The organism is Bacillus sp. 7705b (assembly GCF_002289525.1).
Taxonomy (GTDB): domain Bacteria; phylum Bacillota; class Bacilli; order Bacillales; family Bacillaceae; genus Bacillus; species Bacillus halotolerans.
Window position 1 is genome coordinate 1 of record NZ_NSDH01000017.1, and the last position, 53,642, is coordinate 53,642.

The 53,642-nt window shown below is 39.5% G+C and carries 50 protein-coding genes and 11 pseudogenes; 27 read left to right on the forward strand and 34 right to left on the reverse strand.

The annotated features are described in order from the left end of the window. Positions 1-72 precede the first annotated feature (72 nt). A complete protein-coding gene (locus CJU60_RS07390; protein WP_095713389.1) occupies positions 73-600 on the forward strand; it encodes a PadR family transcriptional regulator in 528 nt (175 codons plus the stop codon). A 377-nt stretch (positions 601-977) separates the two neighbouring features. Here the strand turns inward: CJU60_RS07390 and CJU60_RS07395 are convergent. Then, positions 978-1,070, reverse strand: a pseudogene (locus tag CJU60_RS07395) (DUF6262 family protein); the annotation flags it as partial. Between the two features lie 101 nt (positions 1,071-1,171). Beyond that, on the reverse strand, positions 1,172-2,407 hold the full coding sequence (locus CJU60_RS07400; RefSeq protein ID WP_095713390.1) for a cytochrome P450 family protein: 1,236 nt from the start codon (positions 2,405-2,407) through the stop codon (positions 1,172-1,174). Between the two features lie 621 nt (positions 2,408-3,028). Between CJU60_RS07400 and CJU60_RS07405 the strand changes: the two genes are divergently transcribed. From CJU60_RS07405 to CJU60_RS07415, 3 genes are all read left to right on the forward strand, one after another. Then, positions 3,029-3,589 (forward strand): TetR/AcrR family transcriptional regulator, encoded by a 561-nt coding sequence (locus tag CJU60_RS07405; RefSeq protein ID WP_095713391.1) that lies wholly within the window; start codon positions 3,029-3,031, stop codon positions 3,587-3,589. Between the two features lie 493 nt (positions 3,590-4,082). Then, positions 4,083-4,724: a Hook-associated protein 2 gene (locus tag CJU60_RS07410; protein WP_255238329.1), complete on the forward strand. Its 642-nt coding sequence runs from the start codon at positions 4,083-4,085 to the stop codon at positions 4,722-4,724. Between the two features lie 183 nt (positions 4,725-4,907). Beyond that, complete coding sequence (locus CJU60_RS07415; protein ID WP_010789291.1) at positions 4,908-5,174, forward strand: hypothetical protein; 267 nt, start codon at positions 4,908-4,910, stop codon at positions 5,172-5,174. An 11-nt stretch (positions 5,175-5,185) separates the two neighbouring features. Here CJU60_RS07415 and CJU60_RS21535 read toward each other — a convergent pair. Beyond that, positions 5,186-5,323, reverse strand: a pseudogene (locus CJU60_RS21535) (XtrA/YqaO family protein); the annotation flags it as partial. Between CJU60_RS21535 and CJU60_RS22045 the strand changes: the two are divergent. Beyond that, positions 5,313-5,405 (forward strand): annotated as a pseudogene (locus tag CJU60_RS22045) (ImmA/IrrE family metallo-endopeptidase); the annotation flags it as partial. The pseudogenes CJU60_RS21535 and CJU60_RS22045 sit on opposite strands and share 11 nt — an antisense overlap. A 142-nt stretch (positions 5,406-5,547) precedes the next feature. Here the strand turns inward: CJU60_RS22045 and CJU60_RS07420 are convergent. The 4 genes and pseudogenes from CJU60_RS07420 to CJU60_RS07435 all read right to left on the reverse strand — a co-directional run bounded on the left by CJU60_RS07420 (position 5,548) and on the right by CJU60_RS07435 (position 8,315). Then, complete coding sequence (locus CJU60_RS07420; protein WP_255238330.1) at positions 5,548-6,108, reverse strand: ABC-2 transporter permease; 561 nt, start codon at positions 6,106-6,108, stop codon at positions 5,548-5,550. Between the two features lie 50 nt (positions 6,109-6,158). Further along, positions 6,159-7,034, reverse strand: coding sequence for an ABC transporter ATP-binding protein (locus CJU60_RS07425; protein WP_095713392.1), 876 nt, complete (start codon positions 7,032-7,034; stop codon positions 6,159-6,161). Then, positions 7,018-7,395: a GntR family transcriptional regulator gene (locus CJU60_RS07430; protein WP_095713393.1), complete on the reverse strand. Its 378-nt coding sequence runs from the start codon at positions 7,393-7,395 to the stop codon at positions 7,018-7,020. Before CJU60_RS07430 ends, CJU60_RS07425 begins: the two co-directional genes overlap by 17 nt. A gap of 529 nt (positions 7,396-7,924) precedes the next feature. Further along, positions 7,925-8,315, reverse strand: a pseudogene (locus CJU60_RS07435) (phage tail assembly chaperone). 197 nt (positions 8,316-8,512) lie between these two features. On the opposite strand from CJU60_RS07435, the gene CJU60_RS22050 reads away from it, so the two are divergent. Then, complete coding sequence (locus tag CJU60_RS22050) at positions 8,513-8,599, forward strand: putative holin-like toxin (protein ID WP_141243767.1); 87 nt, start codon at positions 8,513-8,515, stop codon at positions 8,597-8,599. Positions 8,600-8,857: 258 nt separating this feature from the next. On the opposite strand, the pseudogene CJU60_RS07440 reads toward CJU60_RS22050, so the two are convergent. Together CJU60_RS07440 and CJU60_RS22155 are read right to left on the reverse strand one after the other, a co-directional pair. Next, positions 8,858-9,165: pseudogene (locus CJU60_RS07440) on the reverse strand (phage tail tube protein); the annotation flags it as partial. 4 nt (positions 9,166-9,169) lie between these two features. Beyond that, a pseudogene (locus CJU60_RS22155) lies at positions 9,170-9,614 on the reverse strand (phage tail sheath protein); the annotation flags it as partial. Positions 9,615-9,897: 283 nt separating this feature from the next. On the opposite strand from CJU60_RS22155, the gene CJU60_RS07450 reads away from it, so the two are divergent. Next, positions 9,898-10,257 (forward strand): DUF4064 domain-containing protein, encoded by a 360-nt coding sequence (locus CJU60_RS07450; RefSeq protein WP_095713394.1) that lies wholly within the window; start codon positions 9,898-9,900, stop codon positions 10,255-10,257. Between the two features lie 76 nt (positions 10,258-10,333). Here the strand turns inward: CJU60_RS07450 and CJU60_RS07455 are convergent, their stop codons facing one another. From CJU60_RS07455 to CJU60_RS22160, 3 genes and pseudogenes are all read right to left on the reverse strand, one after another. After that, a complete protein-coding gene (locus CJU60_RS07455) occupies positions 10,334-10,732 on the reverse strand; it encodes a hypothetical protein (protein WP_095713395.1) in 399 nt (132 codons plus the stop codon). A gap of 210 nt (positions 10,733-10,942) precedes the next feature. Beyond that, positions 10,943-11,096: pseudogene (locus CJU60_RS21350) on the reverse strand (hypothetical protein). Between the two features lie 107 nt (positions 11,097-11,203). After that, positions 11,204-11,509 carry a hypothetical protein gene (locus tag CJU60_RS22160; protein WP_483294926.1) on the reverse strand — a complete coding sequence of 102 codons (306 nt, stop codon included), beginning with the start codon at positions 11,507-11,509 and terminating at the stop codon, positions 11,204-11,206. Between the two features lie 179 nt (positions 11,510-11,688). On the opposite strand from CJU60_RS22160, the gene CJU60_RS07470 reads away from it, so the two are divergent. From CJU60_RS07470 to nikE, 7 genes are all read left to right on the forward strand, one after another. After that, positions 11,689-11,805, forward strand: coding sequence for a YjcZ family sporulation protein (locus tag CJU60_RS07470; RefSeq protein WP_095713397.1), 117 nt, complete (start codon positions 11,689-11,691; stop codon positions 11,803-11,805). A 170-nt stretch (positions 11,806-11,975) separates the two neighbouring features. Then, entirely contained in the window at positions 11,976-12,065 is a 90-nt protein-coding gene (locus tag CJU60_RS07475; RefSeq protein ID WP_024122253.1) for a YjcZ family sporulation protein, read from the forward strand. 354 nt (positions 12,066-12,419) lie between these two features. Beyond that, entirely contained in the window at positions 12,420-14,036 is a 1,617-nt protein-coding gene (gene nikA / locus CJU60_RS07480) for a nickel ABC transporter substrate-binding protein (protein ID WP_095713398.1), read from the forward strand. Between the two features lie 9 nt (positions 14,037-14,045). Further along, the gene (gene nikB / locus CJU60_RS07485; protein WP_095713399.1) at positions 14,046-14,990 is read left to right on the forward strand and encodes a nickel ABC transporter permease subunit NikB; all 945 of its coding nucleotides are present in this window, start codon (positions 14,046-14,048) and stop codon (positions 14,988-14,990) included. After that, positions 14,987-15,817, forward strand: coding sequence for a nickel ABC transporter permease subunit NikC (nikC, locus tag CJU60_RS07490; RefSeq protein WP_095713400.1), 831 nt, complete (start codon positions 14,987-14,989; stop codon positions 15,815-15,817). The genes nikB and nikC overlap by 4 nt, the downstream gene beginning before the upstream one ends. A gap of 18 nt (positions 15,818-15,835) precedes the next feature. Further along, the gene (nikD, locus tag CJU60_RS07495; protein WP_095713401.1) at positions 15,836-16,663 is read left to right on the forward strand and encodes a nickel import ATP-binding protein NikD; all 828 of its coding nucleotides are present in this window, start codon (positions 15,836-15,838) and stop codon (positions 16,661-16,663) included. Positions 16,664-16,694: 31 nt separating this feature from the next. Further along, positions 16,695-17,516, forward strand: coding sequence for a nickel import ATP-binding protein NikE (gene nikE / locus CJU60_RS07500; protein WP_095713402.1), 822 nt, complete (start codon positions 16,695-16,697; stop codon positions 17,514-17,516). A 637-nt stretch (positions 17,517-18,153) separates the two neighbouring features. Here the strand turns inward: nikE and CJU60_RS07505 are convergent. Continuing rightward, positions 18,154-18,906, reverse strand: coding sequence for a metal-binding protein ZinT (locus CJU60_RS07505; protein WP_095713403.1), 753 nt, complete (start codon positions 18,904-18,906; stop codon positions 18,154-18,156). A 201-nt stretch (positions 18,907-19,107) separates the two neighbouring features. Here CJU60_RS07505 and CJU60_RS22165 point away from each other — a divergent pair. Next, positions 19,108-19,325, forward strand: a pseudogene (locus tag CJU60_RS22165) (aldo/keto reductase); the annotation flags it as partial. Positions 19,326-19,339: 14 nt separating this feature from the next. On the opposite strand, the gene CJU60_RS07515 reads toward CJU60_RS22165, so the two are convergent. From CJU60_RS07515 to CJU60_RS07530, 4 genes are all read right to left on the reverse strand, one after another. Next, on the reverse strand, positions 19,340-19,696 hold the full coding sequence (locus CJU60_RS07515; RefSeq protein WP_004398671.1) for an SH3 domain-containing protein: 357 nt from the start codon (positions 19,694-19,696) through the stop codon (positions 19,340-19,342). A gap of 48 nt (positions 19,697-19,744) precedes the next feature. Next, a complete protein-coding gene (locus CJU60_RS07520) occupies positions 19,745-20,104 on the reverse strand; it encodes an SH3 domain-containing protein (RefSeq protein ID WP_010335061.1) in 360 nt (119 codons plus the stop codon). A 251-nt stretch (positions 20,105-20,355) separates the two neighbouring features. Continuing rightward, positions 20,356-21,009, reverse strand: a complete 654-nt coding sequence (locus CJU60_RS07525) for a VOC family protein (RefSeq protein ID WP_095713404.1) — start codon at positions 21,007-21,009, stop codon at positions 20,356-20,358. A gap of 525 nt (positions 21,010-21,534) precedes the next feature. Further along, positions 21,535-22,233: an aspartate/glutamate racemase family protein gene (locus CJU60_RS07530; protein ID WP_095713405.1), complete on the reverse strand. Its 699-nt coding sequence runs from the start codon at positions 22,231-22,233 to the stop codon at positions 21,535-21,537. A 264-nt stretch (positions 22,234-22,497) separates the two neighbouring features. On the opposite strand from CJU60_RS07530, the gene CJU60_RS07535 reads away from it, so the two are divergent. Next, complete coding sequence (locus CJU60_RS07535) at positions 22,498-22,866, forward strand: CotD family spore coat protein (RefSeq protein WP_095713406.1); 369 nt, start codon at positions 22,498-22,500, stop codon at positions 22,864-22,866. A gap of 203 nt (positions 22,867-23,069) precedes the next feature. On the opposite strand, the gene CJU60_RS07540 is transcribed toward CJU60_RS07535, so the two are convergent. The 3 genes and pseudogenes from CJU60_RS07540 to adhR form a co-directional block, all read right to left on the reverse strand. Continuing rightward, entirely contained in the window at positions 23,070-23,348 is a 279-nt protein-coding gene (locus tag CJU60_RS07540; protein ID WP_095713407.1) for an HPr family phosphocarrier protein, read from the reverse strand. Between the two features lie 143 nt (positions 23,349-23,491). After that, positions 23,492-23,707 (reverse strand): annotated as a pseudogene (locus CJU60_RS07545) (aldo/keto reductase); the annotation flags it as partial. Positions 23,708-23,762: 55 nt separating this feature from the next. After that, on the reverse strand, positions 23,763-24,167 hold the full coding sequence (gene adhR / locus CJU60_RS07550; protein WP_024122264.1) for an aldehyde stress transcriptional regulator AdhR: 405 nt from the start codon (positions 24,165-24,167) through the stop codon (positions 23,763-23,765). Between the two features lie 108 nt (positions 24,168-24,275). Here adhR and CJU60_RS21800 point away from each other — a divergent pair. The 3 genes and pseudogenes from CJU60_RS21800 to yraA all read left to right on the forward strand — a co-directional run. After that, positions 24,276-24,470, forward strand: a pseudogene (locus CJU60_RS21800) (hypothetical protein); the annotation flags it as partial. 190 nt (positions 24,471-24,660) lie between these two features. Then, complete coding sequence (locus tag CJU60_RS07560; protein ID WP_095713408.1) at positions 24,661-25,710, forward strand: NAD(P)-dependent alcohol dehydrogenase; 1,050 nt, start codon at positions 24,661-24,663, stop codon at positions 25,708-25,710. Between the two features lie 175 nt (positions 25,711-25,885). Continuing rightward, the gene (yraA, locus tag CJU60_RS07565) at positions 25,886-26,395 is read left to right on the forward strand and encodes a cysteine protease YraA (RefSeq protein WP_069487145.1); all 510 of its coding nucleotides are present in this window, start codon (positions 25,886-25,888) and stop codon (positions 26,393-26,395) included. Positions 26,396-26,492: 97 nt separating this feature from the next. Here the strand turns inward: yraA and CJU60_RS07570 are convergent, their stop codons facing one another. The 6 genes from CJU60_RS07570 to CJU60_RS07595 form a co-directional block, all read right to left on the reverse strand. Then, positions 26,493-28,529, reverse strand: coding sequence for a glycoside hydrolase family 32 protein (locus CJU60_RS07570; RefSeq protein WP_095713409.1), 2,037 nt, complete (start codon positions 28,527-28,529; stop codon positions 26,493-26,495). A gap of 140 nt (positions 28,530-28,669) precedes the next feature. After that, positions 28,670-29,497 (reverse strand): PTS fructose transporter subunit IID, encoded by an 828-nt coding sequence (gene levG / locus CJU60_RS07575; RefSeq protein WP_024122268.1) that lies wholly within the window; start codon positions 29,495-29,497, stop codon positions 28,670-28,672. A gap of 19 nt (positions 29,498-29,516) precedes the next feature. Continuing rightward, entirely contained in the window at positions 29,517-30,323 is an 807-nt protein-coding gene (levF, locus tag CJU60_RS07580; RefSeq protein WP_095713410.1) for a PTS fructose transporter subunit IIC, read from the reverse strand. Between the two features lie 4 nt (positions 30,324-30,327). Then, positions 30,328-30,828 carry a PTS sugar transporter subunit IIB gene (locus CJU60_RS07585; RefSeq protein ID WP_095713421.1) on the reverse strand — a complete coding sequence of 167 codons (501 nt, stop codon included), beginning with the start codon at positions 30,826-30,828 and terminating at the stop codon, positions 30,328-30,330. Beyond that, entirely contained in the window at positions 30,828-31,268 is a 441-nt protein-coding gene (levD, locus tag CJU60_RS07590) for a PTS fructose transporter subunit IIA (RefSeq protein WP_095713411.1), read from the reverse strand. Before levD ends, CJU60_RS07585 begins: the two co-directional genes overlap by 1 nt. 191 nt (positions 31,269-31,459) lie before the next feature. Beyond that, positions 31,460-34,270, reverse strand: a complete 2,811-nt coding sequence (locus tag CJU60_RS07595; RefSeq protein WP_095713412.1) for a sigma-54-dependent transcriptional regulator — start codon at positions 34,268-34,270, stop codon at positions 31,460-31,462. A gap of 701 nt (positions 34,271-34,971) precedes the next feature. On the opposite strand from CJU60_RS07595, the gene CJU60_RS07600 reads away from it, so the two are divergent. Next, positions 34,972-36,345, forward strand: a complete 1,374-nt coding sequence (locus tag CJU60_RS07600) for an amino acid permease (protein WP_024122274.1) — start codon at positions 34,972-34,974, stop codon at positions 36,343-36,345. A gap of 240 nt (positions 36,346-36,585) precedes the next feature. Here CJU60_RS07600 and CJU60_RS07605 read toward each other — a convergent pair whose 3' ends face one another. Beyond that, positions 36,586-37,218 (reverse strand): LysE family transporter, encoded by a 633-nt coding sequence (locus CJU60_RS07605; RefSeq protein WP_024122275.1) that lies wholly within the window; start codon positions 37,216-37,218, stop codon positions 36,586-36,588. A gap of 153 nt (positions 37,219-37,371) precedes the next feature. Between CJU60_RS07605 and CJU60_RS07610 the strand changes: the two genes are divergently transcribed. The 5 genes and pseudogenes from CJU60_RS07610 to CJU60_RS07630 all read left to right on the forward strand — a co-directional run. Next, the gene (locus CJU60_RS07610; RefSeq protein ID WP_095713413.1) at positions 37,372-38,199 is read left to right on the forward strand and encodes a TrmB family transcriptional regulator; all 828 of its coding nucleotides are present in this window, start codon (positions 37,372-37,374) and stop codon (positions 38,197-38,199) included. A gap of 250 nt (positions 38,200-38,449) precedes the next feature. Further along, a complete protein-coding gene (gene sigV, locus CJU60_RS07615; RefSeq protein ID WP_095713414.1) occupies positions 38,450-38,947 on the forward strand; it encodes an RNA polymerase sigma factor SigV in 498 nt (165 codons plus the stop codon). Then, the gene (gene rsiV / locus CJU60_RS07620) at positions 38,947-39,804 is read left to right on the forward strand and encodes an anti-sigma-V factor RsiV (RefSeq protein ID WP_095713415.1); all 858 of its coding nucleotides are present in this window, start codon (positions 38,947-38,949) and stop codon (positions 39,802-39,804) included. The genes sigV and rsiV overlap by 1 nt, the downstream gene beginning before the upstream one ends. A 131-nt stretch (positions 39,805-39,935) precedes the next feature. Continuing rightward, positions 39,936-41,834, forward strand: a complete 1,899-nt coding sequence (locus CJU60_RS07625; protein WP_095713416.1) for an acyltransferase family protein — start codon at positions 39,936-39,938, stop codon at positions 41,832-41,834. A 467-nt stretch (positions 41,835-42,301) separates the two neighbouring features. Next, positions 42,302-42,493: pseudogene (locus tag CJU60_RS07630) on the forward strand (YrhK family protein); the annotation flags it as partial. Between the two features lie 278 nt (positions 42,494-42,771). On the opposite strand, the gene cypB reads toward CJU60_RS07630, so the two are convergent. From cypB to CJU60_RS07660, 7 genes are all read right to left on the reverse strand, one after another. Then, positions 42,772-45,936, reverse strand: a complete 3,165-nt coding sequence (cypB, locus tag CJU60_RS07635; protein ID WP_095713418.1) for a bifunctional cytochrome P450/NADPH--P450 reductase CypB — start codon at positions 45,934-45,936, stop codon at positions 42,772-42,774. A 16-nt stretch (positions 45,937-45,952) separates the two neighbouring features. Beyond that, positions 45,953-46,543, reverse strand: a complete 591-nt coding sequence (gene fatR / locus CJU60_RS07640; RefSeq protein WP_024122281.1) for a transcriptional regulator FatR — start codon at positions 46,541-46,543, stop codon at positions 45,953-45,955. 222 nt (positions 46,544-46,765) lie between these two features. Beyond that, the gene (locus tag CJU60_RS07645) at positions 46,766-47,314 is read right to left on the reverse strand and encodes a class I SAM-dependent methyltransferase (protein ID WP_095713419.1); all 549 of its coding nucleotides are present in this window, start codon (positions 47,312-47,314) and stop codon (positions 46,766-46,768) included. Between the two features lie 188 nt (positions 47,315-47,502). Then, complete coding sequence (locus tag CJU60_RS21360; RefSeq protein ID WP_125825436.1) at positions 47,503-47,661, reverse strand: hypothetical protein; 159 nt, start codon at positions 47,659-47,661, stop codon at positions 47,503-47,505. Between the two features lie 166 nt (positions 47,662-47,827). Beyond that, on the reverse strand, positions 47,828-47,977 hold the full coding sequence (locus CJU60_RS07650; RefSeq protein ID WP_024122284.1) for a YrzI family small protein: 150 nt from the start codon (positions 47,975-47,977) through the stop codon (positions 47,828-47,830). A gap of 396 nt (positions 47,978-48,373) precedes the next feature. Beyond that, positions 48,374-49,174: a formate/nitrite transporter family protein gene (locus CJU60_RS07655; RefSeq protein ID WP_095713420.1), complete on the reverse strand. Its 801-nt coding sequence runs from the start codon at positions 49,172-49,174 to the stop codon at positions 48,374-48,376. Between the two features lie 264 nt (positions 49,175-49,438). Then, the gene (locus CJU60_RS07660) at positions 49,439-49,807 is read right to left on the reverse strand and encodes a Na-translocating system protein MpsC family protein (RefSeq protein WP_024122287.1); all 369 of its coding nucleotides are present in this window, start codon (positions 49,805-49,807) and stop codon (positions 49,439-49,441) included. A gap of 315 nt (positions 49,808-50,122) precedes the next feature. Here CJU60_RS07660 and fdhF point away from each other — a divergent pair, with 315 nt between their 5' ends. Continuing rightward, a complete protein-coding gene (gene fdhF, locus CJU60_RS07665) occupies positions 50,123-53,065 on the forward strand; it encodes a formate dehydrogenase subunit alpha (RefSeq protein WP_095713422.1) in 2,943 nt (980 codons plus the stop codon). 19 nt (positions 53,066-53,084) lie between these two features. Then, positions 53,085-53,567 carry a helical membrane plugin domain-containing protein gene (locus CJU60_RS07670; RefSeq protein ID WP_010335090.1) on the forward strand — a complete coding sequence of 161 codons (483 nt, stop codon included), beginning with the start codon at positions 53,085-53,087 and terminating at the stop codon, positions 53,565-53,567. Positions 53,568-53,642 lie beyond the last annotated feature (75 nt).

Sequence of the window (53,642 nt, forward strand, 5' to 3'; positions counted from 1 at the left end):
TAGTATGGATTTGGCTTCGGGTAAAATCACGTACGCGGAATTTGAAGCGCGGATGGCGAAGGTGATGAAACCATAATTCCCTTACTTATCCTTGGCTTGCTTATCCAAAATCCCGGAGCTCACGGCTATGAACTTCTGGCCTTAATGGAAAAACGCCATTACAAATACATTGTTAACTTCACGAAAGGTTCATTTTATTACAATCTGCAGCAACTTGAAGAAAAGTGTTTTATTGAACAGATTCAGCAGAAACCCTCAACCAGCGGGCGTGAAATCCGTAACTTTAAAGTCACAGAATCAGGAAGGGCAGAATTCGAGAAATTAATGATCAAACACGGCACCAAATCGGAATATGTGAACCTGCAATTTTATGGGGTGTTACTCTTTGCCGATGAATTTGACAAAAATAAATTACTGGATCTGATCCAATCACAAATCGACCAGACTAAAACTCGAATCGAGCTCCTTGATGAATACCTGTCCATCACTCAAGAAATTCCCGGCACAATCAATTACTTTCGCCGTATGAACGAAAATTCCCGTTCACATCACTTGGTTAATTTAGAGTGGTTCGAAAAATTGAAAGCAGAAATAGAGTGAACGATTGCATAATAAAAAATGCATTGTTAAATATATAAGAATATTAGTTACCTAAATATAAAACCTGTGTCGTAGATATCTAGTAACATCATTGATACAGGTTTTATACTCCTTCTTCAATTAAGCCAGCTAATAGAGTTGTCAACACTTGCCCCCCAACAAGAGCAAGTGAATCTGCTGCGTGTTCTTCTTTTTCAATCCTTCGTATTAATAACCACTTTTTACACTTATTTAGTATTCAAGTAAGTCAACTGATTTTTCTCCTTCTTCCGCTAAACTGCTGCTTTAGTCGAATAAGTAAAAGTGATCTCCCTTAAGGAAGAATCACTTCCTCTAATTGAACAAGCAGTGAAGGTGAACATCGTTCTCGACATAAACTAAAATTTTTTATATACCTCTGCGTAAGCAACTTTCAATTGATCCCTAAGTTGCTTATTATTATCTTCTAATTTCTTAATCTTACGTTTCAGTGGTCCATCATCAGTATTTGTATCCCAACCAAGTAACATCTATATCTCTACCCACATTCTCAAAAATGAGAAATGCCTGAAAATTACATATCCCCAAAAAATTAATAACTGAGCGGCAGTTCTTCAAGTGTTCTCATCAGAAAATTCCCTTTCCATTTAATTTGTTCCTTTTCGCCTTTTATCTGTATATTTGGACAGCGGCGTAATAAAGTGGAAATAGCAATCTTTGATTCTAAGCGGGCAAGCTGTGCACCAAGACAAAAGTGGCTACCATGGCCAAAAGCAATATGGCGGTTGTTCTTTCTTTCTATATCAAATATGTCGGCATTTGGAAATATCTTTTCATCACGGTTTGCTGATGCTAAGGAAATGATGATCATATCTTTCCGTTTAATCTCCTGCCCATGCAGTATAAACGGTTCAGCTGTCCAGCGAATAGTCGTTAACTCAACAGGGCTGTGGAACCGCAATGCTTCTTCTATCGCTGAATTCATCAAGTCCCGCTGCTGCCGAAGCTTTTCTAGTTGATCAACGTGACACATCAGAGCATATGTCATATTGGTGATTAAGTTTACGGTTGTTTCATGACCTGCAACGATAAGCAGCATAATCATCGAGTACAGTTCTTCTGTACTTAATTGTGTGCCTTCACTTTCCACTTGAATTAAGGCACTGATTAAATCTCCTGCCGGTTCGTTCCTTTTTTTACGAACTAAATATTCCAGATATTCAACAAATTCCCCTACCCTTTGGTCATTCTCCTGAAGTTTTTTAGGGGCATCTGAAAAATCAATAATTGCTTGCGACCAAACTCTGAATTTTTGACGATCTTCTAGGGGAATGCCCAACATTTCACTTATCACGATAATCGGCAAAGGAAACGCATAATCATCTACTAGATTCATGAATTTGTTGGGCTGTACTTTATCTAATAAAGAGTCTGCTATATGTTGGATTTTGTCTTCCAACTGCAAAATCATCCGATGAGTAAATGCCTTCTGAACAAGAGTTCGCAAGCGATTGTGATCGGGGGGATCTGAATTAAGCATATGCTTTGTTAAAGGTTCTTCATTCTTCAATAGAACAGGACGTGTTTCTTCTTTTGCAGTAATTACATTCTCATAGTTTTTCTTTAATTTTTCATTCTTTAATAAATGCACTGCATCATCATATCTTGTTATGAGCCAGCCATCCCCCAGAGTTCCTAAAGCTAATGGGTAGAGAGGGTGTGATTCTCGCAATTCTTTGTAAAAATCATACGCTTCATCTTTAAATGCCCTGGAAGACAATTGACTTTCCGTCAAAATAGCTACATTCTTTTTTTGTTTTGAAGACATTCATTCAACCTCCATCTTCATTAAAGGTTATGATATCTCTAAATATAAAATCAGTACGATTCGTAAAGCTTTCTATTGATCTGAATGCCTTCATTTCATGAAGGCTTCGATCAATCAATCTTATCCATAATTAAAAAAATAGAAATACTTAAAACATTATCTACCACAAAAAAGATTCCTAATTATATGTTTTAAAAAGGTTTTCTTTTAAATCCCCAATTACAAATTTCATAATCAAATCGCCTGATACGGGATTCACTAAATTCTTCAAAGCCGTTCTCTTTGTAAAATGATCTGTTTAGATCAGTATTGGTGAATTCTGTTTGCTAAAAAACAGAAATGCTTATTAAAATATGCTTTTGTTAGTACTTTATGCATTTCAAAAATAAATGAACGACCTTTTTTCTCCGCGTTTTATAGCTTTGCCACTTTGCTTCATTCATCAGCTCTTGCTTGCCGATAAAGAAACATTGATACACCTCCTTTCCCAATAAACATGTTTTGACTCATGAACACATGTTCATTATAATGGGAAGAAAATTTGAGTATCAATCTGCAATTTAGCTGTATATGTTCATTAATGAACACTACATGATGAATTGTATATTAACGGAGGACGCTATGGGGGACAGACGATCAATCAAGACAAAAAGTGCTATAAAACATGCCTTTTTAAAATTGCTTCAGGAAAAAGAAATCAACAAAATAACTGTTTCCGATTTATCTAAAAAAGCCGATATAGGCCGAGGCACCTTTTATCTTCACTACAAAGATGTGTTTGACTTGTATGAGCAGATCGAAGACGAGATATTTGAACAGCTAGGAAGCTTTTATGATTCATCATTTCCAAGTGAGGATCCACTAAGCATGCTGACCTTTATAGAAAAAACTACAGAATACATATATCAAAACGTCGAAATTTTTACATTGTTAACAAAACCAAAAATGAATGTCCTTTCAACCAACAAACTGAAAGAGTTTTTTAAAAGGAAAGTAATTGAGGAATTGAGCATGATACGACAATCAGCAAATTCAATTACGGAAACTGAGAAATTCGAAACAACATTTATCGTTTCAGGTGTAGTAGGAATTATAGAGGAATGGATTAACAATGGGATGATAAAAACACCTACTTGTATCTCTAATATCATTCATCAATTGTTATTAAAATTTGAAGATTAATATGAAAAGAAGGAGACTTCTTGTAAATCCAATAGATTTTTCACGGAGAAGCCTGTTTTATTCCACATGCATATAACCTTATGAATTTGGTCTCCTGGGTGAAGAAGAATTGTTTGCTAATGCTCGAGTACCTGCGGATATGCTGGTGTACCGAATGTGCATGACCTGGTTTCTTTCAACTGCTGTATAACATAAAACGTCCTCCTTTTTAAACACATAAAAAACGGACACCAAACAACGTATTCTGTAAGTTAAGTATCCGCAGGCTTTCCGTCTTTGACTCTGATTAGATATAAAATAACCTCAATGTAATATGGTTCGCAAAACTATGAATATTATACAATTCAATTAATCTTTTTTTATATAAAAGCATATCTCTCCCAAATTCCTTTATCATTTTTTTCAATTAATAGAAAATTTATGATAAAAATACTTTTTTTTCTTGTCGGTTACGTTATAATACTTGAGTAACAGATAAAAGGGAGGAAAAAACATGAAGAAAGTTTTATTGACAATACTTACTTTCAGTCTACTTATTTCTTTATTTGCTATTGATGGGGGTAATGAAGTCAAAGCAAAAGGAGTAGAAAGTGCGCATCTCCAAAAATCATCAATTAACGGCTTAAATAAAATTGTTGATAAAAATGGCAAAAAGCTTATAACTGAGGAAGAGTTATTAGAATTATTCAGTTCAAGCGATTTTAGTCCAAATTCCACGAACCAAGTAAGTTATTTCTATACTAATATTGATAACAAAACCACTATTCTAAAGTTAAATTTAGTTGTACATAACAACAAATTAACCTCAGTTTCTTTAACAGATACAGAAGAAAAATCATCATCAATTACAACAGCAGTAACCAATCAAGAAAAGGCCTCACCTCAGTTTCAAATCCTTAAAAAGCTGCCAAAACCTAAACCGAAGCCTAAACCGAAAAAACCTAAAATCACTAAAGATGTGCCTTATAAAAAGAATGGTGGCACGATTAAAAAAGATTTTATAAGTGAACATGCGTATAAAAGACACAAGTATGACGCAAGTCGAAAATCTACAAGTAATAGAACTCAATATGGAAAAGATGTAGATGTTGCTGAACTGAGAAGATTAACAATGACACAGCCTGATCAAGCTTGATCCTCTCGTGATAAAGGCGGTCCATGGCGGACTTTCTATAAAAAGCAATTTAATAAAAATATCAGCACAAAAGATACCTCTACGACTCATCATCGTGTCATTATCAATACAGCTGACAGTAGTAAAAATACACAATTTCCGTTATCCTTTAAGAACTAATACATTTTTTGCAGGGAGCTAGCCATGATTGAAAAATACACAACTGAAGTTTCTTTAGACTTTTTTAATGGTGATGAAACAGATTTAAAGGATACAATTGAGGAGATTAGACTTTTTGCAAAGACATATGAGAACGATAAAGTAACCGTGCTAAGTGTTACTGAAAACGAATCTTCAAAGGGAAAAAACTATAAAGTTCTTTTACAGCACGAAAGAGATACAGATAATCTAGGACGTAAATATGAATATGATGAAGAAAAACTATTCGGTTTTTTTGAAGATGAAGAATAGTTATTCCCCCGTTAGCGCATACAAAGAACCCACATTTTAGTGGGTTTTTTCAAATCTATCTGATGATTAATCCGCGCAAAGCTGCCCTTTACAGTTTGGTTCACTGTTCTGCCATGCTCAGGAGCTTCTAAGACATGCGCAGTACCCCGTTTGAACATATATTACAGGAAGCTGACCCAGCATTTATTTAATCAATCAGTGAGAGAAAATCTATGCTCCCCCCTTTTGTAATTAATAATGAAATCCTCATCATGCATTTACGCGAAATGAAAAAACATTGATTTAAGATACCGTTCCTTTTGCAACATATGAGAATAGGGATGGTTAAACCAATCAGTAAAAAACTCTTTCTGTAGAATTCTACACCCTTCCTTTAAAATACTTTATTTTTATAAATACGTATCGATAGAAGCCAAGAACAAACATATAAAATCATAACCGAAAACAGAATTAAGAAATAAATATTAAGATTTTGTAATGATAATAATATTCGAACACATTCTCTGATTATATCATTCAAATTTCGGAACAAGGTATTAACTAATACCATATAAATACCAAGTAAGATAAGTGAGCCTTTGAACAAATATTGGCTGTTAAACTGATAACTAAATGGAAAGATAAATGAAGCAGATACCATCACAAGGCATACGATAAACATTAGATCTATCCATGTTGTTAGTTCTCTATGAATGATCAAGTTCCCTATGAAAATTGTAAAAACTATAATCAAAGTAAAAATAAGTACCCCAATGTACTTTGAACTAACAATTTCCCTTCGTGTATAAGGCAATGAATTCAGCAGAGTATTTATTCGGGCTTTTTCATCCATTGAAAAAGCGTTCATTATTATGACAATACTAAATAAAAAACCTGACCAGATATATGATATATTTAACGTTAAATAAACAAATAAAGCAGGCAGTAATATCATAAAGAGATTTCTTTTGTAAAATGATATCTTTTCTTATTAAGTGAAACACCTTACTTAGCCCCTTTCTTTGTATAGAACATCAGCTCTTCAATCGTTGGTTTTTCGATCAATACTAAATCACCAAACACATCTTCTACCCGTGCTTTATTGGCTGCTAATGCCTCAAAACCAGCATTAGATTTCCGAATGGAGATGAACTCCTGTTCTGTATCTCGATCTAATAGCTCCATGCCTCCTTTTACAATGGCGTACTCTTCTTGAATTTGATACGATTTCTTTGTGAAAATATGCTCGCCATTATGAATAAAAGTAATATAATCTGCAATACGGTCTAAATCTGTTGTTATATGAATAGAAAAGAAGATCGTTTTCTTTCCATCTTGCATTATATTATGTAGTATATCTAGAAACTCCCTGCGAAATATTGGGTCTAACCCCGATGTAGGTTCATCCATAATAATTAACTCTGCATGATGTGATAAGGCTATTGATAAAGAAGCTTTCATCATCATTCCTTTAGAAAATGATTTAATCTTTTTATTTAACGGCAGTTCAAATTTTTCAACATAGTAATTAAATAGGCTATCATCCCAATTCATATAGCAGGGCCTTATCATCTTCTTCATTTCTGCAAATGTTAAGTGTGAGTAGAACATATTTTCATCAAAGACAAAGCCAATCCGTCGCTTAATCTCTTTTTCATGTTTTTTATGATCTAGCCCAAATATTGATATTGACCCGCTATCTGGTTGCAATAAGTTCATCATAAGTTTAATCATTGTAGATTTTCCAACACCATTACCACCAATAAACCCAGTTATAAATCCTTTTTTAACTGTCATTGAAATATCTTTTAGTTGAAAATCACCAAATGATTTATACACATGTTTTAATTCAATAACATTTTCACTATTCTTCCTCCCTATATAATAGTGTAAGTATATCCTTTAATTCTGTAAGTGAGATGCCAATTTCTTTACTGTTTTGAATTGCCGTCAACAATTGCTCTTCAATTACCTTCATTTTTCTTTCTTTCATCATCTCACTATCCTGCTCCGATACAAAAGAACCTTTCCCAACAACCGAATATATGAATCCGTTCTTCTCAAGTTCCTCATAGGCACGTTTCGTTGTAATAACACTTATATCCAAATCCTTCGCTAACTGCCGCATTGAAGGTAAGGATTGCCCTGCATGTAATTCATTGGTCAAAATATGTTTTTTAATTTGAGCATAAATTTGCTCATAAATAGGTTCTTTTGAATAATTTGAAATGATAATTTGCATATAAAACCCCACTATCATATTGTATATATACTTTATATACAATATATCCAAATTAATATCAGAATACAACTCTTTTTTAATCCAATCCTTCGAGTTTATCGTTTGGTTAAGTGTAGGGCTATAGCATTACTCCTCTCACTTGTATAGGCTGTATAATAGCTGCCAAGATTACAAAGGCTAATGGAGAATGAAAAAAACCTTCAAAGCTAAGGTTTTTTTGTTCATCAATTTTACTGCCGCGATAGTGAAAATGTATTTCTTTAAAATATCCATTTAATTTATCAGGCATTTTCTATCTTTAAGCAATATGTGAACAAAATCTGAAGCTCCGGTACCACCAATTAGCGCCATCTCGTTTAAACCCAGAATAATATCTTCAATTTACATAACCTTGAAAGTGATAAGGCCATACTGTATTTAGTCTACAGTCCAATTTAAATGATTCTTCCCCTTTACCTGGCAATAATAACTGCTCTTCCTTCATGACTTACAACAAGTAATTTAGGTACACAGTCTTTATCCCCGCTCTTTATTCGTTTTTTGATTCTTTTTCGAGGTCTTCTAGAACATGTTCCGTCACTTTATTCATCAATTATCATACCCCCCGCCCAAAGAAAGGACACGCTTTGCAACCCCTATTGGATCCTCTGTTTTGTAGGCCTCACGCAGATCTTGAGATTTAAAGTTAGGGCAAACAGTCGTTTTAACGATAATGTGAGCATAAAAGCATTGACTGTCCAACTCCTTTACGTGACAGCGGCCTTTTACATTTTTGTAAATTGCGTTTATTTTTTCTATACCGTCAATTCGTTCATTCATAATGGCCTTGATAATGAATGGAATAACTTTGCCCTTTTTGTTTACAAATTAGTTAGAAATCAGTCTTTTACTTCTTCCGCCTTAATTGTTTGTTCTGGCATAACGAATGTTAGATCGTATACTTTTTCGTTTGGTTTTTGCCATGTTCATTAGCTTCTTTGTGTTTAGAATCTTTGTTTTAAGCGAACAAAAAAGACAACCACAAAATGGTTGTCTAGTGTATAATTATCCCTGTACATTTGCACGGCTAACTCAAAGGTGGTCTGCTGGCTAAATCCCCTGAAAGGGGGTGACGCCTATGTCAACATTTCAAGCTCTTAGTTTAATGCTTGGAATGGGAATGTTTATTCTCGCTTTGTTGACGTATATAGACAAAAAGAAATAGACCACCCTTTTGAGGCCTGAGAAACTTCTAGGGTAGGTCCATATCTAAATACACCTATAACCAGCGCTCCAATGAGGAGCTAGCATTTGTACAGGCCGGAGTGTTACAGCTCCGGTATTTTTTATTTTATGCATTTCTTTTGAAGGAAATACATGTTTCTACTATTTAAAACTTGTTCTATGGATTACTGCTAACGTAATCTTACCACATTTTTTCAAGAATATCTCGCGAGAGTTTCGCGATTTTTCATGAGTTTGCTTAGAATGTGGATTTTAATTGTTCAGGAACATCGAATTCTTCGAAAGTAAACGGTACTTCTTCCTCTAATACTTCTGAATCAACATCGCAGAGTCGCAGTTCACATCATACAAAGTGTCACGCTCAGTGCCACGTCCTGAAGAGGCGTCATCCAATATATTTTGTAGAGTGAAATACAGGATCACTTCCCTTTTTCACATGGTCATCATAATAAGAACTAAGAACAAATTGAGAAGTCACTTTATAAAAAGTGGCTGTTCCTATTCCGTTGGCTCCGGTCATATTGTCCCTGTCATTCGGCGGCCTATGTAAAATTAGCGTTTTTACAAACTGGCTCAGTCCGTCATTTGTAGTGGGAACAACACCGCCCCTCGTTTTGTAAGACTTGATCAATGCTTTCCATTGAGATATCAGGTCATTATTGATAGTATCCAACACACGGACAATTTGTTCTTCTGGAATATCTCACTATTCTCAGCAGTTTGGCTCGTGAGAAAATTAATACCCTTTTCAACCGAAGCTGATTTATCACTAGAATCATAAGTGAAAAGAAATACCCGTTTGCTAATTCAATGATTACATTGTTATCAAGTGTTAAGGACTCCTACAGCTCTCTCGTATTCCACAAAGTAATGATTGTTAAATGTAGTTCCTGCGCCGGCAACCCAAGCCGTAGCTGTTTCAGGGTGATCTCCGTTCCATCTTCAAGTAGGACATCGCTTGTCCCGTTGATAATACCTTCGTGATCTTCCTTGTAGGAAGGCTGTATAATCAGCATTTGACTGTTTAAGTATCTTTCCATTCGCCGGCTTTGTCCGGCTTGCAAACCTCAAATATACTTGATGTTCTTTGGATCTTAAAGGAGAAAGCAGTGAAAAAGTGTTCAAGTATGAAGTAAAAAAAGTCTTAAATCATCTTGGAAAGTTGCAGCAAAAGACGGTAAAGTAACTGATGAGATCTTACGAGCTGCTTTGGATATTATAACGAAGAATTGTTTTTTTAATTCTATATATAAAATGATTACATAAGGAGCGTCTTTCGTGAAGAGAATTGTTGAGTTTGTTTTAAGTTTAATCGGAAGCATTTTAGGTATAGTTGCTGCTATTATAGCCTTAATAATCGCCTATTCAGATGCACTTTTAAATGCATTTATTCACTTAGATTTACAAAGCGAACTTATAGGTGTTTCATGGGGATCTGTTTTCTTTTCAAGTGTTGGTTTTCTTGCTTCATTTGCTATCGGAGTAAAGCCTAAGTTAAGTGAAATATTGCTCATTATTTCTGATATCGGTGAATTATTTTGTATTTCGTTACTCTACTTAATACCAGCTATACTAATGATCATCCCTGGAATCATGGTGTTTGTAAGGAAAGAAAAATCTACTTCTAAAGCAATTTAGAGCAGAGTATAACACAAAAGAAACCGCAACTGGCGTTTTTTTGTCTATATTTATATTTTAAATCAACTAATTCATTTTATTGGACAGTGCTATAATCAAAATCAATATCTTTCTTATCTAAATCTCCCTTGAAATTTTCAGCATAAGTCATGGTTAAATGTACACTTTTATCTATCCACCAAGTTCCATCATCAGTATTCGTATCCCAAGTAACATCTATATATCTGCAAAAGTTCTCAAGAAACACCAAATCCCCAACAGCTACTGTTTTTCCGTTGACCTTGTAATATATTAGAACAATTTTATTATCAAATATACCTGTCCCGTGCTTTACGATTGTTAAACTATAAGGCTTATTAGGACATTGCTCATCAAGTATAACTTCAGGATTTAGAAATAAAACATAACAAATGAATAAAATTGGTACTATCATTAACCTTTTTAAAAGTTTTTTATTGATATTTAACCCCTTCAAAATAGCCCTCCTTTTTAACAATCCATCTCATTTGGGATACACCCCCACATTTGAACGCACTTCTATGAAAAATGATTTTTGAACCTCATAGAAACCTACATGAAAAAGGGTTTTTGTTATTTTTCTCATTTATATTTACATTTACGTTTCTTTTATATTCTCCCATATGTATCGAAATCGGAAACAGAGATCTTCTTGTTAAAAACCTTGTCAGGTGTAAGTGAAAAAAATAAACAATACAATTATCGTTACGACAATAATTGTTTCTATATATAATTTTTATCATCTTCATGCTCTTGTTTCTTTTTTTAATCTCTTTTCTATATTTTCTTTGAACCTCTTTCATCTTATCATTCATTTTCAAGATTACTCCTTTGAAGTCCATCTAATTTTCATTGCCCCTTTTACTTGTAATTTTAATACTTTTACAAATAATTACACAAGTATAAAAGAATTGACAATGGTTTTCGCTCAATGGTGTAATTCTTTAAGCATGGCATTGGGCTCGTAATTATTAAACAGATTCATATTCCATCGCCTTAGACGCAATTTCCTTTGAAGATAATCTTGGTTTTCCAATATTGTTCGCTCCTTTATCTTGGTTGCCGCCAGTACTTTTTGAATTTGTGTTACCTTCCCCTCTCTCGTTGGACCCTTCACTTTGAAAATGCCAGACGGCAGCGTATAAGACGTTTTTTTGCTGCTTGGGCTTAATGGTCTTTTTTCTTGGCCGCACTGGTTTGGCTTGAGCCTGATTTCCCGTCCGGCGCCTTCCATTCTGCTTCTATGGCAGCCTTAACTCTGGCAAGATCCGATGTGGACAATACTTGCCTAATAATGATCTCTATTTCAATTTAGACTAAAGTATCATTTTAAAATTCATTTCAACTAGCATCCCTTTCAAAGGAACTCGACCCGCATATCATGTACTATCCTTTTTTACTGGAGGTGGACATATGGGATACTCAAATGGTTGTGGTAGCTCCTTCCCATTAATCGTGGTGCTATTCATCTTACTAATCATTGTTGGAGCAGCTTTCTTCGGAGGCTATCCAGAAGGCGTTCCTATTTAACCCGATATGCAGGAGTGCCACCTGTTCTGTTTGACGCCATAAGAAACTTTTATGGCGTTTTAATTTGTTTTTCAGACAAAAAATTCATTTTTTCTTATTTAGACGTAAAGCTATGTCGAAAACGATCGTTTGGCATATCTTATACTATCCTCACTAAAGGAGGTGGCAATATGTCTAATGGTTACGGTAGTTCCTTCGCGTTAATCGTGGTGTTATTCATCTTGTTAATCATTGTCGGAGCAGCTTTCTTTAGATATTAAGTTAAATCTAGACTAACTCCTCCGTAGCAGCACCTCCCTGTTCGGCTAAACGCCATAAGAAATTTTTATGGCGTTTTGTAATGTGATTAAACTCCTTATCCTGATGTTTCTGTACCAGGGAAATATAAATTACAAATCTTCATCTTTCTGAAACTCTACGAGCTTTTTTAAAACGCCTTACATCATTCATATTGATCCAAAGCCCTTTTATACGCTCAGCTGAAGTTATATAGTGCAGCAATATAAAACAAGAACATCGGGTTCCAAAACAATACCTATATTCTTACATTGACAAGGGTATGCTGCCTCCTTAAAATGAAAATGATTATCAACATCAATTAGGGGGAAATACAGATGCTTAGTGGGAAGATTCGTTTGAAAATTAAATTTACTTTCGTATCGATACTCATCTTTTCTATTTTATTAGCAGGATGTACAAATGCAGGACAAACAGAGAAGAAAGATCCTCACAGTATGGTCACAATTGCTTGGCCTAGAGATATAGGAGAAATAAACCCACATGTCTATAATCCTTCCCAATTGTTTACGCAGTCAATGGTGTACGAGCCTTTGGTCTCTTATGAAGCGGGCGGAAAGCTTAAACCGCATTTGGCTGAGGCTTGGGATATATCTCATGACGGCAAAGTGTATACGTTTCATTTGCGTAAGAATGTAACATTTTCTGATGGGACAACATTTAATGCAAAAATCGTGAAAAAGAATTTTGACTCCATTTTAAAACATCCTGAGTTACATAGCTGGTTAGGATTTATTACAAAAATAGCTCAAACAAAAGTGATCGATAATCATACATTTCAATTGACACTGACTGAATCATATTATCCAACCATTCAGGAGCTTGCAGTTGTACGGCCTGTTCGGTTTTTAGGTGAGGCTGGGTTCCCCAAGGATGGCGATACATCAAAAGGTGTAGCAAAACCGGTCGGGACGGGCCCATGGGTATTGGAAGAGCATAAAACCGATGAATATGCGATTTTTAAACGCAATGAAAATTATTGGGGTGAAAAGCCTAAAGTCGAGAAAATCAAGGTGAAAGTCATCCCAGATGCAGAAACAAGAGTACTTGCATTTGAAAAAGGTGAACTGGACTTAATTTACGGTGAAGGCGTCATCAGTTTGGATGCATATAAGCAGCTGCAATCGACAGGTCAATATGAAACAAGCCTTTCCGAACCGGTGGCGACGAGACAGCTTGTCATGAATACAAAAAAAGAACAGCTTTCTGATGAACGTGTTCGCCAAGCCCTGCACTATGGTTTTAATAAAGACGCCATGGTGGAAGGCATTACCTCCGGATTAGAAGAAAAAGCAGATCATATTTTGCCGACAACCTTACCATACACGTCTGATATTGATGTAAAGCCAGTGAAATATGATGCGGAAAAAGCGGGAGCGTTATTAGATGCAGCAGGTTGGAAGCTTCCGAATGGCAAGACGGTGCGAGAGAAAGACGGAAAGCCTCTTGAATTTAGTTTAATGTATGATTCAGCGGAATCCATTCAAAAAGCAATGGCAGAAACGCTGCAAGCAGAGTGGGCAGCGATCGGGGTGAAGTTGAATCTTGAAGGAGTAGAATTGGCGACTCAGGTTAAACGGTTCAAAGCGAATGAATTTGATATGAACTTCTTTAGCAACTATGGCGCACCTTATGACCCGCATACATTTGTAAACATTGTCGCGTCAAAAGGATTTGGATTTAATGAAGCGATTTCGGCATATCCAAACAAGGATGAGCTATTGAAGCAGATGGCAAAAGTTCCTGAAACAACTGATAAAAAAGAGCGTCAACATCTTTACTCATCTATTTTAACATCCCTTCAAGATCAGGGAGCCATCGTTCCTATCTCTTATATAAAAAAGACAGCGATCTACCAAAAGAATATTACAGACTTTACTTTCCCTGCCAACCGTGATGAACATCCATTTACAGGTATTCGCATTAAGCAGTAGGAGGCTTTTATGGGCATCTATATATTGAAACGAATCATGTCCATCATACCAGTGTTTCTTTTAGCTACACTTCTGACAACTGGAATGATTCAACTCTCACCGGTTGACCCGGCTGAAGCGTATGTAGCCGCAGCGCATATCCAGCCAACCGATGACATCCTAGAGCAAAAAAGACATGAGTTTGGCTTAGATCAACCATTCTTTATTCAATATGTAAACTCTATTTTGAAGAAATGCCAATTCGATTTCGGCATTTCTTATGTTTCGAATAAGCCGGTTTGGGACGAGGTTACACTCCGAATGCCAGCAACGATCGAACTTGCGCTTGGTAGTTTATTGATCGCGGTGGTTGTCAGTGTGCCTCTCGGCTTCTTTGCGGGAATGAAAAGAAATCGCGCAATTGATCATATCAGTCGCTTCATTTCCTTTTTCGGGGCATCCATTCCGACTTTTTGGTTAGGATATATGTTGGTTTTTTTCTTTTCAGTTCAATTAGATCTTTTTCCAGTAGAAGGATTTGGGACATGGCAGCACCTCGTACTGCCGTCATTGACGCTGGCGCTTCCTTTAATTGCAATGTATACGAGGCTTTTGCGCGCCAGTGTTATAGAAAACCTGCAAGAACCATATGTACAATACGCAAAAATCAGAGGCTTGAAGAATAAAAGCATTATGGCTAAGCATGTATTGAAAATGGCCATTTCTCCGATGATTACAGGCCTAGGAATGAATCTTGGCAAACTTCTCACCGGAACCATTATTGTTGAAGTGGTTTTTTCTTGGCCTGGCTTTGGCCGTTATTTTATTGAGGCCATTTTCAATCGTGACATCCCTGTCATTCAATGCTATGTGTTCATAGCCGCCACATTTTTTATATTGAGTAGCTTAATCGTTGATCTCATTCAAATGTTTATTGATCCGCGCATTTCCAGGAAAGAAGGGCAGTATCGATGATCACAAGCATACGCATGATATGTAAAAGTCAAAAAGTGATAACAGCATGTATCATCATATTATCAATTCTATTTCTCATTGCTGTATTTGCCCCTTGGATTGCGCCGAATAACCCTGTTGCTGTTCATTTGGCATATAAGCTGCACCCTCCATCCTTGGAGTTCCCTTTAGGAACTGATCATTTAGGAAGATGCAACTTATCCCGCCTTTTGTACGGAACACGAATTTCTTTGGGATTTGCAGTGCTCATTTTTATTTCCTCACTTGTGATCGGTCTCATCGTCGGTACGATTTCGGGATATAAAGGCGGATGGATTGATCATCTGTTAATGAGATGTTGTGATGGTGTGATGGCCTTTCCGAACTTAATTTTAGTTCTTGGTCTAGTGGGCATATTCGGACCTGGACTTCCTCAAGTCATTCTTGCCCTCATGCTTGTGCAATGGGTCTATTATGCGAGAATCTTTAGAGGAATGGTGCTTAGTCTGAAAGAGGAGAACTTTATTAAAGCCGCACAAATCAATGGATCATCACAATGGAAGATTCTGAAAAAACATATCATACCTAATGTGCTCCCTCCCCTCGTTGTCATGGGTACATTGGAAATGGGCTGGGCCATTATGGACATATCCGCTATGTCGTTTCTTGGATTAGGCGTCCAGCCACCGGCTGCGGAATGGGGAGCGATGATTCATGAAGGTAAATCGTATATCCGGACGAACCCTGAGTTGATGATTTATCCAGGGATGATGATCATGATTGTGGTTGTAACGTTCAATTTATTAGGCGAGAGCTTATCAGAAAAATACGGAGTCAAACGTCGATGATAAAAAGGAATGAGGAAGTTGGGAACAGAACAATCACCGGTGCTGCAAGTTAGAGATTTGCATGTACAGGTCAAAACGCACAAAGGAGTTTCTACTCTAGTGCAAGACGTCAATTTCGAACTGAAGCGCGGTCAAGTCCTTGGCCTGATTGGTGAGAGCGGATGTGGAAAAACAGTAACAGGCATGTCCATTCTTCAGATGCTTGATCAGAAAACAACCAAGGTGAAAGGAAGCATTTCACTACTAGGCCGAGAATTAAACGGATTGGCAGATAAAGAAATGCGCAAAATACGCGGCAAAGAAATTTCCTATATTATGCAAAATCCGATGAACGCTTTTACCCCCGTTTTTACGATTGGTCATCAAATGATTGAAACGATTCGCACTCATACGTCTTTTAACAAAAAGCAGGCAAAGGAGCTTGCAATCGAAGCGTTGCATAATGTGAGCTTATCCAATCCTATTAAACTTTTAAAATCTTACCCTTTTCAATTAAGCGGCGGAATGCTTCAACGGGTGATGATTGCAACCGCTGTATGCTTACATCCAAGCATTCTCATTGCGGATGAGCCCACAACCGCACTAGACGTAAATAATCAGAAGACCGTGCTGAAACATTTAGACGCCATGCGCTCTGAATGCGGAACGGCGATTTTGCTTATATCTCATGATCTGGGCGTCATTGCTGAAATGGCGGATGAAGTCGCTGTGATGCAGAAAGGAAGAATCGCAGAAAAAGCAGATGTGTTTCAGCTGTTTGATGCACCAAAGCATGAATATACAAAGAAGCTATTAGGGGCACGTTTGACATTGCCAATTGATGAACGTGCCATTGGGTCAATTTGACGAAAGAGCGGCATTTTAATGAGGTGAACAAGTGAGTTTATTACAAGTGAAAGAAGTCTCTCATCGTTATGCGGAGCGTTCATTATTCAAATGGAAATTTCAATCTAAACAAGTCCTATCCGATGTCAGCTTTTCGATTGAGAAGGGTACATGCTTAGGCTTGATTGGGCCAAGTGGAGCCGGTAAGAGTACATTGGGAAAAGTGTTGCTTGGTTTAGAACGGCCGCAATCAGGTCAAATCCTTTTTCAAGGCCATGATATGTATAGCGTAGATAAATCGATCCGGCGAAAAATCCGTCGTGACCTTCAAGCTGTCTTTCAAGATTCATACTCGTCCGTCAACCCGCGAATGACGGCGGAACAGATTATTGCAGAACCATTAGAAAACTATGAAACCCTCACTGCGGCGGAACAAAGACGAACCATTATTGAGTTGTTGGAAAGAGTAGGACTAAGTGAAAATGATTTAACAAAATATCCGCACCAATTCAGCGGCGGGCAATTGCAGCGAATCAATATCGCCAGAGCAATCTCGCTCAAACCGAAACTGATCGTTTTAGACGAATCAGTCAGCAGTCTGGATATGGTTACCCAAACGCTTATACTCGATTTGTTAAAAGAGCTCAAGGACGAGTTTGGGTTATCGTATTTTTTTATTACGCATGATTTGAAAGCCGCTTATCAATTGAGTGACACATTAGGTGTACTAGATAACGGAAAATTAGTTGAGCTATACGAGTCCAAACTTCAGTTCTTTGCATCAGACCATCCAGCAGTAAAAGAAATGAGAAGCTCCATACTTGCAGAACACCCGCGCTTTCGTTCGATAGGAAGAGGAACGATGCTACAATAAGGAAGGCGCGTGTAGATATATAGCATTTCCGGTTACATCGTTTTTTCATGATATTACTTTAACGAGTACAGCATGTCTCTTGTTGTTTAAAGCATGGAGTGCTGATATCAATAGAACGATTGACCGTTAACTGCTTTCAACTCACGGCTACACACATGCCACATTTTAACCAATGTTCCTGCTTTAAATATGTCATTGAAAAAGAACCGTTGGCTTTAAACCATTGGTTCTTTTTCTAACTGTTTTTGCTTTCGTTGTTGTGTTCGCATAACATACACTCACAGAACTTCGAAATAATACCAGAGCTTCTTCATCTTTAGTCATTTCATTTTTTCCTCATACTCTCCCTTACTCTTCACCCTATCTTCAAAAAGCTTTTTCCCAACCGTCAAGTTAATATTGATCGTATCTTAACTTTGTTATTGAGCCGTCAATCCCCGTTGCGAAGAGAAAGAAACGGATAAAAACGAAAGAGGGCAAAAAAGCTGCTGACGAGGAGTCAGCAGCTAAAAGTATTTAAACATTCAAACTCTATAAGGGACTAAGCTTGTTTTTCCCCATTCTATCAATTTTCCATAGTGAAAAAAAACCGTTTGTGTAGAAGAAATGCCATAATTCACGGTATGTTCATCTTCATTTAATGCGCCATCATCTCATGGGCAATATCATGCCCGTCCATTTCTGACGGGTAATAGGTAGGCCAGTTTTTCACTTCATCAAGTAAAGCTTCACGGTCGTCACCCCAATAGAGATGGTAATGGCTAGCTTTAGTCGGATAGATACTATGATCACTAAACTGAATATACTGAGGAAGTCCTTCAGCTTCTTTAGCTCGTTTGAATATGTATCTTACCCCTCTATTGCCCCCATCATATGTTAGAATTTCGTACCCGTCATACGTATACTTACCTGAATATTCTTTTCCATTTTTGAAGAACGTTACAGTATCTTTTTGGATTACAATACGGTCAACATCTGTTTTATACCCTTTTTTATAATACTCTTTATATTCTTCAGCTGTCTTGTCACCTTCATGTTTTGATTTATATGAAAATACTTCGTCCAGAGTGCCATCTTGCAGGTATGGATATACCGATTGCCAGTCTCCTTCCCAATCAGAAAGTGAACGATCCTTTACTTGGCTGTTTTTAAAATAGCCTTCATGAATTTTTTCTGTCTCTTCACCATGTGCATGACTATGACCATGATCGTGATCATGAGATTCTGATGTTTGCTCTTGCGTGTTAGAAGAGTTTTCTTCACCTGCTGAGGATGATGTTGCTGTTTTATTAGACTCACCTTTAGATGAACCTGAAGTCTGACATCCTGCCAATATTAGTAATAAACCAATCATAAATATCCCTAATCTCTTTGCAAATAAAATTTTCATTACAACACTCCTTTTCCCAAACCGAAATAATTACGATTTGTATTATACAATTATCTTGTTCAAAAATCAAAGGGAAAATGCTCCTAATCTCGCTTGAATGTTGCTGGGAGCAGATGGCGATTTCATTAGAATCCTACTTTGTTAATCAGAAATTCTTTTAAAATGCGAAAATCTACGATATTCCATGAGGAGAGATTTGTTGTGAAGTACACCTTTTTAGGAAGAACAGGATTGCGGGTCAGCCGTTTATGTTTAGGTGGCTCGATACAGATGAAAAGACCGCGTTCCATATTATAGATGAAGCGCTCGATAGCGGCATTCCCACAAATGCAGGTGCGGAAGACATAATAATAGCAAAAACCATACCAACATTGTTGGTATGGTTTCTCTCAGATAGGCCCAAAGAAGAGACTCTATTGTACGAATTATATAGCTAGTTGCATTTGTAACCGACAGGGCCGTCTGAACCTGTGTAGACATATGTGTCAGAAACATATCCAATGTTCACGACACCACGTGAATCTTTCCACTGGATTTGATCCCAAATATTACTCGTTCCATACTTTCCAGTAACAGTCGTCCCATAAGCGTAACAATAGTAAGGAACACGTGAACCGCTAGGAATGGAAAGCATAATAGGATAGTTTGTACCTGGACCGCTGCGCATATTTACAGGCGCACCGCTGCTTGTTGAGACAGTAAAGTACTGAACGGCAAGTGCCTGACTGGAAAAAATGAATAATGATGCGATCATCACGGTTAACATACTCAGCATTTTCAGTTTAGTCAATGTCATCCCTCTTTCTTCAATTTCTTCATTTTAAGAACGATACATATGCTACCAGCTGCATTTAGGAACTACCGGGCCGTCTGATCCTGTATACATATATGTATCAGAGACAAATCCAGGAACGATCTCCCCGCTGGCAAGCGTCCGTTCTGTGTAGTTCCAAATATTACTCGTTCCATACTTTCCAGTTACAGTTGTACCGGTTTTGTAGCAGTAGATCGGGATGCGGGTTCCGCTCGGAATAGTCGTTACAATCCCCCAACTTGTACCTGGGCCGCTGCGCATATTTACGGGAGCACCGCTGCTTGTTGAGACAGTGTAATACTGAACTGCTTGTGCATGACTAGAAAAAATGAAGAATGACGCCATCATAACGGTTAATAAACTTGCCATTTTTAACTTTCTCAACTTATATCCTCCTCACAATAAATGTCCTGCGTCTGGTTTTCTTACATTCAGTTCAGGAATGATTCGGCAGACCATCTTCGCTCCTTTCGTTTACATATATTGATCATATTACCATCACACAGGTATATGAGAAGTGCCATTATTACTGAATTTTCCGACAGAAGAGAGGATAAAATTTTGGGAATATAGGGATGACAATGCAAGCAAAAATAATGCATGAAAGATATGTCACACACCAATTAAAAGCTTGACTACTCATCAAAATTTTTGATGATCCCTCGGTCAGTTTCAATCATAAGTGGTGCATCTATACTGTATTTATCCGAGAATATCCACCTTCTTCCGACAGGACCTAATAAAATATAGACTCCTTCTTTATACTCCCCCATGAAATGTAAATGGTTTTTTGAGAAAGGTTCATCATTTCTTTGCCGGATTCCCAACTTTAAAAGGTAGTCAAAACATTCTTTAACATGATTCGTAGATAAACCAATCTCACTTATCCCTATTACATTGTCGGGCGTGAATTCTTTTGACCTCGTTTCCGGAGAGGTTTCTAATCGAGAAATAAACTCAACAATATTACCTGCTGGATCTTCAAAATATATCGATCTTGCCTTTGCATTTGCAAAATATACTTCATCATCACCATTTTCTTCAAGTAAATTAACCTTCTTTTTCAGCCATTCTTTTGCTTCTGCGAAAATATTCGAATGGATATTAAACGCAAAATGATAGTAATATTGATTCACTTCGTCTTGATGCAAGGTTAAAATGCTTTCTCCCACTTGAAATGTGGCTAATGTATCAGTTAACGCCAGCCTTTTAAATTGAAGGATATCTTTATAAAAGCTTACAGTTTGATTAAAATGAGAAACAAATATTTCAAGATTTTTTATTTTCATTATTCACACCCCCTCTCTTAATATATCTAAAATGAGAAACAAATTCTTTCTACATTTAGCTTATTTAATCTACATCATTAGACTGAAAAATAAAAAACTACATAAATTTGTTTTTCATTATTATTCATTAGCTTTAAGGATGGATGAAATGAATCACCTTGGTTTTTCATTTCAAAAATCTGTACAGCTGAAGTAAGGTCATCATCAATCTATACCTAGGCATAGGCTTCAGGATTGTCATCTGATTCCTGAACTCGTCACCCGTGTCATGTCTAAAACTGGATAGGTATACCGTTTAGTATATAAGAACAGATATACTCACCTCACTACGCAATTGTTTTCAAAGTCTATCTATTGTGTTAGTGAGACCTTGCTGCCGTCTTCAATATCTTCAAACACAATTTTCAGTGGAAAGGATCATAATATTATCACCCCTATAAAGAGCCTCCTATTTTATGACTTGTATAAACATAATAAAAAAACCGCTCTTAAAAAACGGTTTTAGAGTATAGGAAGGAACTGATTCTAAGATGAAATCGAAAGAGATTTATTCACTGCTTCTCGAGCATGGATTAAGGTTGTATCAAATATTGGCACTTTGAAATCTTCAGCTTTTACTAGTAATCCAATTTCAGTACATCCGAGAATTATTCCCTCCGCTCCTCTATTCATCAAATTATTTATGATTGTGTGATAAATGTTTTTCGATGACTGTTTAATTTCACCCAAACATAGTTCTTGATAGATAATATTATTTATTAATTCTCTTTCATTATCATTAGGCACAATAATATTAATGCCATGAGTCTCAATACGAGTTTTATAAAAATTTTGCTCCATTGTATATTTGGTACCAAGTAATCCTGCTGAACGAATATCTTGTCTGTTCATTTGATCAGCAGTTGCATCGGCAATATGTAAAATAGGTATTGTGATCATTGCTTGGATATCACTAATTACTTTGTGCATAGTGTTTGTGCATATTACAATAAAATCTGCTCCGGCTTTTTCTAATGATCTTGCTGCTTCCCCCAAGGTTTTACCAGCTTTATTCCAAGCTCCTTCTGATTGAAAGTGTTCAATCTCTTTAAAATTAACACTGTACAAAAGACACTTTGCAGAATGTAACCCCCCTAACTTCTTTTTTATTTCCTCATTGATAATTCGATAGTACTCAGCCGACGACTCCCAACTCATTCCGCCAATAAGACCAATCGTTTTCATAGCCCACCTCGATTTAAAATTCGAAATATTATTAGTATTTTAATATATAAGTCATTTTAATACCAGGACTGCTATTATCAAGTATAAAATGATTGATTGGTCTTCCAGGCCCGTAGCTACGGTGGAAATATAATCAAAATGACAGAAAACTTTGCCCCCTTACTTGTCATGTGTATCGATAATATGAGTTTCTTGTCTAGGACAACCTTTTTTCTTCATCATAACTTATATTGTAAGACAAGATTTTTTGAGAGGGTGATTTTGATGAGCTGCAGCAACGGTGGGTTAAGAAGTGTGGACGAATTCATGTTCGGCTCTCGTCGCGGGAACAACGGTACCAATAGCTTCAATGGCTTCAATGGTTTTAATGGGGGTAATGGAGGTAACGGAGGCAACAATGTAGAAACAATTGTTTCTCCCACAAGAAATGTTGTAAATACGACTACCAATGAACGTACTGTTAGACGTGTTCAGCCGACTCATATTGTTAATGTTAATAGAAATGTTACAAGAGTAGAAAATTACTATCCAGTGACACAATCTGCAGAGAATGAAAATATCGTTGAGGAATATGATTGTGGAAGTGACTTAAGAAATCCATGCTGTAAACCAGTAAAAAGATGGAATAGGTAATCATTCAGTAAAGATTCATTTTAGGCATCCTTATGGATGCCTTTTTCATTACCCTATCCTTTCCAATTATAAGATTTTCGGCATTAATATGAAGAGAAATGAGTTGGTTTCTTTAAAGATAAGCATTTAACAAAACGCTCGTATAAAAAAGGGGGACTTGGAGCGAGTCCCTGAAAATGATAAAAAAAGAGAGGTTTTCTTCCTCATTTCTTTGTGAACTTGTTTTTTTGCAAATGATCTTCTATCGCTTGTAAAGCCTGATTCTCGTCAACGCCATTAGCTCTTATCCTTATGTGGGTATTAGGTTTAATTCCTAGTGACATCACATCAATGAGGGACTTGGGTGTATTTTTCAGATCGACAGCTTCCCCTTGATATTCAAGATATATACTAGAGCTGAATTTACAAGCCGCACGTACTAACAAGACTGCTGCACGTGCGAAGCCTGTACTCGCGATAATTGTATACTGTTTTTCTATCATTCTCCCCTGCTCCTTAGGCCTTAGAATTCCTTAAAGAATTGGAATAGGCCAGTTTTTATTCATAAGCCCTCTATTCTTTCTCTCAATCCGAAACATAGTATTTTGTTGATTTCCAGCAATATCGTTTTCGAGCATAATTCATGATGACCAACTATTCGGTGAGGTACATATGGTTCTTCTAGAAACTTAACTTCTGCAGGCATCAATTTAACTGCAAGAGCACCTACGGCATCTTGAAGGTGTGACATTTTCGTAGCACCGATAATAGGAGCTGTTACAGGCTCTTTCTGCAGCAACCAGGCAAGCGCGATATGAATACGGGAGACACCGCGTTTTTCCGCGATTTCCCCTGCTCTTTTATGATAAATGTTAACAAAGAAGGAATTGTTTAATTCATTCTAGCCTTACTGGTACTTATCCATGAAAACTTTCCGTTTTAGGTCTGCTTTTGAGTTTGTCCTCATTTTCGCGCAATTTCCCATCATAATCCTCAATTTTTTTATTTAATCTTTTTATTGTTTCATCAATTTCTTTCCGCTTTTCTATCAATCGCTGTCTTTCGTCAGCCAGGATATTTTTGCGGGCTTCTACTGTTCGGTCTCCTTCAGTAAATAACGTTGTATATTCAATTAACGCTTCTATCGTTAGTCCAGCATTTCGCATGCATTTGATGAATTCAACCCATTTGATATCTTCTTCATCATAATCGCGGATTCCGCTTTCTTTTCGTTTTACCGGCGGGATCAATCCAACACGTTCATAATATCTGAGCGTTGCGGCTGTTAGGCCAAACTGCTTTGCCACTTGCGTAATATTCATATTTTTCACCTCTTTATCCTCTGTTTTTGAAGATAACACTTAAAGTTCACTTTAAGTCAAGAAGAAACCAAGTTTAAACTCTGACGTATTCCTCAATCTCATTCTTCAGGAGATGTCGTGAATATTCCGCCGCACGTAAAACATTGGCATGGCGCAACAAAAGACAGTTGGCTTGTACATGTAACCATTACTCTTAGAGAGACGGACCTGTTCATGATGAATGGTATGATACATGATAAAACGAACGCATCGAGTCAATTGATTCGATGCGTTTTTTTATATGAGCGGCCGTACAGAATTTAATACTTAAGTGTTAAAAAAGCATTATTTCTTCAATAATTGTGTTTACTCTTAATCTTTTATAAAAATATGTTTCTAAAAAAACTCTTGCCTTAAAGTGGACTTTAAGGTTTAAAGTGATGTTGAACACACATGACAAACACCAAGTGACATGTTCTTATCTGGAAACTGACTATATGAAAGGAAGGTCTGTATGTGTAATCATTATAAAACTCGTGTATTAAGCGTACCAAATGCTAAAGCGAAATTTGAACAGACGACAATTGAAAGAAGAGAATTACGGCCGCACGACGTCTTAATCGACATTAAGTTCAGCGGTATTTGCCATTCCGATATCCACAGTGCGTTCGATGAATGGGGCGGAGGAATTTTTCCGATGGTTCCCGGTCACGAAATCGCCGGAGTTGTGGAGGCTGTGGGAGCAGAAGTCACAAAATTTGCTGTCGGAGATCGCGTTGGCGTCGGCTGTTTTGTTGACTCCTGCGGAGAATGCGAATACTGCCTCAGCGGTGAGGAACAGTTCTGCACTAAAGGTGTTGTCCAAACTTATAATTCACTGGACTATGATGGAAATCCGACGTATGGCGGGTACAGCCAAAAAATCGTTGTCACTGACAGGTTCGTTGTTCGGATACCGGACAGTTTGGAGATGGATGTTGCCAGCCCTCTACTGTGTGCAGGGATTACAACCTATTCCCCTCTAAAACACTGGAACGTCGGCACAGGCAAAAAGGTTGCGATTGTAGGGGTCGGCGGGCTTGGTCATTTGGCGATTCAATTTGCGCATGCTTTGGGTGCAGAGGTAACCGTCCTGAGCCGCTCTATGAATAAGAAAGAGGAAGCCCTTGAACTAGGGGCTGACCATTACTATGCAACCAGTAATCAAGCTACATTTACTGAATTGGCCGGGCGTTTTGACGTAATCTTAAATACAGTATCCGCGAACCTTGATGTAGATGCCTATTTATCAATGCTTCGGATAGACGGAACCCTTGTGAATGTAGGGGCACCGGCCGAGCCGGACAAATATAGTGTATTCTCCTTAATCATGGGCCGCCGCAGCCTAGCGGGTTCTCTTGTCGGCGGAATTCCAGAAACACAAGAGATGCTTGATTTCGCTGCTCAGCATGGCATTGCACCTAAAATTGAGGTGATTCGTGCCGATCAAGTGGATGAAGCATATGAGCGTGTTCTTCGCAGTGATGTACGCTACCGATTCGTTATTGATATCTCTACATTATAGTTGTAAAAGGTGGGGTAGCCTCGTTTTGGCTGCGCTTTTACCCTATGAAAACCATAAAACCTATAAACAATCCTTTCGCAGGACTCTTGCGAAAAACATCTCAAGCAAATATTTTGAAGGAAAATGAACGTGCCTGTTATTCTATGGTATATAGGAATTCATAGGAGGTATAAATATGAGCAAAAAAATCGCTGTTCTCGTTACAGACCAATTCGAAGATATCGAATATACAAGTCCGGTAAAGGCATACGAAGAAGCTGGCCATAGCGTCGTTGCCATTGATTTGGAAGCAGGCAAGGAAGTTACCGGTAAACATGGCGAGAAAGTGAAGATCGACAAAGCAATCTCCGACGTAGATGCAAGTGAATTCGATGCCCTATTGATTCCTGGAGGATTTTCCCCAGATTTGCTTCGCGGAGATGACCGGCCGGGTGAATTTGCGAAAGCATTTGTAGAAAATGAGAAACCTGTTTTCGCTATTTGCCACGGCCCGCAGGTACTCATTGATACGGATCTTCTGAAAGGCAAAGACATCACTGGCTACCGCAGCATTCGCAAAGACTTGATCAACGCTGGTGCAAATTACAAAGACGAAGAAGTAGTCGTCAGCCACAACATTGTAACAAGCAGAACACCTGATGATTTGGAAGCATTTAACCGCGAATCATTGAACCTGTTGAAATAAGAAAAAGGCACAGACAGTTTGAGTCTGTGCCCTTTTTTATAGAGAAATTGTAAGAATTTCTTTTCCCCCTTCATTAAAAATGCCTCTTTTGTCTTTTCTAATCAGCCTTTGCGTTGACATTCTGAAAGGCTGCTGTAGCATCCCAAACGTTCAAGCCAAATTGACCTTCTGAGAATGCAGAATCTTCAGCATCTATGACTAGACGGTCATCCAAATATATTTTAAAGTGAGCGCCATGAGCCACAGTTTTCAGATGATATTTTTTATTTATATCTATTGGTGTTTGGTGTTCGGCAATAACAGAGGCAATCCCGTCCTCAAATTTAAAAAATTTCACAAGATCATGTTTCGCATCCACATTGGCTACATAACCGTTTTGTGCGTCTTTATCAGAACGAAACACAAGAGCCCCTGCCCCTTTTCCGTTCCCATCCTTAATGATTATATCGGATTCATAAGTGAAGTCAGCTCCTGATGCTGAAGACATCAGGAAGGAATCGCCGTCTGATCGTCCCTGTTTTCCATCAATTGTGTCGGCCCAAGTACCGTTTACAGTTGTCCAGCCAGTCAAATTGGATATAAACGGTGACGCTCCCCATGCTTTATTTAAAGGATGAATCGTTAGGGAGTTTACCTTAACACGGCCATTAATAGCATATAATTCAAGACCTTTGCTTGATCTATCCGGAAGAATGATGTCAGTCAACACCTGTTGCCCGTCATTGCCAAATACTTCGACTGAAGAGCGGTCAACAAAAATACGCATTTTTATCTTCCCATTTACCGGCTTCAGCGGAGCTGCTTGCTTCCCAGTGTTAAAGGTTGGATTAAAGGTGACATTTCCGGATTGGCTTCGGTCAACGAACAGTTTGCCGCTCTTTTGATGATAACCGACTTTTGTATATTGATTTCTCCCTGTTCGAACCTTAAAACCGAATTCAGAAGCCGAACCTGGATTCACTTGAAACTCTGCATTCATTTCATAAGCATCTCCAGATATACCCGCCAATACATTACTGCTCTCTGGCGATATAATCTTATTTTTCCACTTCTGCGCGGCTCCCCTGATAGATTGCAGCTCTGTTACTGGTGTTTGAATAACTCTGATCCCTTTAGAAAACGCTTTCAATTTTACTTCTCTTGGAATAGTCATTGCACTTCTCCATGGAGATGTAGGAACATCGTTGGCATATTGCCAATTGCTCATCCACCCTAGCCAAAGCCGCCGTCCATCTGAAGAAGGAACATCGGACCAAGAAACAGCCGCATAAAAGTCTTTACCGTAGTCGGTCCATAATACTTTGTCTGACGGGTTTTCGTTCTTGAAAGTTGTTCCATCAAAACTTCCTACAAAATATTGCATGCCTGATCCTCCTGAAACCGCACCATTTCCGACACTGACTTGCATCACCCATTTCTTTTGTTTCGGATTGCCGTCTACAGGAAGTTCAAATAAATCCGGACATTCCCATACGCCTCCATGACTTCCTTGTCCTTGTCCAAACTCACTTGCATATGTCCACTGCTTCAAATTTTTCGATGTATAAATGAGAATTCGGTCACCAGCTGCCAGGACCATCACCCACTTTTTATCTTTTTCATACCAAAACACTTTCGGATCGCGAAAATCTTTTTTTCCCGGGTTTGGAATGACCGGATTACCTGAGTATTTCGTCCACGTTCTGCCTTTATCATTACTATAGGCGACGCTTTGCACTTGGCCGTCTTCATGATCCTGCGTATATATAGAGACAAGCGGCTTCTCCTTTCCGGTTTGAAAACCGCTTGTATTATTCCAATCGACCACTGCGCTCCCGGAAAAAATTGTGCCTTTTTCATCAGGTGACAGCGCTATGGGAAGGTGCTTCCAGTGAACTAAATCCTTGCTTACTGCATGGCCCCAATGCATCGGCCCCCATTGCAGACCGTATGGATGATGCTGATAAAACAAATGATACTCCCCTGCATAATAAACCATTCCGTTTGGATCATTCATCCAGTTTGCCTCTGGTGTGAAATGATATTGGGGACGGTAATCCTCATCATAGTAGCTTGAATCGGCTGCACTTACTGGCAGTGCCATAGTAAACAGCATGGTGAATAGGATCACGACTTGAATTAGCTTCTTTTTCATTCTGATTCTCTCCTCTCTAACATTTAAAAACATTCAAGAGAGACATCTGCACGAGTGATCCGTGATAAAAGCTGTATCGAATGATGAAGAGGTTATGAGAAAGACTTCTGCAGGTTCTCCCCTTTTTACCCGTTAAGCGCTTATGCCAGAAATCCAGCCCAATAGCCAAGAATACCGATCACAAATATGCCAACTATAATAAGGAGCGGATTTACTCCTTTTCGCAGCATCCATGCCACTAATAAAGTCAATCCTAAAGGCAGCACCCCCGGCATAATGCTGTCTAAAATATTTTGCACAGTTTGAACGTCAACTTTTCCGTTATCATCTTTAATTCTTGAAACAACGATCGGGATGTTGATGGTGGTCCACTTGGAGACCAAAGCCCCCATCACAAATAACCCGAGGATGGAAGCACCTTCTGTCAGTTTTTGAATACGATTCCCTGCTAGATCCTGCAGAATCTCCATCCCTTTTACATAGCCATACTTTAAACCGTAATATTTTGTGGTTAATCTGATGGCATTCAGCAGGAAAAAGAACAGCAGAGGACCGGCAATGTTTCCGCCTAAAGCAAGAGAAGCCCCTAAAGCAGCCAATACGGGGCGTACGGTTCCCCAGAAAATAGGATCGCCCACACCCGCTATCGGACCCATTAAACCGATTTTCATCCCGCTTATTGCTTTCCCGTCTATTCCTTTATTGTTCGCCATTTCTTCTTCCATGGCAGCTGTCACCCCAAATATGGGTGCGGACAGCCACGGATGTGTATTAAACCATTCCAAGTGGCGCTGCAAAGCTGCGTTTCTTTTCGCTCCCGGACCGTACAATTTTTTTATCGCCGGTATCATCACATAGCAATATCCCATTGCCTGCACACGTTCAAAGTTAAATGAGCCGAGCAAGAAATTCGAACGGATAAACATACTGAAAATGTCTTTCTTTGTTAATCTTTTTTCTTTCTCCAATTTTCATCCCCCCTCGTTCTTATGCATCAAGATCGTCATCATCATCATAGACAGCTGCATTGCTGCCGTCTGCGGCTGCGGCGACTGCCCCGTGGGCGCTATTTTTTTGCATAACCTGCTGGTATAAAAGCGCCAGACAGAGACCAAGAGCGCCAAATCCTACTAAATTGAAATCGGTAAACGCTGCCAACAAAAAACCAATATAGAAAAATGGCTTAAGATAAGGGATATTCATCATATTGATCACCATTGCATACCCCACAACAACAATGATGCCTCCTCCTATTTGCAAACCTTTGGTAATGACTTCAGGAATATTTCCCAAGAACGCCTGAACAGCGCTCACACTGATTAAGGCCACAATCAAAGTCGGTATCATGACACGCAGCGCTTGAAACACCATGGCTGTAACATGCATAATTTCAATTCCTTTGATATTCCCCTCCCTGGCATATTTATCAGCACGGTGAATGAAAAAGACAGTAATCGTTCGGACAAAAATAGTAAGCGCTTGACCTGCAGCTGCCAAAGCAACAGCGACGGCAATGCCTTCACCAATGCCTTGATCAGCGGTAATCACTAAAAGGGTTGAAATCACAGAGGCAATGGCTGTATCAGGCGCCATGGCGAGGCCGACATTCATCCAGCCCAGCGCCATCAGCTCCAGCGTTCCTCCTAAAATGATTCCTGTTTTTAGATCACCAAGCACAAGGCCAACCAAAGTGCAGGCAATCAGCGGACGGTGTGTTTGTCCTTCATCCAATACACTTGCAATACCTGTAATGGCTGCAATGATTAACAACAAAATAATTTGTATTGAAGTCATCATCTCATCCCCTTGATGATTTTGTTACATTTCTCAAAATCTCCATAAAGTCTTCACTGGTATCAGAAGGCAGCTGCCTCAATTCCAGTGTGACGCCTAATTCATTTAATGTTTCAAACGCCTCTGTATCCTCTTCAGTTACGCTGACTGATTTGGTGATTTGCCGGCGATTATTCTCAAAACGCATCCCTCCGACATTTACGGTTTTGATAGGGACGCCTGCTTCTATGAGAGATACAATATCGGATGGGTTTTCAAACAGCAGCATCGCCGTTACCCCTTCGTAGCGCGGACTATGAAACGCCTTTGCCATTTTAGAAATTGATACGGCACTCGCCTTTACATTGGAAGGAGCAACAGATAGGATCAGGGTTTTTCTCATTTCATCCTGCGCAACGTCATCTGACACAACGATGATTCGGTCTGCTGCATGGACTTTAATCCATCTTGTCAGGATTTGGCCGTGAATAAAGCGGTCATCAATTCTTGCCAATGTAATGTTCATCATAGTTCATCCTCTCTTTTTTCTTCACAAACTGTTTTTGCTTTTTCTAAATGTTCGCTGCAAACTTGAAAGCTTTGCTGGCTCATTTTTTTTAAGTGATTCAGCAATTCTTTGAGTTTCAGATGTTCTCTCAGGCTTAAAACCTCCAGTAGTATCGGCAGGTTTATGCCGGCAGCCATATCCATTCTTTGATCCTTAGCGATGAAGGAAGCCGCTGCGTTATACGGTGTGCCTCCAAAAATATCAACTAAAAAAAGCACCTCATTTTCTTTCGGAATATCCTGAAGCGTCTGATGATATTTTTCTTGCAGCGTTTGGATGCCCTCTCCTTTAAAAAACGGCACCGCTATCAGATGATTTTCTTCACCGAATATCATGCCTGAAGATTCTTTTAATGCTATGGGAAAGTCCCCATGTCCGCTAATAATGACTGAAATCATAACACGATTGCTCCTTTCCTTTTTCGTACACCCATTTATAATGCAAGTATCGTGCCAAAGAAGCTGTGTTAAGCGTTTTCATTTGTTTTACAGCACATGAAGAAAGCTGATTGAAACACATGAGAATACAAAAATAAACCTGTATTAAAATGGCGTTCCATTTAATACAGGTTTACGTAAAAAAATCGTTTTTAACACATGTGGCCATGTACTTCGTCAGCAAAAATGGCGGCTATAAATAATTTTTCATCATCGCTTATGTTCAGCCCCAATTTTTGTTCGTAAGGGATTAATGTTCGCTCTGTCACCTCAAAGATCTCTTTCAGCTGATCGGTTATTTCGTCTTCTTCGGAAAAAGCAATCGGATTCTGTTTAATCACCCTTTCAAAGGCAAAAGCTGTATGCATAATCACTTTGATCATCACTGTGTTATTGAAAATGATGCCTAGTTCATCTTGAATGGTTTGAAGCCACTCTAATAAGATTTCTATAATGTGATGAGGGTTCAAAAAAACCAGATACTTTTTCAAACTATCCTCGCAAAGCTCCCGTACAATGATGTTTGTGCCCGATAATCCATTACTCATCGGGATGCTTCCTTTTGTGATCGCCTGTTGGATCATCTTCTCTCCTTCTCCTCCAATTAATACCTCCAATGATACATGCGGAGCATTGATTTTAGGATCTTTTGTTCCTACTGTCGCAAGAATCTCATACTCTTTTTCGATTTCTTTGATGCTATTTGCCAATTTAATTGATGATACGGTCAATATGTGGATGGGAACATCAGAGGCCTTGTTTACGATCGTTCTTAAGATGTCTTCCAGCTTTTTTGCCGTTCCGCTGCCTGTTGTGCAGATCGAAACCAACGCCCTCTTTTTGCCTGGTGAGGCGGCAGGCTGCCGATCCCATAACTCAATAAAATCCTTTGTGACCGAATCATATATGGCATGTAAATGTAAATTCAGATAGTTCACCTTTCTGACGGCGTCCAGCACCATTGAGGTCGTGACATTGCTGATTGTTTTGATTTTGATGCCTGTTTTTTCTTCAAGCTTGCTTTCCAGCATTGCAAGTGACCCCATGTCAACAAGCATTAAAACACCTTCACCTTCATCTACCTGCTGTATTTTTCCCGCTAAGCGCTCCATAATTTCCGCAGGTGAAACAGAAAGGGGCATATCAACGGCCGCAATTGGGGTGCTTCCTAAAAGCTCCGTCGCTACTTCTACCATGGAACTCGCCATGCTATTTCCATGTGCGGCAACCACAATCCCTACTCTTTTGTTTTCTTTTAACGTTTTGATGGAATGAATCAGCATCGTTAAGTAGATGACTTCTATTTCCGGGACGGTTACTCTGAAGTGTTCCTGAATTTTGTCTTTAAATATGAGCGCCACCTGATACTCTTTCACATGGGTATCACGGATTTCATCTGTTTCCTGCGCATTTAAAATATCAATTTGCTTACCGCGTTTTAAAAATGAATCGATATGCATACTTAAAAAATAGATAAATTTACGGTCAAATGTGCAATTCAGTTCATGTTCAGCAACTTCTTTTAATTGCTTCGTCATTTGAATCACGCCGTCCTCAACAAATGTCAGCAGGTTGTCATTTCGGAACGCGCTTTGATTAAAAAAGCTTCTGACATGCAAATGAATATCCGTTAAAATATATTGGTTTATTTCCTTTTTGGACAAACCTTCTTTGTTTAGCACTTCGACCTTTTCTTCTATCAAATGATACAAATTAAATGATAGATCATCATCAATTTTTGTTGTTTCATCTTCTACTATCGGGGATATGATGGTTGTGATATTGACATATTCAGAAATCGTTTTGCTTCTTTTCATGTTTTTGCTGCTTGACATCCAATCTTGCTTGATTTCATCCGGGAGATCCCGAACGGTCAGTTCAACAACTTCATCTCTGTCAAGATTATGTAAGAATCCATGTGCACAAACTAACTGCACATTTGATTTCAGCTGTCCCACATTCCCAAACTTCGCAGAATGAATCAATGCATTATATACATCGATATGCACACTTAGATTCTTCTTAATACGCTCTGCTTCTTTCCCTAATAAAAACGTTGTGAGATCAACTCTCTCTTTAAGAGATCGTTCTTCCAGCGATGGAATATGAATCGTCATTGGAATTCTCCGCAAAAATGTTTTTAATAGAGCAGAATTAGGGTTTTCGGTAGTTGCGCAAATAAATAATACTTTCGATGTTCTTTTATGTTCAGTTTCTCCAAGACGGTTATAAGATCCGCTGTCGATAAAATAAAACAGCATTTCTTGTCCCTCAGGCGGAAGACGATGAATTTCATCCATAAACAGAATGCCCCCGTCGGCCTGCTCAACTAAACCGGCTTTATCTTCGCTGGCACCGGTAAATGCTCCTTTCTTATGACCAAATAATTGAGAGAGCAATAATTGAGGATTGTTATAGTAATCTGCACAGTTAAATGTGATGAACGGAGAACCAGCCTTCAAAATGTCAGAGTAAATCGCAAACTGGTAAATCCGGTTCGCAAAAAGGGATTTACCGGAGCCTGTTGGTCCTAAGAGAAGCATGTGCAGACCGTGCGGAGGATAAAAAACAGCTGCTTTTGCTTGAGAAATTGCTTTCTTCAAACTGCCTTTTGCTCCAATCATAAGTTCAAGAGGATTCGTAGAAATATTTTGATCGTTCTTTTTTTGATTTTCAGAAAGCCCCTTCAGTTCTTTCACTTCCATTATCTCTGTATTCCATTTTTTGTTGAATGCCCTTTCCACTACTTCCACTGGAATGTAGCGCACGGGAAACGTTTTAATTTTTATCACCTTTTTGGACCGCACGAGATTGTTTAATTCAAAACTGACATTGGACCGCTCTATCTTCAATTGCTGAGCAATTTCCTTTGCTGAATTTCCCTGTACCTTTAAAAGATGATCTAAGCTGGAGTCATGAAAATTATGCATGAGCTGATGGTATATTTTATCAATTCTTTTCATCTATATCATCCTTTGTCCTTATTAGTCAAAATTGAAAAAACGGACATCAGTTTTATGCCTTGTACTGATGATCTCATCTCATTCTATGGCCTTGCGTCCGCACTCGGATTTTCTTTTTCAATATTCTGTTAAATGTTTTTGTATGCAGGAACAATAGCACGTATCTCAACACAAAAGCTTGCACCGATTAAAAGATAATTTCGTTATTTGTCTAAACAAACACCCTTTTTGGTGTTTTTGATCTATGATTCACTCAGGTTGTCCCCCTTCAAAAGTAATAATTCGTAAACAGTTTACCACTCTCCGTGAACATATTGGTGACAAAGTTCTGATACTTCAGAAAATACATCTTAAAGATCAGGGCAAATAACCCAAAACTTAATCTCTTGTCATTATAAACATGACTGAATGTAAACTTTCTATTCTTCTTATAACTTTATTATTTTAATAAAAAATAGTGGGATATATTATTAGAGCGGCAGAAAAGAAATCCTTTACTCATCCTGATGGATATTACACCTTATATTACACCTTATAAAAATAGAAAAGAAAGATAGATACATTAGTTACATTTAATTAAAAAAATCAATAAAATTTAAAATAATATAAGTTTCCTGTTATAATGATAGATAAAAAATTTAGGAAGCTATGATTCCTAAACAACCAAGATAACTATATTTTTTATTGGAGGAAAACATAAAGTGACGGACGATTCCACTATGGACAATTCTCTGCACAAACGGAAATTGTCCAGAGGCCTTAAAAACAGGCACATACAACTCATAGCGATTGGGGGGGCAATTGGAACTGGTTTATTCCTAGGATCAGGGAAATCAATACATTTTTCAGGACCCTCTATTTTATTTGCTTACATGATCACGGGCGTATTTCTCTTTTTTATTATGCGTTCACTGGGAGAGCTGCTCTTATCAAACGCGGGATATCACTCTTTTGTTGATTTTGTAAGTGATTATTTAGGAAATATGGCAGCATTTATTACCGGCTGGACGTACTGGTTTTGCTGGATCTCACTTGCTATGGCTGATTTAACAGCTGTCGGTCTTTATACCCAATATTGGTTTCCTGGTGTACCCCAATGGATGCCAGGGTTCATTGCGCTTATGATGTTGCTCATCATGAATCTAGCGACTGTAAAACTTTTTGGTGAATTGGAGTTCTGGTTCGCATTAATCAAAATCATCGCAATACTGGCACTGATTGTTATCGGTATTGTCTTGATCATAAAAGGATTTTCCACACAGTCAAGCATAGCCTCCTTCACGAATCTTTGGAGTCACGGCGGCATGTTTCCAAATGGTTTACATGGATTTATCCTCTCATTCCAGATGGTCGTGTTTGCATTTACGGGCATTGAACTTGTGGGGCTTACTGCAGGCGAAGCAGAAAACCCAGAAAAAGTAATCCCTAAAGCAATTAACAATATCCCTATTCGAATTTTGCTTTTTTATATTGGCGCTCTTCTTGTGATTATGAGTATTTATCCATGGAATATCATCAATCCTGCTGAAAGCCCGTTTGTTCAAGTATTCTCAGCGGTCGGTATCACAGCAGCCGCCAGCATCATTAATTTTGTTGTACTGACATCTGCTGCTTCAGCTGGCAATAGTGCTTTATTTAGTACAAGCCGGATGGTATACTCGCTTGCCAAGGATCATCATGCACCTGACCCATTGCAAAAGCTGACTGCCTCAAATGTACCAAGCAATGCATTGTTCTTTTCAGCCATTGCCATTCTTATTGGTGTTATTCTGAACTATGTAATGCCAGAGCAAGTCTTTACGCTTATCACAAGTGTTTCTACTATATGCTTCATCTTTATTTGGGGCATTATTGTGATTTGCCATTTGAAATATCGGAAAACAAGACCGGATGCAGCAAAGGTGAATACATTTAAAATGCCGCTTTTTCCATTATCCAATTACGTAACACTGGCTTTCCTGGTGTTCATACTGGTTGTGCTGGCACTCGCGAAAGATACGCGTGTTTCCCTATTTGTCACTCCAGTTTGGTTTCTCTTATTGATGATTGCTTATAAAGTTCGTCATACTAAGTGAAATCATAAAAAAGACAAGGGAGTTGTTTATCCCTTGTCTTTTTTGTGTGCTGCGAGGCACTGGATATTCCATGTTTTACGATCCCGCTCATTTAGTGTCATGATCTTTTCCCGTACAAATGTCTCCAAATAAACGTATGCTGAAGATAAAAACATACCTGCCTCCGTGATTTAATCTCCATATTTATCAAAAGACTCCGTTCAAAATATGAACGGAGTCTTTTGGTAAGTGGCCGTGACATCAATTTAAACCAGTTTTAATACCAAACCCAACTAATATGATTCCCGTTATTTTTTGAAAAGCTTTCTGGAACTTGGGGTTTTTCATCCATTTTTTTGCGTAATCAATGATATAAACGAGAAAGAGAAACCATAACACCGCTAATAGGGTGAGAATTGAAGCTAAAATAATAAGCTGCTGGTTTACATTTCCCTTCAGATTGATAAATTGGGGCATGATCGTGACATAGACCAAAACCGTTTTGGGATTGAGAATGTTACTGAGTGACCCTTGCATAAAGGAAGATTTATAGTGTCGTTTCGGAGAAATTGCTGCGGTTTTTGCTTGAGCTTGCATGTCGTCTAAAGAAAACATATTTTTTGCAAAAAAACTTTTTATCCCTAAATAAATTAAGTATGCTGCTCCCAAATATTTAATTGTTGTAAAAAGAATCACCGACTTGGCAATGACCATTGATAAACCTAGAATGGCAATAACCGTCCAAAAAGATAGTCCCGTTGCCAATCCGAGAATATTATATCGGCCAGCCTTTGCGCCATATCTAAGAGTATTTTTCATAACAAGCATCGTATCTGCTCCTGGAATGATAACCATCATGGCAGCGATCGGTATGTATGCGAGTAAGCTGTGCATATTCTTTCCCCCTTTAAATGAATCCCCTTAACATATAGTGACTACTAAAGTAACTCCCTAAAAAAAGTGTATCAATACGTTTGGAAAAAATCAATATGGTTTGTTAAAATAGCGATTACAAAGGCAGCGACTGCTCTTTATATTGGAGGATGTATGAAGGAAAATATGTTAGACATTTTAAAAAACCTCAATTTTACCGAATATGAATCAAAAGCTTATCTGGCATTATTGCAAGAATCGCCTTTAACCGGTTATGCGGTAGCCAAAAATTCCGGCGTGCCTCGTTCAAAAATATATGAAGTCTTGGAAAGCCTAGTCTTAAGAGGAGATGTTTTTGTAAGCCACGGAAACACGCCTCAGTATGTCCCTGTACCCGCTAAAGAACTGATTAAAAACCGACGGCTCAAAGCGGAAGAGAATTTTGACCAGGCTGAAAAATACTTTGAAAAATTCGAACAGACCGCAAATGACCGGGAAAATATCTGGAATATTACCGGCCGCAGTGAAATTCTTGAAAAGGTGAAGGCTTGTATATTATCAGCAAAAAAAAGAATCCTCTTGGAGATCTGGAAAGAGGATTTCAAAGAGGTGGAATCAGAGCTGAGACAGGCGGCAAATAAAGGTGTCATTGTCACCATTATTGCCTACGGAGATATCGCATCTGATTTTGCTAATGTGTACCTTCATGATATGAGCAGTGAAATTACAGAAGAGTATGACGGACGGTGGCTTGTATATAGCGGAGATGATTCAGAAGTAGTAGCAGGTATTGTCTCTCTTGGCAACGATAGCCGTGCTGCATGGACGATGCATGTAGGTTTAGTCATGCCTATTACAGAAGTGATCATTCATGATCTGTATCTCATGGAAATTATGAAGAAGCATAGAGGGCTTTTAGAAGAAAGTTTTGGAAAAAACCTCATCCAGTTACGACGCAAATTTTCAATCCACTCAGATTTTAAAAAACATTACTTGGAATAGAACACATGATATTTCCTGTATACCATGTAACCAAAAAACATGGCTTGTATCAACAAGTCATGTTTTTTTATGAACTCCCCCATTAATAGGGTCTTTTCCGTTTATTTTTAAGCAATTGATCCTCCCCTCCCGCTCCTGATCACTTTTTTTAAAAAAATAATATCTGCGCAAACTATTTTTCAAACTGCCCCGTCTATCCTAGGTAACATCCTACGATATACGTATATTCAAAAAGGAGCCCTTTATTGCAATGAAGAAAAAACAAACAATAAAAGCGTTGCTTGTCACGTGTATAACTGACCATAAGCAAGATTTCTACAGATTAGCCTTCAGTTATGTGAAAAATCAAGATGACGCATTAGATATTATTCAGGAATCTATAAAAAAAGCGCTCAGCTCAGTTGAAACGGTCAGAAACCCTGAGACGATAAAAAGCTGGTTTTATAAAATCTTAGTACGTACAGCTATTGATTTTTTGCGAAAACAAAAAAAGTTAAAGGTGATGGATGACGAAACGATTGAGTTTTTAAGCTCAGGAAAGGAAGATCACTATAAGGACACTGATCTTCATGAAGCGCTCGACGAATTGCCGTCCCACTATAAAACAATTATTATTTTGCGTTTTTTTGAAGACCTCAAACTAGAAGAAATTGCGGAAATTACAGGGGAAAACTTGAATACCGTCAAAACGCGCCTTTACAGAGCATTGAAGCTGATGCGCATTCAGTTGACGAAGGAGGATTCTTAATGGATAAGAGATTACAGCAATTAAAAGAAGAATATAAAAATGTCCAGATTCCTAAAGAACTGGATATCATTGTCGAAAAAGCCCTTCAGCAAAAACCAAAAAAGAAAAGAATCGTCATGTGGCCGACATCAGCAGCTGTCGCGGCAGCTATTTTATTCACTGCACTTGTCAACATCAACCCAGATGCAGCTCAAGCTATGTCAAAAATCCCTGTCATCGGCAAGATCGTCAAAGCCATCACTTTTATTGAGATCAAAGAAGAGAAAGATGAATCAAGCATTGATGTCAAAACGCCTGCTCTGTCGGGACTTTCTAATAAAGAGCTTGAAAACAGCATCAACCAGAAATATTTGAAAGAAAGCAAGCAGATGTATAAAGAATTTATACAGTCCACATCCAAAAATAAAAAAGGACATCTCAGCATCTACAGTGATTACGAGACAGTAACAGACACGCCAGATTTAATTTCTATTCGGCGTGATATTGAAAAAACACAAGCATCATCTTACACACAAAGCCGTTATATCACAATTGACAAAAAGAATGATATCTTACTTACATTAAAAAGCTTATTTAAAGATGACCGCTATATCAAAGTCATCAGCCAAAACATCAAAGAACAAATGAAACAGCAAATGAAGGAAGATCCAAATAAAATCTATTGGGTCACTGACGAGGATGCAGAACCATTCAAACACATTCAGCCTGATCAAACGTTTTATATTACAGAAGACCATAAACTTGTGATTTCATTTGATGAATATGAAGTTGCCCCCGGCTATATGGGCGTTACAGAGTTTAAAATTCCGACCAGCGTCATCTCAAATCTGCTCATGGGAGAACGTTATGTTCGATAACAGAAAAACATCCATGTCATCATCTGTGTCATGGGTGTTTTCCCTTTCGCAAAGGGACCTGACAGATATCCAGAAGGCGTAACCTTGCAGCCAAAACAGCGAGAATATCTGCACATTATTGGAGGAATACCATGTATCACAAAACACAGCATCACCGCTACATCACTGGACTCGATGGCCTTCGGGCTTTTGCCGTCCTGGCAGTTATCGCTTATCACCTAAACTTCAATTGGGCTAACGGTGGCTTCATTGGAGTTGATATCTTTTTTGTATTATCAGGCTATTTAATTACATCTATTATACTGCCGGCACATGGAAATGATATCAGCCTTGATTTTCGGGACTTTTGGGTGCGCCGAATTCGGCGGCTTCTGCCAGCGGCTTACCTTATGATCATTTCCGCTGTTATTTGGGTCGTCGTGTGCAACCGGGAACTTTTGCACACTGTGCGCGGAGATGCCATCTCTTCTCTCTTTTACATGAGCAATTGGTGGTTTATTTTTCATAAACTCTCGTATTTTGATAGCTTCGGATCCCCGTCACCGCTTAAAAACCTTTGGTCATTGGCAATTGAAGAGCAATTTTATATTGTATGGCCAATGTTCTTGGTTGCTGGAATGTACATATTTAAAAACCGTGCGAAACTGGCGGCAGCGGTATCGTTGCTTGCGCTCTGTTCAGCCGTGATGATGAGCGTACTGTATGAACCCGGCGGAGATCCGAGTCGCGTGTACTACGGCACAGATACTCGTTCGTTTGAACTTCTCATAGGATGTGCTCTGGCTCTGATATGGCCGATGAAAAGGCTGTCTCCCAACAGGCTGCCATACAAACTGAAGCGCCTTTTGTATGGCACAGAACTATCGGCGTTTTGTATTTTAGTTTTGTGTGTCTATTTTACAGATGAATACGAACCTTTTCTTTACAGAGGTGGAATGTTTTTAATAAGCATTACCGCAGCGGTCCTTATTGCATGTGTATCCCATCCGAGCAGCTTTTTGGGCATTCTGCTTTCATGGAGGCCTCTTCGTTGGCTTGGAACGAGGTCTTACGGTATTTATCTTTGGCACTACCCTGTTATTGTGTTAAGCACGCCGGTTCAAGAAATCGGAAACCCTGTTTTTTGGCATATCGCGCTAAAGATCTTCGTTACATTTATACTCGCCGAGCTTTCCTATCATTTCATTGAAAAGCCGATACGGACAGAGGGGTTTAAGTCATTTTTCCGCCGGGCTTTTATTCATAGAATTCGAGAATGGAAAACGACATCTGTCATCAGCAAAATGTCAATTGGCTTCGTCATTCTCGCTATGCTTATTTTTGCAGGGGGACTGTCAGGGGTAGCCGGAGAGAAAAAACATCCGCAATGGACGTATAGCTCACAAGAAACAAGCGCTGACACAAACCAGACGTCAGAGCATAGAAAGTTGGCAGCATCCGATAAAGACGGAGAAAACAAATCGAAACAAAAAACAACAGCCTCAAATAAAGATCAAGAGGAAACGAGCGCAAAAGGACAGGAGACTAAGAAAAAAAAGGACATAAAATCTCAGAAAGAACCGGCAGCTGCTGATAAAGAAGTATTAGCAATAGGGGATTCCGTCATGCTTGATATCGCCTCCAGCCTCCGTCAGTCTCTTTCACATGTCATAATTGATGGGAAGGTGGGAAGACAAATGTCTCAAGCTTTAGAACTGACACGAGAATACAAGTCTTTTAATCAGCCGAATAAAGCTGTCATCATTGAGCTGGGAACCAATGGCTACTTTACAAACAGCCAAATCGATCAATTGCTTACATCTTTCTCAAAAGCTCATATCTATCTTGTCAATACGCGGGTTCCCCGGCAATGGGAAAGCAAGGTGAATGAATCTTTGCGGCAGCAGGCTAACACGCATAACAATATTACGTTGGTTGACTGGCATACAGAAGCTCTCCAGCATCCGGAGTATTTCACCCCTGACGGCGTACACTTGGTTCCCCAAGGGGCTGAAGCTTTAACCGCTCTTATCGTTCGGGCAATAAAATAGATTAGCAAAAAAGAGGTCCTGCTTAGACCTCTTTTTTTTGCGATGGATCAATTCCAGCTGCGTGCAGCAAATTGCTTTTAAAAAAGAATTGCCGTTCACATTGATGACATGGACCAGGCATAAAACCTAATCTATTGGAAATTTATATTCTGCATTCTAAAATTATTCCTTCCGCTTCGTTCTCAAATTCACCTAATACGATAATAACCTTCGATTCTTTATTCATGTTGCCACCCCCTTCGTTTATGATCCATTTATATTACAACATTTTTAAATTTATGTTAATAAATAGGTATAAGAAAACTCACAAACTACCGCCCTTCCTAACTTGAGAAATGGCTGACCTATATATGGTCCTCATCATTTTTATATCTAGCTGTGAAGCTCTTATGTTTACCTATCGTTTACGTGAGGGTAAGCAAATATAGAATGGAGGGATCATCGTGGAAGCTAATGCAGAAAAAGAGATGAAAAAGCAAATAAATCGATACGAGCTTTTTTTCAAAAAACGATATAAAGTTCTCTATACAGTAAACGATTTTATCATTGGCTTTTTATTTTTCATCGGCAGCTTTTTCTTCTTTTACGATGAATTAATGTCTGCAGGGATATGGCTGTTTGCGGTTGGCAGCTTCCTGCTTTTAATCAGTCCGACGATTCTAACTCAAACGGCAGGATGAGATGCAAGAATAAAAAGGAAAAAACGCTTGATTAAGTTTCTAGAAAATTAAACTCCAAGATACAAATATATAACTTTATAACTATTTATTTATAAAAAACCAGAAAAAAACCTAAAGTTTTATATCTTTTGGACGATAATAATAACAAGGCCGGCGCGATACTCCCTATAACATCCTTTTCAGTAGATTTCAATATCGTGCCGGTTTTTTTCACATGCTAAAGCAATCCCGCCATCTCTGGCGGGATTTATTTTTACTTACATTCCAGTCCATACATCTTTTACATAACGTTTTTGATCTTGCAGCTTCTTCAGCCATTCTGCTGACGCTTCCTGACTTGCTCCTTTGTCAGCTTCATAAGCCGCACGCAGTGTGTTCTCTACTTCAGGAGCCATTTGTGCACCATCGCCGCATATATAAACGTGCGCACCTTTTTCGATCAGTGAAATTAATTTCTGTGCATCTTGTTTTAGTAAGTGCTGAACATATACTTTTGGTTCGTCTTCCATTCGTGAATAGCATCGATGGACTGTTACCAAACCGGCTTTTTCCGCCTGGTCAAGCTCTTCTTTATAAAGATCGTCATGATCAGGACGCCGGCATCCGAAGTATAAATGAGCTTCGCCAAGCGCACTTCCTTCCTTCTTCAGAACGGATCTGGCCTGGATGAAACCTCTGAATGGCGCAATTCCTGTACCCGGTCCCACCATAATCAGCGGGGTTTGGAGATCATCAGGCAGCTGGAATCCAGATTGCGGTGTCCGAATGAAACAGGCAACCGTATCACCTTGACGGAGTCCGGCTAAGTAATTGGATGCAACGCCCTTATATTCCCCGCGTCCGCTCCAAGCTGAGGCCTTTACAACTCCCACCGTCATACTGACCCTATTTGCTTTGACCTTCGGTGAGCTTGAAATTGAATAATATCTTGGCTTTAGTGATGGCAAAAGCTCTAAAAACCGTTCAAACGGCATTTCACAGGCCGGATAGTCCTCTAACAGATCCAGCATTGTCACACGTTTTCTCAGAACATGTTCCTTGTACATTTCATCACTCGATATAAGTAATTCCAGCTCTTTTTTATGAGGCGGGCATACTGTATATGAAGCCAGCTCACGAAGCTGAAGCCTTGAAGCAGAATCCTGCAGCTCTACGTAAGATGATAATAACTCCATCACTCTGATCGGCCGATCCAGCGGAAGGTGAGCCATATGCGGGCTGCCGTTCATTTTTATCACAGCTTGCGGCTGCAAATCGAATCGGTTGAGAACCCGTTGAACCAGCTCTTGGCTGTTTTTCGGCAATATTCCGATGTGGTCGCCTTCTTTATACGTTTTTGAGTCAGGGAGCTCCAATTCTATATGACGCGTCGAACGCAAACTGCTTGCTGTCTGAAGCTCATGATTTTCAAGAACGATACCTTCAAACGCGCCATACGCTTTAGCAAGCGGTGTCTCTGTTGCTTCACTGAGGAATGTAATGGATAGTGACGGCTTCGTTTCTTTCTCGGTTATTTCATTCACGTGAAAGGCTTCCATTGTTTCCTTCCAAAAGCGATTCTCCCAAGACTCGCGATGGCTTTCAAAGTCATCGGCCGCATCGCCTTCCCCAATGGATGTCAATCGTGATGCTCCTTTTGATGCCATCATGTCATCGATAAGGCGAGGAATTCGCTGATACGTGCTGGCCCAGCTCCGGTTTCCATAGCCAAATATCGCATAGGCAACACCCTTTAATTGACCTTCCTCCAACTCTCCCAGCCACTCGACAAAGCCAGCAGCATTATCAGGCGGCGCCCCGTTATATGAGGCAGTCACAATGACAACAGCGCCTTGGTCGGGGAGTTTTCCAATGTAATCATCAAGAGGTGCAGTTTCCGCTGTAAAGCCGAGCCGGCGCCCGTAAGCTGCCAATTCACCTGCCATGCCTTCTGCGGTGCCGAGGTTTGAACCGTAAAGAACGAGTAAAGGTGTGCCGTGTTTAGGTTTTGTCTCGTTTTCCTTCGTTTCGTGCGCGGTGCCAGTCTGTTCTTTTTTCTGAACATTCATTTGGACCGTTTTCCTTGGTTTCACTGTAATTTTAAAATCATCCGGTTTAATTGTTAATGCCTCTTTGATTTTGAGCTCGTAACCAGTGTGATTCATCAATTCAAAGTGCTTTAATACAAGTCCGAGAACCATTGTCGCTTCTTGAAGCGCAAACTGCATCCCGATACATGCCCGCTGGCCGTTTCCAAACGGTTTATACGCATGGTGAGGAATATTCTCAGGGTTTTCAAACCGTTCCGGACGAAAATCTTCTGCATCTTCACCCCAAGCGTTTTGATCTCTGTGAAGTTTTGGGATCAAGACGGAGACGGGCTGTCCTTTACTGATAGGGTATTCGCCGCCTAAAACTGTATCCTCCTTGGCATAAAGAGAAAAAGCGGGCGCTGTCGGATACAGCCTAAGCGTTTCATTGAGAACCATCCGAACATATTTCAGCTGCTGAATGTGTTTATATTCTGGCGTGTCTTCCGTTAACACGCGATCGGCTTCCTCCTGAGCTTTTTTAAGTTTTTCCGGATGTTTAAGCAGGCAGTAAATCGCAAAGGAGAGCAAGCCGCTCGTTGTTTCATGGCCTGCGATTAAAAACGTGATGATTTGATATCTGATGTTTTCATCATCCAGTGTCTCACCCGTTACAGGATCTTTCGCATAAAGCATGAGCGATAACAGATCCTTAATGTTTTGGTCCGGGTTTGCTTTTCGCTCTGCTATAATTCTGTCAACCAGCGAATTCATCACTTCGATATCCTTTTGGAACTGCTGTCTCGTTTTGACCATCATCTTATCCTGCAGGCCCAGTCTTTTTGTTTGATTCATTCCCTCTTTTAAAGCCCGGAGCATGCTGGTGATAAACGGATGCTGCGTATCACGGTAAAAGCTGTTAAACCGATAGTTAAATCCGCATAACCCGATGGTATCAAGCGTCAGGCGGGTCATATCGTCCGCCACGTCAATTTCTTCATTCGGATTCAGCCGGCTCCATTTTTGAATCAGCTGTGTCGCGATATCCAGCATCATAGAATGATAGCCTTTCATTGCTTTTTGACTGAAGCTCGGCAGCAGAATACGATGGGCTTTCTGCCAATTCGGCTCGTGCGTCCAGCTTGTAAACAATCCGTCTCCTCCGAACTCACGCACTTTCAGCAAGCCTTTTCCAAGGTTTTTGTCAAATCGGCTCTCGTCACACACTTCAGCAACGAGTTCATGACCTGATACGAAAACGCCGGATACACCAGGAAAATCGAAACGGAAAATCGGCCCTAACTCATCAGCAATCCGCCATAAGGATTGGGAAAGCTGTTCCTTTTCCAAATGCGGGAGGTTTTTTAAAGGTCCGTATGTTTTCGGCTGAGGTATTGCACTTGCCTGTTTCATAAACATCTTCCTTTCTTTATTCTTCTGAAGTCAATGAATGAAGTTTAATCGCGTCCCAGCAGCACTGCTCCAATTCAGAAATCAAATCAGCATTCATCTCTATATCACCTTGTTGCACAAGCTGATACAACTTGAGAAATGCGCCTAATACAATCGCAATTAATACATTGGAGGGCAAGGAGCGGATCACTCCTTCTGTTTTTCCCTTGTTAAAGAAATCGTCAAGCATTTGAGTCAGGTTTTCTATCATTTTTTTGCTTGTTTCATTTAAATAGTGAGCATCCTTTTTCGTTTCAAGAAAAAACAGCGCGTAGTCGCTCTCCTTCGTAAATTGAACGAGACAGCAAAATATGTGGCGAAAGCCCTCTCTGACAGGCATTTCAGAATAATTTCGCTTTACCTTTTCTGAAAAACGCTGAATGCTTTCTTGAAACAAAACATTGACGAGTGTTTCTTTGCTGTCAAAGTAGCGATAAATCGTGCCTGTACCAACTTCAGCTCTTTTTGCTATCATTGGGATGGTGGTGGCATCAAATCCTCTTTCCGTAAAAAGCGAGAGCGATGCCTTCATGATCAAATCGTATTTACTGATAAGTGCGGATGCCATGTAAACTTAAAACCTCCGATTCATTTAGGAATGAACATTCATTCCGTTTGTTCATAAATGATATCCACTCTGTCTCGAATCACCTCTTACCCATTCTTATGTTTATAGTTTATATGAAAAAAACTTTTTTTAATATAAATGCTATGCAAAAAATATAAAATTAAGAAAATATACCCAAATCCCTGAATGTCAGAAGTCTGGATATATTTCCCGAGAAATTTTTTATTTAACAGCGACAATACAAAGGCACGAATCGCGTCTGATGACAGAAATGTCTCTAAAATGCTGATCTTGCAGCAATTGAATATATTTTTTCTCGTTTTTTTCTGCATTGTTATTAATACTGATGTAAAATCGGCCGTCAATTTGAAGCACTCGATAAACCTCTCTTAATGCGAGCCTGACATCAGTACAAGCCTGAACCGTATGTAAAGAAAATACTTTATTGAAGGTACGGTCTTCAAAGGGGATCCTTTCCGGATGACCATGGAAAATGCCCCCTTGATCTGTTTTCTTTTGCTTTTGGATTGCACGAGATACCTGTCTTACTTTTCGCTTAGAAGAGTCGATGCTTTTTATGCTTCCCTTTTCAAGTTTTCCCGTTATTGTCTTAAAGACAGAGCCGTTTCCGGTTCCAATTTCTAAAATTCTGTCATTTTCTTGTATGTCTATAGAATCAATCATCATATGCTCAATTATTTTAGTTTGCTTATATTTCCCAGAAAATAATTTCAATAGGTTCGCTCGTTTATAAAGTTTGTTTTCTAGCATTTTAAACACCTGCTTTTGGTTTCATGTGCTTATATATTATATTGAAAAAATAAACATCGCTTCATTTCTTATACAGAATGAAGATATCAACTAGACGGCAATGTGTTTAGAAATGTTTCAACAGAACTGAACATTTTCATTTTTTCTCGCAAAAAAAGGCAGAAAACAAAATGTTTTCCGCCCGCTTTTTAATGCCAATGATATGGGAACATATACAGCCTTTGCTGCTGCATCGCCGCCAGTCTCTGCTGACGGAATGGATTGCCATAGCCGTGTTTGAAGGAATGCGGCATGGATGCATAACCATGACCTATCGACGGCAGCCTTTTTTGTTGAAAGTTCATCATGCCATCACCTGCCCTTACATAAAGTGCTGCTTTTTTTATGATATGCAGGACGGCATTTCCTTGACAGCTTCATTCGCTACACTTGGTCCTTCTCCATCGTATAATGCATCAATAGTTCCATTTTAAGCATTTGTCATCTCTCCCTTCTGTATTTTGTTTCCTTTTATTAGCGCCAGTTTGTCAAATAAAGATGTTTCAGCTGAGATTCTTTCATTTCATCATAAATCTGCTCGATCTGCTGTTCTTGTTCGAACTCTTCCGGGCTTTTAAACCGCTTGTTAATCGTTAAAGTCAAAAAGAATAGGTTAATCGTCATATCGCTCACCCCCTTTCAAAGTCCGCTCCAAGCGAAATAACCCGCGGCATCTCCCTGCTGCGGGCACATAAAAACCGCAGACAAAAGAAGACACCCATGTCTCTACTGCCTGCGGGGAGTTGCGTATGTCCGACGATTCCGAATTTAATGCGTGCGATAAGCATCGGTTAAGGAAGGACACGGACTCTTCCACAGGCTGAATAAACCATTACAAATTCCTTGTACATTGCGTGAGCCATTAACTGGTCTGCGTCGTTGTCGCATTGTCATTTTGATTCAGCCTCCTTTGCTTTTTTTCTTACTTTGTAAGTATATCCACCAAATTCCATTTTGTAAACATCTTTTTCTAAAAATGGACGTAAATTGTGTGATTCATCGACTGTCTTTGTCCCTTGTTTATGATACCTGTTTCATTTCTTTTCTGGAGCGGTCTTTCTTATGATATGCGATAAAATAGATGAATCCGACAAACACTGCTCCTCCAATAACATTGCCGATAAAAGCCGGAATGAGGTTTCCGATAAACTGCCCCCACGTAAATGAGCCTGCAAAAATGGCAGCCGGAATCACAAACATGTTGGCGACAACGTGCTGAAATCCGATTGCCACAAAGGCCATGACAGGGAACCAGATGCCAAAAATTTTCCCTGCGCCATCTTGAGCACCGAAGGAAAGCCAAACTGCAAGACACACCAGCCAGTTACAGCCGATGCCGGAAACGAGAACCTTGCCAAAGCTCATATCAAGCTTGCCTTGTGCAACAGCGATCGTCTTTTCCAAATATGGCCCCGTTTCGGTTAAGCCGACAAGATGGCCGAAAAAGTAAGCAACAAACAAAGCGCCGATCAGATTCATAATGGTGACGATCACCCAATTAACCGCCAATTCCTTTAGTGATATTTTTCTCGAAAATAACGCCATTGCCACTGACATCATATTTCCTGTAATCAGCTCAGCCCCTGCAAGAACCACAAGTATCAGTCCTACAGGAAATACCGCAGCCCCGATAAAACTGGACATGCTTCCCCATTCTTTCGGAAGATCGCCGATCACCCTGATATCAAGCAAATAACCGAGTGCGATAAAGGCACCGCCTAAAAACCCCAGCACCAAGAGAGACAGCAGCGGAAGCTTTACCTTTTTCATCCCTGCTTCAATTGCTGCTTCTGCTATTTCATCCGGTTTCCGAAAACCCATACTACATACGCCCCCATTGTTTCTCCATTTTTACAGTTATAAAAGAAAAGCAACAAAAAAGGCAGCACTCAAATAACCTGTATCAATCAGGTGTTTGAATGCTGCCTAACTTGTGTGCATACCCATACAACAACATCAAGCAGAATTAAGATATTGATAGAGAATATATACAGTTCGTGCATACATTCCATTGCTTTTGTCCTTCTATAACTGCAGTAAAAACATCATATCAAATGTGACAATTTTGTGTCAATGGCAAATATGCTAGTTAAAAAGGACTTCTTTTTGGTCGTCAATTTTTCGGTCAAAGACAAAAACAGATACGGCGATATTTTCTTCAATTTTGATATCAGAAAACAAATGAACAAGCTTAGCCCCGATCAGCTCCTCCATTCCTTCCGGCGTTTTTTTAGAGTAAAGGTCTTGAATCAGGCTTGTCCGGGCCGCATGTACCATTTCTCTTCCCTCAGGCGTGCGGGCGATAAACTGCTCGCTCGCGCTCAGGTTGCCGTAGAGCGTCGACACAGCCATATTATCTACAAATACCGTGTGAATCCGTTCAGGTCCTTTGCCGAACAATTCCTTGCGAAGTTTTCGAATAATATCATTGAACTCATGAATTTTCTTTGACATGCTGATTACCCCTTCCGATTTTGCCTTAAAAAAGGCCGTTCCCGGTTCCCCTCAGGACATTTCACTTGGTTAAAATTTTCCTGTCATATTGTATTATAATAAATATCACTTTATAATAAAAGCAGTGTTGATGGATTTGTAATAGGATCTTGTTATGAGTCTATCGGTTTATAAAAATCCAGGATTGGTCTGTTAGTAAGACTTGCTAGTGAACTATTCCGCCATGTGTGTTTACACCTTCTGTGAATGAAAGACAGGTGTATCTATACATGGCTTTTTTGACTTCTTGAAAGAAAGATGGAGGGGAATATGAATATGATGGACGATAAGTCGATCAGTGTCCGCGTTGACGGAACAGAAATTCAAGCACGAGCAGGGGCCACAATTTTAGATATTTTAAATGAAAATGGGATTGAGTATCCGCAAATCTGCCACGTCCCAGAGGTTGATCCGATTCAAACATGCGATACATGCATTGTAGAGGCAGACGGCAAGCTGGTTCGTTCATGCTCTACGGTCGCTGAAAACGGAATGTCAATTGATCTTTCGGGAAATCGGGTGAAAGAGGCACAAACCGAAGCAATGGACCGCCTTCTTGAAAATCATTTGCTGTATTGTACAGTTTGCGATAATAACAATGGGAACTGTACACTGCATAATACAGCGGAAATGATGGGGATCGAGCATCAAAAATACCCTTATACGCCAAAAGAAGATCCTTCTTGTGCGGTTGATATGTCTCACCCGTTTTACCGATATGATCCAAACCAATGCATCGCCTGCGGCCAGTGTGTTGAGGTGTGTCAGAACCTTCAAGTCAATGAAACACTCTCTATCGACTGGGAACGCGAACGTCCGCGGGTTATTTGGGATGAAGGAGTTACAATCAACGAATCTTCTTGTGTCAGCTGCGGCCAATGTGTCACGGTTTGTCCGTGTAATGCACTGATGGAAAAATCAATGCTTGGCCAGGCTGGCTTTATGACGGGCATCAAGCAGGATGTCATGGAACCAATGATTGACCTTGTCAAAAATGTTGAACCGGGGTACAGCAGCATTTTTGCCATTTCTGAAGTTGAAGCGGCAATGCGTGAAACAAGAACGAAAAAAACAAAAACGGTATGTACGTTCTGCGGTGTCGGCTGTTCCTTTGAAGTATGGACAAAAGGACGGGATATTTTAAAAATCCAGCCTGTTTCCGACGCTCCTGTTAACGCGATTTCTACATGTGTCAAAGGGAAATTCGGCTGGGATTTCGTCAATTCTGAAGAGCGGATCACAAAGCCTTTAATCCGTAAAAACGGGGCTTTTGTTGAATCATCTTGGGAAGAAGCCCTCGATTTAGTCGCAAGCAGATTAGGTGCAATTAAAGAGACATACGGCAAAGGCTCTGTCGGATTCATTTCTTCTTCTAAAATTACGAATGAAGAAAACTATGTCATCCAAAAATTAGCGCGTCAGGTATTTGAAACAAATAACGTCGATAACTGCTCTCGCTACTGTCAGTCTCCTGCTACAGACGGGTTGTTCCGTACGGTCGGCATGGGCGGTGACGCCGGCACGATTAAAGATATTGCCAAGGCCGGACTCGTCATCATCGTCGGCGCCAATCCGGCTGAAGGACATCCGGTGCTTGCAACACGGGTCAAACGTGCACACAAGCTCCATGGACAAAAATTGATCGTTGCCGACCTGCGGAAAAATGAGATGGCTGAGCGGTCTGATCTGTTCATCAGTCCTAAACAAGGTACAGACCAAGTATGGCTGATGGCCGTTACGAAATATATGATCGACCAAGGCTGGCATGATCAAGCGTTTATTGATGAGAACGTGAACTACTTTGAAGACTATAAAGAAACACTTAAAACCTATACGCTTGATTATGCGGAACGCATCACAGGCCTTTCTAAAGAAAACATCATTCGAATTGCCGAAATGATTCGTGACGCTGACGGCACTTGTGTTCTTTGGGGAATGGGTGTTACTCAAAATACGGGCGGCTCTGATACGTCAGCAGCGATTTCGAACCTGCTTCTGGCAACAGGCAACTACCGCCGTCCGGGTGCCGGCGCTTATCCACTGCGCGGCCACAATAACGTTCAAGGCGCTTGCGATATGGGGACATTGCCAGGCTGGCTTCCGGGATATCAGCATATTACAGATGACGAAGCACGCGCCAAATTTGAAAAGGCTTATGGTGTGGAGATTGAAGGAAAACCAGGTTTAGACAATATTCAAATGCTTCATTCCATTGAAGAAGGCAAGATGAAGGCCATGTACCTTGTTGGTGAAGATATGGCACTGGTCGATTCGAATGCGAACCATGTGCATGATATTTTATCAAGCCTTGATTTCTTCGTGGTTCAGGACATTTTCCTGTCGAGAACGGCTCAATATGCCGATGTCGTCTTGCCTGCCACTCCATCTCTTGAGAAAGATGGAACGTTTACCAATACAGAGCGCCGTGTGCAGCGATTGTATCAAGCGCTTCCGACACTTGGAGACGCGAAACCGGATTGGTGGATTATTCAAGAGGTGGCAAACCGCTTAGGAGCCGGATGGAGCTACAGCCATCCAAGCGACATTTTCTCTGAAATGGCGAGTCTTTCTCCTCTATTTGGAAAAGCCAGCTATGAGGTGCTTGAAGGCTGGAACACCTTCCTATGGGGCAGCTTCACAGGTGAAAGCACGCCGCTTCTGTATGAAGACGGATTTAATTTCCCAGACAAGAAAGCCCGTTTTGCACTGTCTGATTGGACAGAACCTGCCGCTTTCCCTGAAGAATATGATCTTCACATCAATAACGGCCGGATGCTTGAGCATTTCCATGAAGGAAATATGACAAATAAATCAAAAGGCATTCAATCCAAAGTGCCGAATGTATTCGTCGAAGTATCGCCGGAGCTTGCACAGGAGCGCGGCATTTGTGACGGTTCACTGGTTCGCCTCGTTTCTCCGTTCGGAGCTGTTAAATTAAATGCGCTCATTACTGACCGTGTGCGAAAAAATGAACTCTACCTGCCGATGAACTCGACAGACAAGGATTCAGCGATTAACTTCCTGACAGGGCCTGCGGCTGATAAACGCACGAACACGCCTGCTTACAAACAGACGAAGGTTCGCATGGAGGTGCTTGGAGGCTGCGAAAGCGCACCGCTTCCTAAAACAAATCCGCGTAACAAGAAACGGAATCCGCAAAACGGCGTCGAGGCAGAAAGAAAATGGAAACGCCCGGGTTATGTCCATTTGACTGATTAAATGAAAGGGGGAAACGAAAATGGCCACTCCAATTACAACGATCAAAAAAGAAACAAAAACAGCGGAGCAAATCAAGCTTGAGAAAATCGAGGAGCTGAAGGAGCTGCTGACGGAAAATGAGGATGCCGTCTCGAAAACCATGACGTTAATGAGTGAACTTAATGAGCTTGGCATCTTTGATGCAGCAGCAAGCATGCTGAGGGCGAAAGAAGACATCGCCAAAATCGCGCTTGGCCAGGTATCTCGCGAGCCTGTCACAAACCTCATCAACACGATGATGGCGGCTGGAGGCGCTTTGACAAAGGCTGATCCTGCGTTTACAGGCAAGCTTTTAGAAAGCGTAATGGCGGGAACCGAACAGGCGCAAAGCTTTTTAAAAGAAGACAAGAAAGTCGGCATTCTCGATCTTTTAAAAGCGATGAACGACCCTGATATTAACAGAGCAGTCGGCTTCGGCCTTCAGTTTTTAAAAGGCATGGGAAAAGAGCTGCGAGAAGAATAACAAAAAACAGCCATCAGTTGGGGACTGACCCCATAAGATGAGACAAATAAAAAACACCTTCAAGTTTGAAAACGG

Coding starts and splice junctions, on each gene's coding strand:
- CJU60_RS22050 (WP_141243767.1), top strand. CDS start 8,513: ATGTCAACATTTCAAGCTCTTAGTTTAATGCTTGGAATGGGAATGTTT.
- CJU60_RS07405 (WP_095713391.1), top strand. CDS start 3,029: ATGGGGGACAGACGATCAATCAAGACAAAAAGTGCTATAAAACATGCC.
- CJU60_RS07560 (WP_095713408.1), top strand. CDS start 24,661: ATGTGTAATCATTATAAAACTCGTGTATTAAGCGTACCAAATGCTAAA.
- adhR (WP_024122264.1), bottom strand. CDS start 24,167: ATGAATATTACGCAAGTGGCAAAGCAGTTTGGCCTAACAGCCGCAACG.
- CJU60_RS07670 (WP_010335090.1), top strand. CDS start 53,085: ATGGCCACTCCAATTACAACGATCAAAAAAGAAACAAAAACAGCGGAG.
- levF (WP_095713410.1), bottom strand. CDS start 30,323: ATGACTTCAATACAAATTATTTTGTTGTTAATCATTGCAGCCATTACA.
- CJU60_RS07610 (WP_095713413.1), top strand. CDS start 37,372: ATGAAGGAAAATATGTTAGACATTTTAAAAAACCTCAATTTTACCGAA.
- CJU60_RS07400 (WP_095713390.1), bottom strand. CDS start 2,407: ATGTCTTCAAAACAAAAAAAGAATGTAGCTATTTTGACGGAAAGTCAA.
- CJU60_RS07530 (WP_095713405.1), bottom strand. CDS start 22,233: ATGAAAACGATTGGTCTTATTGGCGGAATGAGTTGGGAGTCGTCGGCT.
- CJU60_RS07540 (WP_095713407.1), bottom strand. CDS start 23,348: ATGATAGAAAAACAGTATACAATTATCGCGAGTACAGGCTTCGCACGT.
- nikC (WP_095713400.1), top strand. CDS start 14,987: ATGATCACAAGCATACGCATGATATGTAAAAGTCAAAAAGTGATAACA.
- CJU60_RS21360 (WP_125825436.1), bottom strand. CDS start 47,661: ATGATGAACTTTCAACAAAAAAGGCTGCCGTCGATAGGTCATGGTTAT.
- CJU60_RS07570 (WP_095713409.1), bottom strand. CDS start 28,529: ATGAAAAAGAAGCTAATTCAAGTCGTGATCCTATTCACCATGCTGTTT.
- yraA (WP_069487145.1), top strand. CDS start 25,886: ATGAGCAAAAAAATCGCTGTTCTCGTTACAGACCAATTCGAAGATATC.
- CJU60_RS07430 (WP_095713393.1), bottom strand. CDS start 7,395: ATGCAAATTATCATTTCAAATTATTCAAAAGAACCTATTTATGAGCAA.
- CJU60_RS07660 (WP_024122287.1), bottom strand. CDS start 49,807: ATGTCAAAGAAAATTCATGAGTTCAATGATATTATTCGAAAACTTCGC.
- CJU60_RS07470 (WP_095713397.1), top strand. CDS start 11,689: ATGGGATACTCAAATGGTTGTGGTAGCTCCTTCCCATTAATCGTGGTG.
- CJU60_RS07525 (WP_095713404.1), bottom strand. CDS start 21,009: ATGAAAATAAAAAATCTTGAAATATTTGTTTCTCATTTTAATCAAACT.
- CJU60_RS07535 (WP_095713406.1), top strand. CDS start 22,498: ATGAGCTGCAGCAACGGTGGGTTAAGAAGTGTGGACGAATTCATGTTC.
- CJU60_RS07475 (WP_024122253.1), top strand. CDS start 11,976: ATGTCTAATGGTTACGGTAGTTCCTTCGCGTTAATCGTGGTGTTATTC.
- fdhF (WP_095713422.1), top strand. CDS start 50,123: ATGATGGACGATAAGTCGATCAGTGTCCGCGTTGACGGAACAGAAATT.
- levD (WP_095713411.1), bottom strand. CDS start 31,268: ATGATTTCAGTCATTATTAGCGGACATGGGGACTTTCCCATAGCATTA.
- CJU60_RS22160 (WP_483294926.1), bottom strand. CDS start 11,509: ATGGAAGGCGCCGGACGGGAAATCAGGCTCAAGCCAAACCAGTGCGGC.
- CJU60_RS07410 (WP_255238329.1), top strand. CDS start 4,083: ATGAAGAAAGTTTTATTGACAATACTTACTTTCAGTCTACTTATTTCT.
- nikB (WP_095713399.1), top strand. CDS start 14,046: ATGGGCATCTATATATTGAAACGAATCATGTCCATCATACCAGTGTTT.
- sigV (WP_095713414.1), top strand. CDS start 38,450: ATGAAGAAAAAACAAACAATAAAAGCGTTGCTTGTCACGTGTATAACT.
- nikA (WP_095713398.1), top strand. CDS start 12,420: ATGCTTAGTGGGAAGATTCGTTTGAAAATTAAATTTACTTTCGTATCG.
- fatR (WP_024122281.1), bottom strand. CDS start 46,543: ATGGCATCCGCACTTATCAGTAAATACGATTTGATCATGAAGGCATCG.
- CJU60_RS07505 (WP_095713403.1), bottom strand. CDS start 18,906: ATGAAAATTTTATTTGCAAAGAGATTAGGGATATTTATGATTGGTTTA.
- rsiV (WP_095713415.1), top strand. CDS start 38,947: ATGGATAAGAGATTACAGCAATTAAAAGAAGAATATAAAAATGTCCAG.
- CJU60_RS07585 (WP_095713421.1), bottom strand. CDS start 30,828: ATGAACATTACATTGGCAAGAATTGATGACCGCTTTATTCACGGCCAA.
- CJU60_RS07420 (WP_255238330.1), bottom strand. CDS start 6,108: ATGATATTACTGCCTGCTTTATTTGTTTATTTAACGTTAAATATATCA.
- CJU60_RS07415 (WP_010789291.1), top strand. CDS start 4,908: ATGATTGAAAAATACACAACTGAAGTTTCTTTAGACTTTTTTAATGGT.
- CJU60_RS07645 (WP_095713419.1), bottom strand. CDS start 47,314: ATGCTAGAAAACAAACTTTATAAACGAGCGAACCTATTGAAATTATTT.
- CJU60_RS07650 (WP_024122284.1), bottom strand. CDS start 47,977: ATGACGATTAACCTATTCTTTTTGACTTTAACGATTAACAAGCGGTTT.
- cypB (WP_095713418.1), bottom strand. CDS start 45,936: ATGAAACAGGCAAGTGCAATACCTCAGCCGAAAACATACGGACCTTTA.
- CJU60_RS07595 (WP_095713412.1), bottom strand. CDS start 34,270: ATGAAAAGAATTGATAAAATATACCATCAGCTCATGCATAATTTTCAT.
- CJU60_RS07655 (WP_095713420.1), bottom strand. CDS start 49,174: ATGGGTTTTCGGAAACCGGATGAAATAGCAGAAGCAGCAATTGAAGCA.
- CJU60_RS07605 (WP_024122275.1), bottom strand. CDS start 37,218: ATGCACAGCTTACTCGCATACATACCGATCGCTGCCATGATGGTTATC.
- CJU60_RS07625 (WP_095713416.1), top strand. CDS start 39,936: ATGTATCACAAAACACAGCATCACCGCTACATCACTGGACTCGATGGC.